Below are 55958 nucleotides of genomic sequence, written 5' to 3' on the forward strand. Positions count from 1 at the left end.
GCGTTCGCGTTCCACGAGCAGGGGCAGCGGGTCGGAGGTGGTGACCAGCTCCCGCAGCGGGTGCCGGGCCAGCACCGCGTCCACCTCGGGCGTCAACGCCGCCGCCAGCCGGGTGGCCACCGGCAGGGTGTCGTCGAGCAGGGCACTCGTCGCGGCCAGCACCACATCGCGCCCGGCGTCCTTCGGTACCCCCGCCGCGGCTCGCCGGTACAGCTCGGCCCCCTCCTCCAGGACCAGGCCGGTGTCGATGCCGGCCGGCACCTTGATCCGCGCGTGGCGCTGCCAGGTGGCGACGGGGTCGCTCCACGCCTCCACCCGGTAGGTCCAGTCGCCCGGGGCGCCCGGGGTGACCTCGGCGCCCCAGCGGTCGCTGCCCGGGGACAGCTCCCGCATCGGCGTCCACGGGCCCGGCCGCCCCTCGGGGTCCTTCAGCACGACGTTCGCGGCCACCGCGTCGTGCCCCTCACGGAACACGGTCGCGGTGACCTCGAACGTCTCTCCCACCACTGCCTTCGCCGGGCGCCTGCCGTACTCCACCACCGGGTGGACGTCCCGCACCGGGATACGTCCGATCCCCACGGTCGTACTCATCCGTTCTCACCTCCGCCGTGCTCGGGGCCGGGCACCGGCCCGGCCGTTCGGGTCAAGCCGCGCCGGAGGGGGTCTTCCGCCCCGACGGGGAGAGCCGGTCCTCCTGTTCCTGCGCATGGGTGACCAGGTTCGTCCGCAGATACCGTTCGGCGGCATCCGCCGCCTCGCGTGCGCACCGCTTCCCCATCAGCACGCACAGGGTGTAACCGGAGTCCTCGAAGGTGGACCGGACGCCGACGTCCGCGGGGGACGCGAGCATCGAGCGTTCCCAGGCGCGGTAACGCCGCAGCTGCCGGGCGACTTCGCTCTTCGCGGGAAGCAGCATGGCCGGTCACCTTCCGGACGGTCCGGGGGTACGGACGATTGAGTTCTTCACACATGGTGCACGCGTGGTGACGCGCCGTCTTGTTGGAACTTCAACCGTTTTCTTCGCCGGAACCCCGGACCGGTTCCGGTCGATTCCGGCCGGTCCGGGCCCGTTAGCCGCTCGTGTTGCACGAATGGACTACCGCTCGCACTCTGGAGTGACTCAGAAGCGACCAGTGCTCACGCTTCGTGTTTCGGGGAGCTCGTCCCCCAAGGGGCGAGGAGGAGCGAGAGCCTTCGCGGTGAGGAGCCACGACGATGAAGACCGCAGTGCCCTGCTACTACCACCTCGACGTGGAAGTGAGCCCGGAACGGGTCGGACAGGTCAGGCGCATCCTGGCCGCTCACCTCCGGTTCTGGAACCTGGAGAACCTCGTCGAACCCGTCTGCTCAGGTGCCGAGATGCTGCTTCGGGCGATCGACGAGCACGCGAGCGACAAGAACACGTCGATCGAGATGTGGTGGAACCATCAGCATCTCATCACGGCCGTCGGGGGCAACGACCACGCGCTCCGTCCCGACCAGGACCTGCGCACCTGCCTGCAGCACCTCGCCGCCACCAGCGACGGCTGGGGCTGCTGCGCCACCGACACGGGGGCGAAGGTCATCTGGTTCTCGCAGCGCGCCCGGGCGGGCGAGCGCGTTCCGCTGGTCGCGACGGCGCCGGAGCCGATCACCCAGGAGGGGCTGGAAGTGCCGCGAGAGATCATGCCGGTCGCCCGGCTGGCCGGACCGGCGGGTACGGGCAACGGCGTTCTGGAGCAAGCCCGGTGACCCGCGCAAGGCCGAACTGGAAGGGGTCGCCCGTGTGGAGCGGGCACCCCTGCCCCCTGGGCGCCGTGTACGACGGACAGGGCACCAACTTCGCGCTGTTCAGCGAGGTCGCCGAACGGGTCGAGCTCGTCCTCGTCGACGACAACGGCACCCACAGCACCGTCCCGCTGCCCGAGGTCGACGGCTTCGTCTGGCACTGCTATCTGCCCGGCGTCGGCCCGGGGCAGCGCTACGGCTACCGGGTCCACGGTCCGTGGGCCCCCGCCGTGGGGCACCGCTGCAACCCGGCGAAGCTCCTCCTCGACCCGTACACCCGGGCCGTGGACGGGCAGGTGGACAACCACGCCTCCCTCTTCGAGCGGGCCAAGGGCAGGGCCGACCCGGGCGACAGCGCCGGGCACACCATGCTCGGCGTGGTCACCGACCCGTTCTTCGACTGGGGCGACGACCGCCCGCCCCGGCGCGCGTACTCGGAGAGCGTGATCTACGAGGCCCACGTCCGCGGGCTCAGCCGCACCCACCCCGATGTGCCCGAGGAACTGCGCGGCACCTACGCGGGGCTGGCGCACCCGGCGGTCGTGGACCACCTGACGTCCCTGGGGGTGACCGCCGTGGAGCTGATGCCGGTGCACCAGTTCGTGCACGACGGGGTGCTCCGGGACCGCGGCCTGTCCAACTACTGGGGCTACAACACCATCGGCTTCTTCGCGCCCCACAACGGCTACGCCGCCCTCGGCACCCGCGGCCAGCAGGTCACCGAGTTCAAGTCGATGGTCAAGACCCTGCACGAGGCCGGCCTCGAAGTGATCCTCGACGTGGTCTACAACCACACCGCCGAGGGCAACGAGAAGGGCCCCACCCTCTCCTTCCGCGGCATAGACAACGCCTCGTACTACCGCCTGGTGGACGGCGACTGGCAGCATTACTACGACACCACCGGCACCGGCAACAGCCTGCTGATGCGGCACCCCTACGTACTCCAGCTGATCATGGACTCGCTGCGGTACTGGGTCACCGAGATGCACGTCGACGGCTTCCGTTTCGACCTCGCCGCCACCCTGGCCCGGCAGTTCCACGAGGTGGACCGGCTGTCGGCGTTCTTCGACCTCATCCAGCAGGATCCGGTGATCAGCCGCGTCAAGCTGATCGCCGAGCCCTGGGACGTGGGCGAGGGCGGCTACCAGGTGGGCAACTTCCCGCAGCTGTGGTCGGAATGGAACGGCATGTACCGGGACGCGGTACGGGACTTCTGGCGCGGCGAGGAGCACACGCTCGGCGAGTTCGCGTCCCGGCTGACCGGCTCCTCCGACCTGTACCAGCACAGCCGGCGCCGTCCCCGCGCCAGCGTCAACTTCGTGACCGCGCACGACGGGTTCACCCTGCGCGACCTCGTCTCCTACAACGACAAGCACAACGAGGCCAACGGCGAGGGCAACCGGGACGGCGAGAGCCACAACCGGTCCTGGAACTGCGGCGCGGAGGGCGAGACGAAGGACCCGGCCGTCCGGGAGCTGCGCGGCCGCCAGCAGCGCAATTTCCTCGCCACGCTCCTGCTCTCGCAGGGCATCCCGATGCTCTGCCACGGCGACGAACTGGGCCGCACCCAGCGCGGCAACAACAACGCCTACTGCCAGGACAACGAGATCTCCTGGGTCGACTGGCGGCTGAACGACGAGCAGCGCGCGCTGCTGGACTTCACCCGCCGCGTCATCGCGCTGCGGGCCGGCCATCCCGTCCTGCGCCGGCGCCGCTACTTCCGCGGTGACACCCTCACCCACGCGGACCAGCCGCTGCCCGACCTGGTGTGGCTGCTGCCCGACGCGCGGGAGATGACCGACGACGACTGGCAGCGCTCCGACGCGCACGCCGTCGGCGTCTTCCTCAACGGCGACGCCATCGCCGAACCCGACCCGTGCGGCCGGCCGGTCACGGACGACTCCTTCCTGCTGCTGCTCAACAGCCACTGGGAGCCGGCGGACTTCCGGCTGCCCGCCGCCGCCTACGGCGAGCGCTGGGCGGCCCTGATCGACACCGCCGACCCGGAGGGCGTCCCCGACGAGACGGAGTACAAGGCGGGCACCGTGCTCACCGTCGAGCAGCGCAGCCTGCTGCTGCTCTCCCGGCCGTCCCGCACCGGCGGATGAGCACGGGCGTGGGATCAGCTGCCGAGGCGGCGCGCGGTCACCGTGAACTGCGCGCCGTCGGCGTCCCGGAGCACGGCCTCGTCACTGCTCAGCGACAGCACGCTGCCGCCGTGCCGCTCCGCGGTGCGGGCGCACGCGGCGACGTCCTCGACCGAGAAGTGGACCTGCCAGTGCGGCCGGATGGCCGGGTCGGGCGCCGCTTCGAGGGCGCCCGACTCGATGCGCGCCACCACATCGCCCTGGTGGCGCAGCACCACCTCGTCGCCCTCGTACTGGACCTCGCAGCAGCCGCTCCGCCCCGACGCCCAGTCGAAGATCTCGCCGTAGAAGATGGCGGCGTCGAAAGCGTCACGGGTGTGCAGACGGATGAAGGCGGGGCGCGAGGTGCGCCAGGTCTCCCAGTCCGAGAAGAGCTCGCCCTCCCAGACCCCGAAGGTCGCACCGTCCCGGTCGGCCAGCAGGGCCGCCCGTCCGGGCGGGAGGGAGATCGGCCCGACGGCGGTCGTGCCGCCGCGCTCCTGCACGCGCGACGCGGCCTCGTCGGCGCTGCGCACGGCGAAGTACGGCATCCACGCCACGGCCATCTGCCACATTCCGGCGACCGCGGCGATCCCGGCCACCGGCGACCCGTCGGCCAGGGCGATGCGGAAGGGCTCGCCCAGCTTGGCGGGCCGCCACTGCCAGCCCAGCACGGCGGAGTAGAACTCCTCGGTGGCCTTCAGATCGCGGCTGGTCAGGCTCACCCAGCAGGGGGCCCCGTAGACGGGGTGCGGGGACAGCAGGCTCTCCCCGCCGGCGGAAAGGGACATGTCGTGGTTCATGGCAGTCGCGTCCTGGTCTCGTCCACCGGCAGTCACCGGCTCCACACCAGTGTCCGGCCGGGAGTGCGGCGGGCGCCTGCCGAGTACCCCGGCCGCGGCGCCGAAACGGTGGCGGACGCGCCCCGGACGGCCCAGTGGCGCAGGGAGGCACATGTGACGACGATGGAGGCGTCGGAGCGGTACCGCGCGGCACAGGCGGCGGTGACACGCCGGATCCGGAGGTGACCATGCCCACGGAGTGGGGCTCGGACCAGACCGGCTCGGACCAGATCTTCCAGCTGCAGGAGCAGGTCCGGCAGCTGAAGGAAGCGGTCGTCTCGCACGCGGTCGTCGACCAGGCGATCGGGATGACTGTCGCCCTCGGCAGGGTGACACCGGACCAGGGCTGGATCGTACTGAAGGAAGTTTCCCAGCATACGAACATCAAACTGCGCAACGTGGCGGAAATGATACTCATCTGGGGGCGCACCGGAGTGATGCCGCCGGAGATCCGGGCCGCCCTCGAGGACTCCCTGGACCGCCACGGCCCCACCCAGATCCCCGGCGCCCCGCCCGAGCGCTGAGCCAGGGGCGCCGAATCAGCGCTGAGCCCGGGGCGCCGGATCGCTGAGCCCGCGACGCCGTGCCCGCGACGCACGCCCGCTAGCGGACCTCCGCGAGGATCTCCTCGCGGATCCGGTCGAAGCAGCCGCTGAGCAGCCGGGAGACGTGCATCTGGGAAATGCCCAGCTGCTGCGCGATGCGGCTCTGGGTCATCCCGCCGAAGAAACGCAGGTAGAGGATGGTGCGCTCGCGCTCGGGCAGCGCCTCCAGGCAGGGTCGGACCGCCACCCGGTCCACGACCGCGTCGAAGGCCGGATCCGGGCCGCCGAGCGCGTCCCCGAGGGCGTACCCGTCGGTGCCGGGCATCTCCGCCTCCAGCGAGAGGGCGGAGAAGCACTCCAGGGCCTCCATGCCGGTTCGGACCTCGGCCGTGGTCAGCTGCGCGTGCTCGGCGATCTCCTCGATCGTGGGGGCGCGCCCCGGCGTCGTCTGCGCCAGCTCCTTCGCGGACCTGCGTACCCGGTTGCGCAGGTCCTGGATCCGGCGCGGCACGTGCAGGGTCCACATGTGGTCGCGGAAGTGCCGTTTGATCTCGCCGGTCACGGTGGGGACGGCGTAGGCCTCGAAGGCGTGGCCGCGTCGTGGGTCGTAGTGGTCGACGGCCTTGACCAGTCCGAGGGCCGCGACCTGGTAGAGGTCCTCCAGGTTCTCGCCGCGCCCCCGGAAGCGGACCGCGATCCGCTCGGCCATGGGCAGCCAGACCTGGATCAGCTCGTCCCGCAGCGCCTTGCGCTCCGGGCCCTCGGGCAGACCGGCCAGCCGGTCGAACGCCGCGGCCGTGTCGGGGGCGTCGTCGTGGGGGTGGGGTTTGGTTCTGCCGGCGATACGCGTCATGCGCACCTCCCTCAGCAGGGGGGCTGGCAAATCCTCATATATATGGATACTGAGCGCGAATGCCCCGAACGGCCACCCGAACGGATGCGGACCGGTGAGTGAGACGGCGGCGCCGCGGAAAGTGATGTGCGGCACGCTCTGGGTGATCGCCCGGCGGGGGTGCCCGCGGATCGTCCCTGCGCAACGCTTGATCGCCGAGCAAAAGGGGCGAAGTCCCTGGCCACGGCGCATTCCGCTCATTTGACAGTGCACTGAGCGCACAGATAGGAAGCAGCGTCGAGAGGTCGAGAGGGGCACCGTGTACGAGCCGAACGTGGTCGGGGACTGGCAGGAGTACGACGAGCACCCCGGCCTGCGGGTCCGCGTCCACCGTCTTGAGCCGGCCGAGCCGCCGCGTGGACGCGACGACGCCGCCGAGGGGCTGACGTACGTCCGTGTCCGGGTGACCGTCGAGAACCGGGGTGGCCGGCACCTCGGCATCCACCTGGAGGACGGCCAGATCGACGTGCGGATCGGGCCCGACGGGGAGAGCGCCTTCCTCGACTGGCGCAACTCCCAGTTCATCGAGGGTTTCGACGTCTACCCGCTGCGCCGCGCCACCGCCGTGCTCTACGCGGCGGGCCCGGAGGCGAGCCTTGGCCAGGTGGACGTCCAGGTGCAGTTGCGGGTGGACGAGGAGTGGGCCGACCGCCGGCTGTGGACCGGCGGCCTCGGGCTGCCCGACGCGGCCACCGGGCCCCTCGCCGGTACGGCGCGGGAGGACGGTCTGGCGCGTCAGGTGAGCGCCTTCCTGCGGGACCAGGCGGAGGAGGGCTCCGCCTGATCCCCGGTGCGGCGACGCCTCAGTGCGCGATGCCGTCGATGATCTCGCGGGCGCCCTGACGCAGCAGTGCCACGGCGACCGACGTACCGAGGGTCGCCGGGTCGAGCCGGCCGGCCCACTCGTGGGCGTTCAGCCGCGTCTTGCCGTCCGGGGTGAAGACGCAGGCCCGCAGGGAGAGTTCCCCGCCGCGGTCCACGCGGGCACACCCGGCGATCGGGCTGTTGCAGTGCCCCTGCAGGACGTGCAGGAACATGCGCTCCGCCGTCGCCTCCCGGTGTGTTTCGGGATGGCCGAGACCGCTGACCGCGTCGATGAGCGCGGTGTCGCCCTCCCGGCACTGCAGGGCGAGGATGCCCGCGCCGATCGGCGGCATCATCGTCTCAGGAGAGAGGACCTCGCTGATCACGTCGCGGCGGCCGATGCGCTCCAGGCCGGAGACCGCGAGGAGCAGGGCGTCCGCCTCGCCGGCGGCCAGCTTCGCCAGCCGCCGGTTGGCGTTGCCCCGGAAGGGCACGCACGTCACATGCGGGTGGGTCGCGGCCAGCTGGGCGACACGGCGCACCGAGGAGGTGCCGACGCGGGTCCCGGCCGGCAGCTGGTCCAGGGTGAGGCCGTCCGGGTGGACGAGGGCGTCCCGGACGTCGTCCCGCTCCAGGAACGCGGCGAACACCGTGCCCGCCGGCAGCGGCCGGTCGGCGGGCACGTCCTTGACGCAGTGCACCGCGAGATCGGCCTCGCCCGACAGCAGCGCGGCGTCCACCTCCTTGGTGAACGCGCCCTTGCCCTCCACCTGCGACAGGTCGCCGAGCCACTTGTCGCCGGTGGTCCTCACCGGCACGACCTCGGTGCGCACACCGGGGTGGAGGGCCGCCAACTCGGCCCGGACCCGCTCGACCTGCGCAAGGGCCATCGGGGAGTCGCGGGAGACGATGCGGATCAGTTCGGGGGCGGACATGCGGACACGATAGTGCTCCCCGGGGCGCCCAGGTACCACGCTTCGCCCGACTGGCCCCGTCGGCCGCGCCCGCCTCAGGCGTTCGGGTCGAAGGCGATGCCCGGGGGCTTGGCGGCCGCCAGGTGGGAGGCGAAGCTGCCGTCCTTCAGGCCGAAGTTGGCGCTGCCGAAGTCGTAGGAGCTGAGCTTCTCGCGCAGGCCGGCCGGATAACCGTCCCAGCCGACCAGGGCCGGGTACTGCCAGCCGCCCTCGTGGTTCTCCGGCGGCTCGTCGCCCGAGGTCGCCGGGCGGAAGCAGTGGGTGCTGATGCCGTCCTTGTGGTAGACGATCTTCGGGTGGGTGCCGTCGAAGCGGACCGCCGACCTCGCGTGCACGCTGAACGAGCCGTGGCTGGAGGTCGAGACGTACTGGACGGCACCGTCCCGCACCCACACCACGACGTGCTCCCAGTCGTGCCGGTGGCCGCCGAGGCTGCTGCCGGGCAGCGCCTGGTCCTTCTCGAAGTAGAGGCCGTACATGTAGGCGCACCAGTCGTTGTCGCACTTGGCGCGCGAGTAGCCGTTGGTGTTGTCCAGGTCGGAGGCGTCCCGGCAGTTGCCGTCCAGGGCGCCGGTCGGCTTGAGTCCGCCGTTGACCGTTCCGTCGGCGCCGATGGCCGGCGTCGGGTAGCAGCCGTCGGTGTCGTAGTCGTAGGCGGGCTGGTACGCCCGCTCCAGGCTGTCCGCGTTGCCGGGCAGCCCCGGGGGCGGGGCGGCGAAGGCGGTGGTGGGGAAGGCGACGACGAGGGCCAGCGCACCGAGCGGTGCGGCGAGCCATCTCTTGCGGCGGACGGGGGCGGTACGCGACGGCATCGCGTCCTCCTCTGTACTGGGGCGCAGCCCAACGGCTGTGGGGGGAAGGGGAGTTAAGCGTCCCGTCTTTTCACTTCCGCGCCAAGGGGCACGGGCGTCCCCGCGGTGAAGGGCAGCCCAATACTTGACCCCGCGTCACACGGTCACACCATGTCGTCCGGAACGTCGGCGGCCGACTCCTCGGGCGCGAGGTCCGGTCGGAGCCTGAGCCAGGACGGCTGGCGCAGCATGCCCTCCCGGGTACGGGTGCTGTAGCGGACCTCACCGACCAGCCGGGGGACGACCCAGCGCGCCCCGGGCACCGGCGGTACGGGGTCGAAGGGGCACACGTCCGTCGCGGCGGCCCGCAGCAGTGCGGCCAGCTCGGTGCGCTCGGCCGCGCTCCAGCCGGTGCCGACCCCGCCGACGTAGCGCAGCCGGCCCGCGGCGCGCTGGCCGACCAGGACGGCGCCGGGCAGACCCGTGAGCCCTCCCTTGCCGGGCAGCCAGCCGCCGACCACGACGTCCTCGCTGCGCATGTTGCGGATCTTGATCCAGGCCCGGGAGCGGATCCCCGGCTCGTACACCGAGTCCAGCCGCTTGCACACCAGGCCCTCCAGGCCGTGCTCGCGGGTGGCCCGCAGGGCCTGCTCGCCGTGGCCGACCAGCGCGGCCGGGGTCGACCAGGACGCCCCGCCGAGGCCGAGTTCCGTCAGCCGTTCGCGGCGGCGGGTGTAGGGGAGGCGGAGCAGCGGCTCGCCCGCCAGATGCAGGGCGTCGAACAGCACCAGGTGGACGGGGACCCGCGCCGCCCGCCGCGCCGCCCGGCCCGGGGCGTGCGCCAGGCCCATGCGGGACTGCAGCAACTGGAAGTCGGCGCGGCCCTGTTCGTCCAGGGCCAGCATCTCCCCGTCCAGCACGGCGGCGGTGGAGCCGAGGGCGGCGCCGAGCGGTGCCAGTTCGGGGTAGGCGGCCGTGATGTCGTGGCCGGAGCGGGCGCGCAGCAGCACACTGCCGTCGCCGGGCAGGTAGACCACCACGCGCTGGCCGTCCTGCTTGGTCTCGTAGGCCCAGTGCGTGTCCTGCGCGGCGGGCGGCAGGGTGCCGGGGGTGGCGAGCATGGGAGGGATCAGCGGCAGCTCCACGGGTCAGTTCTCGACGTGTCCGCGCGCCGTCACCCGCGTTGTCCGCGAGGTTCGCCTGAACGGCGCCCGTGAGCGCGGGTTCGTAGTCCTCGACCTGCGGCTGCCGCGCCCTGGTGGCCGCGCCGGCGTGGCTGCCGCGCGGGGTGCGGCGGGTTTCAGGCTGTGAACGGACGGACGGACGGACGGCCGGCAAGGCGGAGGCGGGAGGGGGAAGCGCAGCGCGGGTGACGACGACGTCCCCGGCCACGCGGCGGACTACGAGCCCGGGGCCGGTCTGCGGTGCCGGCGGGTGCCGGTCGACGACGCTCACCGCACGTCCGCGTCGCGCGCCGCCGGTGCGTCGACGGCGGGCGGCGCCGGGGGCGGGGCGGGCTCGCGCAGGCCGCACAGGAGCAGCCCGCCCACGGCGGGGAGCGCCACCAGTGGCAACAGCGCAACCTGCAGTGACACGGCGTCGGCGAGCGCGCCGACCGCCGGGGCGGCGAGGCCGCCCACGCTCACGGTCAGCCCCAGCGTGACCCCGCTCGCCGTTCCCACCCGGCGCGGCAGGTAATCCTGACCCAGCGTGATGTGCAGGGAGAACGGCACGTAGAGCCCCGCCGAGGTCAGGCCGACGAACAGGTACACCGCCGGCCCGGGTACCAGGACGACACCGGCCACCGCGAGGACCGTCAGGGCGTACGACCGCCGCACCACCTTCAGCCTTCCGTACCGGTCGGCGAGCCGGCCCCCGGCCACGGTGCCCACCGCGCCGCCCAGGTACAGCACGAACAGCGCGGCCGTCCCCGCCGCACTCCCGCCGCCGGTCCGCTCCCGGACGAACAGCGACACGAACGTGCTCAGGCCGACGAAGACGACGGAACGGCAGACGACGGCGCCGGTGAGGCGGAGGAAGGACGTCCAGTCGTCTCTCCCCTCCGCCGTCGTACGGCCGTCCGACCTGCGGACCGCCCCGGCCGAACGCACCGCCGCCAGGCACAGCGCGGCCCCCGCGACGGCCGGCAGGGCCAGCAGCAGGGAGGCGCCGAGGCCGCCGGTGGCGACGACGGCCCAGACCAGCGGCGGCGCCAGCGCGAATCCGACGTTGCCGCCCAGGGAGAACCACCCCATCGCCGTATGGCTGCCCCGTGCGGCGTCCCGCGCGGCGCGGGCTGCCTCCGGGTGAAAGGCGGCGACCCCGACGCCTCCCACGGCGACCGCGGCCAAGGTGAGTGTGTAGGAGCCGGCGACGCCGCCCAGGGCGATGCCCACTCCGGCGGTCAGTGTGCTCAGCGGCAGCAGCCACGGCAGCGCCCACCGGTCGGTGAGCGCCCCGAACAGCGGCTGCACCAGCGACGACAGCAGCGAGGCGGCCAGTACGACGCCCGAGGCGGCGGCGTAGGTGTAGGCGCGCTCGGCGACGAAGTACGGCACCAGGGCGGCCACCGCGCCCTGGTAGACGTCGACGCAGGCGTGCCCGAGGGACAGCAGCACGATGGGCCGGTCACGTTTCACGATCACCCCCCGATCGTCACGCCCACCGCTCCTGGCCCGCTTCCGATAATCTGCCCACTTGTGTCGAACCCCCGCCACATCTCGATCACCGCCCATCACGTCCCGCCGGACGCGCATCACGTCCCGCCGGACGCCCGCCGTGTCCCGCCGGACGCGCATCACGTCCCGCCGGACGCCCGCCGTGTCCCGCCGGACGCGCATCACGTCCCGCCGGACGTTCGCCGCGTCCCGCTGGACGCCGGCCGGGCCCCGACGACGGGACCCGACGTCCAGGAGGCGGCTCGCAGCGCCCTGGCGGCCACCGGCACCGACGCGGCAGTCCGTCACACCCCCGCCGCCCCCACCCGCGCCCAGCGGCTGGTGGCCGGGCAGCGCATCGACGCCCACCGGCACGACGAACACCAGATCGTCCACGCAGGTTCCGGCGTCGTGGCCGTCACCACCGACGCCGGCACCTGGTTCGCGCCCGGCACCCGGGCCATCTGGATCCCGGCGGGCACCGTGCACGCCCACCGCGCCCACGGCCGTGTCGACCTTCACCTGGTCGGCCTGCCCGCGGCCGAGAACCCGCTCGGCCTGGACGCCCCCGTCGTCCTCGCCGTCGGCCCGCTGCTGCGCGAGCTGATCGTCGCCTACACCCGCGACCCCGGCGACACGGGCCCGCAACGCCGCCGCCTCCTCGCCGTCCTGTGCGACCAGCTGCGCGCCTCGCCGCAGCAGCCGCTGCGGCTGCCCACTCCCACCGACCCCCGGCTGGCGGTGGTCTGCGCGCTCGTCCACGCCGACCCCGCCGACACCCGCACCCTCGCCGCCCTCGGCGCCGCCACCGGGACCGGGGAACGTACGCTCAGCCGCCTCTTCCGCCGCGAGTTCGGCATGACCTTCCCCCAGTGGCGCACCCAGTCCCGCCTCTACCACGCCCTGCGCATGCTCGCCGACGGCCTGCCCGTCACCACCGTCGCGCACCGCTGCGGCTGGTCCTCCGCCAGCGCGTTCATCGACGTCTTCCGCCGCTCGTTCGGCTACACGCCCGGCACCCACAACCGCCGCACCTGACCCGGCCGCCCCGTCCCTTACCGTCGAGTAAGATCGCGCGGCAGGCCCCCGGAGGAGGAACCGTGTCCCGGTCCGAACGCTCACCCCTGCTGCTCGCCGGCCTGCTGGCCACCGCGGGCGTCGCCCACTTCGTCCGCCCCCGTACCTTCGACGCGATCGTGCCGCGCGGCCTGCCGGGCACGCCCCGGGCGTGGACCTGCGCCAGTGGCGTCGCCGAACTGGCGCTCGCCGCGGGCATCGCACTGCCACGTACCCGCAGGGCGGCGGCGCTGACCACGGCCGCCTTCTTCGTCGGGGTGTTCCCCGCCAACGTCAAGATGGCCGTGGACTGGCGGCACCGCCCGGTGTCGCAGAAGGCGGCCGCGTACGGGCGGCTGCCCGTGCAGGTGCCGCTCGTGCTGTGGGCCCGCGGTGTCGCCAGGGGCAGCGAGGGCCGGTCGTGAGCCGCTCCCCGGCGGTGGGCGACAGGGTCGAGGACTTCGCGCTGCCGGACGAGACCGGCACCCCGCGCCGCCTGTCCGAACTGCTGGCCGACGGGCCGGTCGTGCTGTTCTTCTATCCCGCCGCCCTGACCCCGGGCTGCACCGCGCAGGCCTGCCACTTCCGCGACCTCGCCGCCGAGTTCGCCGCGGCCGGCGCCCGCCCCGTCGGTGTCAGCGGAGACCCCGTGGAACGGCAGCAGGAGTTCGCCGGGCGCCACACGCTCGGCATGCCGCTGCTGTCGGACGCCGACGGCGCGGTCCGCGAGCTGTTCGGGGTGAGGCGGGGGTTCAGCCTGGCCCCCACCAAACGGGTCACCTTCGTCATCGGGCAGGACCGCACCCTGATCGAGGTCGTCCGGAGCGAGCTGAGGATGAACACGCACGCAGACCGAGCCCTCGCCGCGCTGCGCGCTCACCGCGAGTAGGGCCGCCCCGGCTCCGCCGCGGTTGAAACCGGGCGGCAAAGGGTCAATCCTGGACGCTATGGAGCATGTCTCCGCTGTGGCGACCCTGGACGCCCACGGCACGGTGACGGGGTGGAGCGAGGGCGCCCGGCGGCTGACCGGCTATCCGGCCGGGGAGGTCGTCGGCCGGGACGCGCGGGAGCTGCTGGCCCGGGACGTGCCGCCCGGCGCCCTGGCCGGGCTGGCGGGCACGGCTGCGCTCCGCCACCGCGACGGCTCCACCGTGACGCTGTGCCTGCGCGGCTCACGGCTGACGGGGGCGGCCGGCACACCGGACGGGTTCGTGGTGACCGTCGAGCCGGCCGCGGAGCGCGCGTTCCATCTGACCGGGGAGACCTTCCAGCAGGCGTCCCTGTCCATGTCCGTCCACGACACCCGGCAGCGCTATCTGCGGGTCAACGACACGGCGCGCCGGATGCTGGGGCTGCCGGCGGAGGACCTGATCGGACGGCGGCTGCCGGAGGTCATGGAGCAGATCGACGCCAACGGGTTCGGATTCATGCGGCACCTGCGGGAGGTCGTCGACACCGGCCGGCCCGCCCACTACGAGACCTTCACCTCCGACTCCTCCCGGCTCGGCGAGCACGTCTGGACCATCGAGATGTGGCCGGTCCGGGACGCGTCGGACGAGGTGGCCGCCGTCGCCGTGGCGGGTTTCGAGAGCACCGAACAGCACCGGTCGCGGCAGCGGCTGGGCCTGCTGAACGAGGCCGCGGCCGGTATCGGCACCACCCTGGACGTCGTACGCACCGCCGAGGAACTGATCGAGTTCCTCGTGCCGCGCTTCGCGGACTTCGCCAGCGTCGACCTGCTCGACTGGGTCCTGGGCGCGGACGAACCGCTCGCGGTGCCGGCCGAGGCCGTCGAACTGCGGCGCGTCGCGCACAGCGCCACCACCGAGGGCTGCCCCCGGGCTTCCGTACACCTGGGCGACACCGACGTGTACCCCCCGTACTCGGCGCCCGCGCGAGCGCTGACAGAGGGGCGGGCGGTGCTCACCGGGCCGGGCGACCCGGACTTCGACCGGTGGATGCGGGCGCGTGACGAGCAGGCCCCGTACAACCGCTCCTACCGGGAGCGGGTCCGCTCGACCCTGGCGGTGCCGTTGGTGGCCCGGGGCACCACCCTGGGAGTCGCGGTGGCCGTCCGCGCCGCGCCCCAGCCACCGCACGTCCACGACGACACCGTCCTCGCCGAGGAACTCGCCAGCCGGGCCGCGGTCTGCATCGACAACGCCCGCCGCTTCGCCCGCGAGCGTTCCACCGCCCTGACCCTCCAGCACAGTCTGCTGCCCAAGGACCTGCCCGGACAGGTGGCGGTCGAGGTCGCCCACCGGTACCTTCCGTCCGTGTCGGCGGCCGGCATCGGCGGCGACTGGTACGACGTGATCCCGCTGTCCGGCAGCCGCGTCGCGCTCGTCGTCGGCGACGTCGTCGGCCACGGCATCCCGTCCACGGCGACGATGGGCCGCCTGTGCACGGCCGTCCGCACCCTCGCCGACGTCGACCTGCCCCCCGACGAACTCCTCACCCACCTCGACGACCTCGTCGGCCACCTGACGGCCGGCGATTCGGGCGACGAGGTCGCGGAACTGGGCGCCACCTGCCTCTACGCCGTCTACGACCCCGTCTCCCGTTCCCTCACCCTGGCCGCGGCAGGGCACCCGGCGCCGGCCCTGGTCCTGCCCGACGGCACCACGCGACTCGTCGACATGGCCGCCGGTCCGCCGCTCGGTGTCGGCGGACTGCCGTTCGAGGCGACCGAGCTGAAACTGCCCGAGGGCTCCGTCCTCGCCCTGTACACGGACGGCCTCGTCGAGGACCGCGACCGCGACGTCGACCACGCCACAGCGGAACTGTGCCGTGCGCTGACCGCGCCCGCGAACTCCCTCGACGCCCTGTGCGACACCGTGCTCAAGGCGGTGATGCCGGAGGAGCCCAGTGACGACGTGGCGCTGCTGCTGGCCCGCACCCGGGCGCTGGGCACGGACCAGATACGCACCTGGGACGTCCTCCCGGACCCCGCGCACGTGGCCGCCACCCGGGCGTCCGTCACCGAGCAGCTGACGCGGTGGGGACTGGACGAGGCGGCGTTCGTCACTGAGCTGGTCGTCAGTGAGCTCGTCACCAACGCGATCCGGTACGGCGAACCGCCCATCCAACTGCGTCTCATCCGCGACAGCGCCCTCATCTGCGAGGTCTCCGACGGCAGCGCCACCTCCCCGCACCTGCGCCGCGCCCACGCCTACGACGAGGGCGGCCGGGGCCTGCTGCTGGTCGCCCAGCTCACCGACCGCTGGGGCAGCCGGCAGACGGGCACCGGCAAGACCATCTGGGCAGAACAGCCTCTGCCCGCAGACCTCTAGACCCGCAGGCCCGCAGTCCTTCAGCCCGCAGTCCTCAGGACCCGTGGTCCTCTGGGCCCGCAGACCCCCAGCCGCTCTCCGCGGCGACCCGCGCGAGCGTGCGGCCGGTCCGTGCGGAACGGGCACGCCGCGGGTCCGGGGCGCCGCGCGCCCTGGCCCCGCCGCGGGCCGTCCTCACGAGCAGCCACGGCTCCTCGTCGTCGCCCTCCTGTCCGCCGCGGAACCGGGTCAGCGCGTACTCGCCGCGCAGCTTCGCGCCGCGCAGCCGGAACCTGGCGTGGCCGCGTGCGAGCGACTCCCCGAAGTCGACCGGCCGTCCCCGGCGATCGTGGCTCAGCGGCTCGTAGGTGCCGTGGTCCCAGACGAGGACCGTGCCACCCCCGTACTCGCCCGCCGCGATCACGCCCTCGAACTCCTCGTACTCCAGCGGATGGTCCTCCGTGGGCACGGCGAGCCGCTTGTCGCCCGGGTCGGCCGACGGTCCCTTCGGTACCGACCAGGACCTCAGTACGTCGGCGACCTGGAGCCGGAAGTCGAAGTGCAGGGTGCTCGCGTCGTGGATCTGCACGACGAAGCGGGGCGCCCCGCCCCCGAGTCCCTGTGATGCCGTACGCCCCGCGGGTTCACCGGTCCGGCCGAAGTCACGCCTGCCGCGGTAGTCGCCCAGCCTGTTCCCCTCGCTCACCCGCGGCTCCTTCCCGGGAGTCGTACGCCGGCCGGGACCGGGTACCCCGGTCAGAACTCCTCGTGCACCTCGGGGTCGCCGCCGATCCTCCGGTGCGCGCGGTCCGCGACCGTGCGCATCTGACCGGCGTCCAGCTCGAATCCGAGGATGTCGAGGTTCGCCCGCTGCCGCGCGGGGTCGGAGGACTTCGGGACGGGCACCGCGCCGAGCTGGGTGTGCCAGCGCAGCACCGCCTGGGCGGGCGTCACACCGTGCGCCTCGGCGACCGCGACGAGGGCCGGATCCTCCAGCAGGTCGCTGCCCCGGCCCAGCGGGCTCCAGCTCTCCGTGCGGATGCCCACGCGCTCGTGGAAGGCGCGCAGCTCGTCCTGCGGGTAGAGCGGGTGCAGCTCGATCTGGTTGACGGACGGCAGGACCCCGGTCTCCTTCTCCAGCCGTTCGATGTGCCCGGCCGTGAAGTTGGAGACGCCCACGGAGCGCACCAGGCCGTCGTCGCGCAGCTTGAGCATGGCCTTCCAGGAGTCGACGTACTTGTCCACGCGGGGCAGCGGCCAGTGGATCAGGTACAGGTCGACGTACTCCAGGCCGAGCCGGGCCCGGGACTCCTCGAACGAGGCGAGGGTCTGCGCGTAGCCGTGGTGCCGGCCGGGCAGCTTGGTCGTCACCACGATCTCCTCGCGGGGGACCCCGCTGCCGGCCACGCCGCGGCCGACGCCGGTCTCGTTGCGGTAGTTCGCCGCCGTGTCGATCAGGCGGTAGCCCGTCTGCAGGGCCTCGCGGACCGCCCGCTCCGCCTCGTCGTCGTTCATCGGCCAGGTGCCCAGCCCCAGGGCGGGGAGCGGGGTGCCGTCGTTGAGCGTGTGCGTCGGGATGCTGATCACCGTGGGACCTTCCCTCGACCGGGTGCGGCGGTGTGCCGCCCGTCCAGCGTCGCCCACGGGGTGGGAGGTGATCAACCGGACGGCGAGGGAAGGGTTCTGCCACGATCTCTGCTGGAGCCGACACGCACGACCGACCGGACAACGACCGACCGACAACGGAGCGCGCATGACGACGGACAGGGAAACGGCGGACCGTACGGCAACGGCGGAACCTACGGCGACCGACACCGCCGGGAACGAGGCCGGGGAGACCGACACCGCGGGGATCGAGGTGAAACCGGTCGCCGGGCACATCGGCGCCGAGATAGCCGGCGTCGACCTGGCCGGCGGCCTCGACGCGGCGCGGGTCGCGGCGATCCGGGCGGCGGTGCTGCGCTGGAAGGTGGTGTTCTTCCGCGACCAGCGCCTCGACCACGCCGGACACGTGGCGTTCGCGCGCCTCTTCGGGGAGCCGGTCGTCCTGCCCCGGCGTGGCAAGGCGTCACCGGCGGACTTCCCGGAGGTCGAGACGACCGCCGACCGGCTGGAACTGGGCGGACGGTTCGGGATGGAGCACGACGAGTGGCTGCGGCGCCGGCGCCACACGCTGCTGCGCGGATGGCACTGCGACCACGGTGCCCGCGTCGACCCGCCGGCCGCCACGATCCTGCGCGCCGAGACGGCCCCGCCGTACGGCGGCGACACCACCTGGTCGAACCTCGCCGCCGCCTACGCCGGGCTGTCCGCCCCGATGCGGGCGTTCGTCGACGGACTGCGCGCCGAACACCGCCTCGGAGTCGGCTACCAGCCCCGCCCGGGCGACGACGCCTACGTCCGTCACCTGCTGGACCGTCAGACCGCCACCCTGCACCCGCTGGTCCGCGTCCACCCGGAGACGGGGGAGCGGGTGCTGTTCGTCAACGGCTACTACGTCGAGCAGATCGCCGGACTCTCCCGTCCCGAGAGCGCCGCGGTCCTGGAGCTGCTGCTGGAGCAGGCGACCCGGCCCGAGTACACCGTCCGCTTCCGCTGGGAGCCGGGCAGCGTCGCCTTCTGGGACAACCGGGCCACCATCCACCTCGCCCCGAGCGACAACGCCCACCTCGACCACCCCCGGACCATGCACCGCGTGATGCTCGCCGGTGACGTACCGGCCGGGGTCGACGGCACCCCGTCCGAGCCGATCGTCGGCAGCGAGGCGGGCCGATGGTGATCTTCCCCGCGTCCTCGTTCTCGTCCCCGTCGTCGTCCTCGACCGGCGGGGCAGGCTCCTCCGTCAGAACGTACGCTTCAGGAGGTCGAGCAGCGCCTCCCAGTGCCGCTCCGTCGCCTCCGGGTCGTACGCCGCGGTGTCGGCCTGCGTGTAGCCGTGAGGGGCGCCGTCGTACACCTCGCAGCGGTGCCGGACGCCGGCCGCGGTCAGGGCCGCCGCCAGGCGCTCCTGCTGCTGGGGCGGCATGGACCCGTCGTGGTCGGCGTGGCCGAAGTACAGCTCGGCGGTGATGTGTTCGGCCACCAGGTGCGGGCTCTGCGGGCCCTCGGTCGCCAGGTTCCCGCCGTGGAAGCCGGCCGCCGCGGCGACCCGGTCCGGATACGTGCCGGCCGTGCGCAGGGCGAGCCCGGCGCCCATGCAGTAGCCGGTCAGCGCCACCGGACCGTCGGCCGCCGCCGGTGCGTCCGCCAGCCACCGGAGATAGGCGCCGGCGTCCCGCATCGCCCGGTCGGGCGTCAGCGAGCGCATGATCGGGCCGAGGCGCTGGAAGATGTCCGGACGTGCCCCCGGATCGATGAACCCGGGCAGCTCCGCGACCGGCGCCCGCCCGTGCCGGTAGAAGACGTTCGGCACCAGCACGGTGTAGCCGGCGCCGGCCAGCCGGTCGGCCATGCTCCTCAGCCGCGGGCGCAGCCCGAAGGCGTCCATGTAGAGCAGGACCGCGGGACGTGGGCTCCCGTCGGCGGGGTGCGCCAGGTAGGCGTCGGCGGTGCCGTCTTCGGTGGGGATGTCGACAGCGGTTCCCTGTACGGCGGTCATGGCGGGGCTGCCTCTCTGTGGTGCTCGCCGGGTCGTGCTCTCTGCCGGCGCCTCGGTGGACGGTCCGCCGGCGGCACCGGCGGATCATGGCATCGTGGCACGCCGCGCCCGGGGAACGTCAGGGGCCCCGGGCGCGTGCGCACCGCCCGCATACATCGACACGGCGGTCGGCGTCGCCGAGGCCGCCGGACCCGCGGTGTCAGCCTGTGGAGCGCGGGCGGCGCCGGTACGCGTACCGGCGCGGCGCGTCGAACCGGGAACCGCCGAGGCGGCCGGCCGACCGGCAGGGGCGGGGCCCTTGGGGGCGGGGGCGGATGTCACTCGAAGCGGGTCGTGTCTCCCGCGCCCCGCCGCACGATCTCCGCCTCACCGCCGGAGAAGTCGACGACCGTGGTCGGCTCGGTGCCGCAGTCGCCGGAGTCGATCACCGCGTCCAGTACGTGGTCGAGCCGGTCCTTGATCTCCCAGCCCTGGGTCATCGGCTCCTCCTCGCCGGGCAGCAGCAGGGTGCTGGACAGCAGCGGTTCACCGAGCTCGGCCAGCAGTGCCTGGGTGACGACGTGGTCGGGGATGCGCACGCCCACGGTCTTCTTCTTCGGATGCTGGAGCATGCGCGGCACCTCCCTCGTCGCCGGCAGGATGAAGGTGTAGCTGCCAGGGGTCGACGCCTTGATCGCCCGGAACACGTCGTTGTCGATCTGCACGAACTGACCGAGCTGCGCGAAATCCTGGCAGACCAGTGTGAAGTGATGCCGGTTGTCCAGTTGCCGGATCGACCGGATGCGGTCGATCCCGTCGCGGCTGCCCAGTCGGCAGCCCAGCGCATAGCAGGAGTCCGTCGGATACGCGATCAGCGCCCCCGAGCGGACGCTGTCGGCGACCTGGGCGATGTTGCGCGGCTGGGGGTTGTCGGGGTGCACGTCGAAGTACTTCGCCATCCACCGAGCTTATGCCCGCTCGGGCACCCGGACCGACAGGCCTGTTCGGCGGCCCGGACGCGGTCCCGACCGGGCGGCGGTGCCCGCCGGAAGTGCCGTGCCGCCCCGGCCATGAGGTAACGTCCCCGGCCTGGGCCGGGGGCGAGCGAGGACGAGGAGAAGGCCGACGTGGCGGGCCGAGAGGACGGGACACGGCAGTGCACGACCGGGGCCGGTGAGCACGCGGACTGGGCGGCGGAACTGCTCGACCACCTGCGGCCGGCCGGACGCGACGTGCGCAGGGTCGTGACCTGGCTCGCCTCAGCCGCGCACGCGGCCGTGTCACTGCAGGACGGCACCGGCCGTCTGCTGGCGGGCACCCGCGCCCGGCTGGACGAGGACCTGGTCGCCGACATCACCTGCGGCCGGATCGCCTCCGCCGCCCTGGAGGACCGGGGCCGCCATCTGCGGCTCGTCCGTGTCGAGCGGGTCCATCCGGCGCCGGCCGCCGTTCTCGCGGTGGCGCGCGAGGCCCCGTTCGACCGGCGGGCCTCCGACATCGTCACGCACACCGCGCAGGTGGTGGAACTGCTGCTGGCCGGCCACGAATCGACCGCGGCCGGACGCCGGCTGCGGCGGGCCACCTCCGACCTGCGCCTGGCCATCCTGCAACTGCTGATGGTGGAGGACACCGTCTCCGCCCGCCGCGTGGCCGCCGGGCTCTGGCCGGGCCTGCTCGACACCGAGGCGGCGTGCGTCTACGTCGTGGAGAGCAGCCCCGAGGAGCGGGACCACCTCGCCGAGGAATGCCTGTCGGCGACGGGGGAACGGGCGCTCGTCGTGCGGTGCCCGGCCATGGACGGTCACGTGATCGTCCTCACCCCCGAAGAGGCGGCCGGTCAGGAGCTGCGCTCGCTCGTCGGCCGCCTCCCCGGTGTCTTCCTCGGCGGCAGCGCCCGGCAGAACCTCGCCCGCACCGCCACCGCGTACGGGCAGGCCGTGAGCGCCCTGGCCGTCGCCCGGTTCCGGCCCGACAAGGCCGCCGTGTACGCGGAGCGGACCCACCCCGAGCGCCTGATGGACCCCGCGGCGCTGCACGGCTGGACGGCCCGCCTGCTGAGCCCGCTCGACGCCCTGCCGCACCACACCCGTGCCGAACTGCTCGCCACCACCCGGCTCGGCCTGGAGTTCACCGCCGTCAACACGGCGAAGATCCTCGGCGTCAGCCGCAACACGGTCCGCGCCCGCATGGACCGGGTCGAGTCACTGCTGCGCACGGACTTCACCGACCTGACCGTCCGTGCCACCGTCCACCTCGCGCTGAACGCCCAGGCCGCCCTCGCCCAGCACCCCGACGGTGGCGCCGCACAGTCCGGTGCCGCCTGCCTCACCGGCCTGCTGGCCGGGCCCGCGCTGCGCACCTGGGCCGGCGACCTGCTGGGCCGCCTGGAGCCGGACTCCCGCAACCTGCGGCGCACGCTGCGCACCTGGATCGCCGTCGGCGGCAACGCCGAGCGGGCCGCGCAGAGGCTCGGCGTGCACGCCCAGACCGTGCGCGAGCATGTCCGCAGCGCCGAGCCCGTCCTCGAACGCCAACTGCTCGCCGCAGGCAGCGACCTGTACGAGGTGGTGCTCGCCCACCTGGCGGCGGGTGACCTCGACGAGCCGCTCCTGTGCGGGACGAAACCGGGCCATCCGGACTCACCTGTGCACGGGTGAGTCCTTCCGGCCCGGCAGCGGGCATCGACGCGATTCACAACGGCCGAGCCGTCCGCGTAGGTTCAACGGGCCGCGGGGGTACGACCGGAACGGGGGACCGGTCGCGCCCCCGCCACGCCTTCGCCCAGGGGCGCGGGACCGGCTCAGCCGCGCGGCCGTACCGGGATCTCCCGCCGCCCGAAGGGGCCGGGTGGTCAGCCGTGGGGCAGGATCACCGCACGGCCGTTGACCTTCCCCTCGTGGAGCCGCTCGTACGCGAGCGGGGCGTCGTCCAGGGAGTACGTCTCGGTGTGCACCGACACGGCACCCGCACGGGCCAGGTCCAGCACCTCGATGAACTCGCTGCGGCTCCCCCAGTAGGGGGCGTTGACCGACACTTCGAAGGGCAGCAGGCCGAACCCGACGGGGATCGATCCGCCGCCGATGCCGACCAGCGTGACATCGGCCTCGACGGCCGCGACGGCGCCCGCGGTCTTCACGGTGGGCGCCACACCGACGAAGTCGAACACGGCCTGGGCGCCGAGACCGCCGGTGAGTTCGCGCACCGCGTCCGCCGCCTTGGCGTCCGACAGCACCGCCTCGTGCGCGCCGACCTCGCGGGCGAGGCGCAGCTTGTCCTCGCTCACGTCGAGGGCGACGACCCGGGCGGACGTCAGGGCGCGCAGCAACTGGATGGCGACGTGGCCGAGACCGCCGGTGCCGATGACCACCGCGGTCGACCCGGGGACCAGCTTGGGCAGCGACCGCTTGATGGCGTGGTACGGCGTCAGCCCGGCGTCCGTCAGCGGTACGGCCGCGACGGGGTCGAGCCCGTTCAGCGGGACCAGGTGCCGGGGGTCGTCGATGAGCAGGTACTCGGCCATCGAGCCCGGACGCCCGAGTCCCGGCGGGTGGATGCCCAGCTCGTCGGCGCGCAGGCAGTAGTTCTCCTTGCCCTCGGCGCACTTGGCGCAGGTGCCGCAGCCCCACGGTCCGTACACGGCGACCGCGTCGCCGTCGTTCAGCCCGGTCACACCGGCGCCCAGCGCCGCCACCGTGCCGACACCCTCGTGGCCGAGGGTGAGCGGCAGCTCGTAGGGGAAGCCCTCGGCGGGCCAGCTCATCACCGCGATGTCGGAGTGGCAGACGCCGGCGGCGGTGACCTTCAACAGCACCTGGCCGGGGCCGGGTTCCGGGTCGGGGACCGTGACCACCTCGGGCGGCGCCCCGATGGTGCGGTACTGCAGTGCCTTCATGGTCGAACTCCTTCGTTCTCCCCCCGGTTCGTTCTCCCCCTCGTCCTCCCCGTGAAGCGGGGCCCGGCTCAGACGGCGGTGTAGGCGCCGTCGACCAGGTGGTAGCTGCCGGCGACGAAGGACGCCCGGTCCGACAGCAGGAACGCGATCAGTTCGGCGACCTCCTCGGAGCGCCCGAGGCGGCCGGCCGGGTGCAGGGCGACCAGGCCGTTGTAGGCGGCCTCGTCCATGCTCTTCAGCAGCGGGGTGTCGATGAAGCCCGGGCCGACCGCGTTGACCCTGATGCCCTTGGCCGCGTACTCGGCGGCGGCCGACTTGGTCAGTCCGACCACGCCGTGCTTGGCGGCGACGTAGGCGGGGGAGCCGGCGAAGCCGACCGAGCCCAGGATGGAGGCGACGTTGACGATGGCGCCGCCCTTGCCGGCCGCCTCGATGGCGGGCAGTTCGTAACGCATCGAGTAGAAGACGCCGTCGAGGTTGGTGCGCACGACGCGGTGGTAGGCCTCGACGTCGTACTCGCCGGTCGGGGCGCTCGGGCCGCCGATGCCCGCGTTGTTCACGGCGAGGTCCAAGCCGCCGAAGGTGTCGACGGCGAACGTCACGGCGGCCTCGACGGACTCCGGACGGGTCACGTCCACCTCGACGGCCGCGGCGCGGACGCCCGCCGCCGCCAGTTCGGCAGCCGCCTTCTCGGCGCCCTCGGCGTTGTAGTCGGCGACGACGACCTTCGCGCCGCCGACGGCGAGGCGGCGGGCGGTGGCCAGGCCGATACCGGAGGCGGCGCCGGTGACGAGGGCGGTGCGGCCGGCGAACTCGGCGTCGGGGGTGGAGGTGCCGGTGGTGCTCATGGTGCGGTTCTCACTCTTCGTTGGTGCTGTCGGGGGTCGCGGACGCGGCCTCCGAGGTCAGGGCGTCGTAGGCCCGCTCCACGAGGGCGGCGAGGTCTGCGGCTCCCGAGTCCCGGTCGTCGCCGCGTGCCCACAGGCGGAGGGCGGCGATCAGGACTCCGGCGGCGGCGTCGACGAGGGCGGCGGGGCGTACGTCCCGGGCGTCGTCCGTGCCGAGCCGGCCGGCGACGATGCGGATCGACTCCTCCTGGGCGTCGACCCGGATGCGCTGGTAGGCGGCGAACAGGTCGGGCTCGGTGTCGGCCAGGGCCAGCAGCCGGCGCATCCGGGGACGCACGTGCCAGGCCGGGTCGTCCCGGTCGGCCAGCCAGTCGCGCACGGCCCTGCGATAGGCGAGCAGGGGCGGCTCGTCGGCGGGACGGGACCGCAGCAGTGCGTTGATGCGGTCGCCGTCCCGGCGGACGAAGTCGAGGGCGGCGTCCTCCTTGCCGGCGAAGTGCCGGCTGAACGTGCGGCGCGTGACGTCCGCCCGCTCGGCGATGGCTTCCACCGTGGTCGCCGCCGGCCCGCGCTCCAGCAGCAGGTCGCAGGCGGCGGTGGCCAGCGCGTCGCGGGTCTGCCGCGCCTTGCGCTGCCGCCGGTCCTCGGTGGTGGAGGGCTTCGTTGCCGTCATGCTTCCGATCGTACACCCGAAAATGTCCCAATGGGACACATGACCCGGCGGGACATCACCACTCGGGTGCAGGGTCCGCTCCCGGGTCCCGGATCCGGCTCCGGTCGTGAACGCCGTGTGCCCCGTGGCCTTCCGGGTACCCGGCCCGCACTTCGGATCGGACACCACCTGATGGGAGACCCGCATGGCCAGCGGCACGGAGACCGGCGGCGTGACCGGCACGCAGGACAAGGACTACAACCTGATCTGGTACGTCGAGTCGTGCCTGAACAACGCGCTGCGCCTGGAGACGTACATCCAGGACGCCGAGCGCAACAAGGACACCGAGGTCGCGGAGCTGTTCCGCAAGGCGCAGGCGGACAGCCGCAAGGGCGCCGAACTGGGCAAGAAGCTGCTGCGCGCACGGCTGAACGGCGGCTGACCCGTCCGGCCCGCTGGGGCCCGGACGCCCCGACCCGGGCGCCCGGGCCTTCGGTGCGAGGCATGGAAAACGCACACAACGGTATGTGTCGGACACCTCACCGTGGGTACCCGGGGCACCCATGTGCGCGGCCGACGTGCCGCCTCGCAGCTCAGGGCCGCGTCCGAGCCGGCCACGAGTCGAAGGAGCCCACGAACATGACGGACGTATCGAGCCAGGGACCCGCCCCGGGCGACGACCGCAAGGTGCTCACCAACCGGCAGGGGCACCCCGTCTACGACAACCAGAACCAGCGCACCGTCGGCGCCCGCGGCCCCGCCACGCTGGAGAACTACCAGTTCCTGGAGAAGATCAGCCACTTCGACCGCGAACGCATCCCCGAGCGCGTCGTCCACGCCCGCGGGGTCACCGCGTACGGCTACTTCGAGGCGTACGGCGCCTGGGGCGACGAGCCGATCGACCGCTACACCCGGGCCAAGCTGTTCCAGGAGCGGGGCAAGCGCACCGACCTCGCAGTCCGGTTCTCCACCGTCATCGGGGGACGCGACTCCGCCGAGACGGCCCGCGACCCCCGCGGCTTCGCGGTGAAGTTCTACACCGAGGACGGCAACTGGGACCTCGTCGGCAACAACCTGGGCATCTTCTTCATCCGCGACGCGATCAAGTTCCCGGACGTCATCCACGCCCTCAAGCCGGACCCCGTGACCTTCGAGCAGCAGCCCCGGCGCATCTTCGACTTCATGTCGCAGACGCCGGAGTGCATGCACATGCTGGTCAACCTGTTCAGCCCGCGCGGAATCCCGGCGGACTACCGCCACCAGCAGGGCTTCGGCGTCAACACCTACAAGTGGGTCAACGCGACCGGGGAGACCAAGCTCGTCAAGTACCACTGGATGCCCAAGCAGGGCGTCCGCAGCATGACCGAGGAGGACGCCGCCAACGTGCAGGCACAGAACCTCGGCCACGCGACCAAGGACCTCTACGACGCCGTCACCCGCGGCGACCACCCGGAGTGGGAACTGCTCGTCCAGATGATGGACGACCACGACCACCCGGAGCTCGACTTCGACCCGCTCGACGACACCAAGACCTGGCCCGAGCAGGAGTTCCCGCCGAAGCCGGTCGGCCGGATGGTGCTCGACCGGATGCCGGAGAACTACTTCGCCGAGAACGAGCAGATCTCCTTCGGTACCGGCGTGCTCGTCGACGGCCTGGACTTCTCCGACGACAAGATGCTGGTCGGCCGCACCTTCTCGTACAGCGACACCCAGCGCCACCGGGTCGGTCCGAACTACCTGCAGCTGCCCGTCAACCAGGCCAAGCACGCCGACGTGCGCACCAACCAGCGCGACGGCCAGATGGCATACCGCCAGGACGGCGGCGGCGAGAACCCGATCGTCAACTACGAGCCGTCGATCACCGGCGGCCTGCGCGAGGGCGAGTACCCCACGCACGACGACCAGGGCCCGGAGATCCGGGGGCGGCTCACCCGCGCACGCATCCTGCGCACCAACGACTACCTGCAGGCCGGGCAGCGCTATCTGCTGCTGGAGCAGTGGGAGCGCGACGACCTCGTGGCGAACTTCGTCAACCTGCTCTCCCAGTGCGACCGTCCGGTGCAGGAGCGCATGGTGTGGCACTTCCTGCTGGTCGAGAACGACCTCGGCCTGCGGGTGGGCGAGGGCATCGGCATCAGCCCGCAGGACGTCTCGCACCTGAAGCCGCTGGCCAGTCAGACCCTCACCGACGAGGACCGTGAGCGGCTGGCCAACCTCGGCAAGAACCCGCCGCGCGACGTGGAGGGCCTGACGATGACCCACTGCGTACCCAACGAGCGGCACGTCGTGACGCGCTGACGCTCACCCCGGGCGCCGCAGCGCCGCCGTGAGCGCCTGCACGGCGTAGCCGCGCCCCAACAGCACGGCGTGCACCAGCAGCGGGAAGAGCTGGTGCACGCCGACGCGGTCGGCCCAGCCCTCGGCGAGCGGCGCCGTCTCCCGGTAGCCGTCGCCGCGTTTGACCATCACCGTGTGTCCGTCGGCGAGGGTGACTTCGGTGAGCGCTCCGGACAGCGGGCGTTCACCGGTCACCGGCCGGCCGGTGAACCGGGCCGCGGCGGTCGAGGGCGAGGAGGCGGGGCACACGGCCACCAGACCAGGGCCGGGCTGCGGCCGACCCGGTGAAAAACGCCCGGTACGCCGATCGAGCACCCCGGGTACGGGGGAGCAGTGAGACTATGACCAGTTCAGCGTTCCATCGCACCATCACCCTGCCCGCCCCCGTGTGTGAACAGGCGGCGTTCCATCTCGAGCAGGCGGTCCAGAAGGCCATCGACGGCGCCGCGACCCCCTGGCGTGCGTTCCGCGGGGCCGACGGTGACGACTTCGCGTTCTCGGTCCCGGTCGTCGAGCAGGCCGCGGGCTGCCTGCTGGTCCTGGCCGCCGAGAGCGCCCAGAGCCTTCGGCCCTCCGCCCTGCGTGCCCTGATCACCGTCGCCCTCCATCTGCGGGACGCCGCGGAGGCCGTGCGCCGCCCGGCGATCCCCAGCGTGGCCTGGTGAGCGCGGGGCGGCTGGCGCCGCGGCGGGAAAACCCGGTGCCCGGCCCCTGAGCGTGTGTTTGGCTCTGCGGCATGGAATTCACCCGCTTCCTCGACTGCCTCGCGGCCGACTACGACCGGCTGCGGGCCGTCGTCGAGACCGACGCCGACGCCCCGGTACCCACCTGCCCCGGCTGGACCGTCGGCGATCTGACCCGTCACGTCGGCGAGGTCTACCTGCACAAGACCGTCGCCATACGGGAGGGCGTCGAGCGCGAGCCCTGGCCGCCGAAGGAGTTCGCCGAGGAGGAGCCGACGGCGCTGCTCGACCGGGGCTACACCGCGCTGCGCGCCGAGTTCGCCTCCCGCGCTCCCGAGGACCCGGCCGCCGCCTGGTACGGCCCCGACCAGAGCGTCGGCTTCTGGATCCGGCGGATGGCACAGGAGACCGTCGTCCACCGCATCGACGCCGAACTCGCCACCGGCCGGCCTGTCGCGCCCGTCCCGGCCGATCTCGCCGTGGACGGCATCGACGAACTGCTCAAGGTCTTCGTCGCGTACTCCGTCGCCGAGTGGGGCGACTACTTCACCGGCGTCCTGGCCGGCTCGCCGGGGCGTACGTTCCTGGTGCGGGCCGGGGACGCGGCGTGGCGGGTGCGGACCGGCCCGGGGGAGCTCACCGTGACGGACGGCGCCGGCGACGGCACGGCCGACGTGACGTTCAGTGGAACCCCGGAGGCCGTGCTGCGCCGGCTGTGGAACCGGGAGGGCACCGCCGGGGGCGACCGTGTGACGGTCGAGGGGGCCCCGGAGGCGGCGGAGGAACTGCGGCGATGCATCGTCGTGGCGACCGAGTGAGCGAAGACCCGGCCGGTACGGCCTCCGGCAGCTACGGGCCTCCGGTACGGGCCTCCGGCAGGTAAGGAGTGGGTGGGAACCGGGTGTGGGCAGCCCGACCGGAGCGGGGCGACCGGTCGCGCGGGCGTCCGGCCCATGCGGGGCGCCCGGGCGAACGGCCGCCCCGAACCGGCCCGCGCCGCCGGTGTCACACGCCGATGAGGCGCAGCGCACCCCACAGGGCCACGGTCGAGGCGACGACCGTGGCCGGTACGGTGAGCAGCCCGAGCAGGGTGAACCGGCCGAGGTCCGCCTCGATGCCGTGCCGGTGCAGGATCCGCCGCCAGAGCAGGGTGGCGAGCGAGCCGACGTAGGTCAGGTTCGGGCCCAGGTTCACGCCGATCAGCACCGCGAGGACCTGGCCCGGTCCGGCGGGCGCGGTCAGGGGGAGCAGGGCGAGGACGGCCGGCAGGTTGTTGACGAGGTTGGCCAGCACCGCGGCGACCGCGGCCACCCCGAGCAACGCCGGCAGTGAGTCCCCCTCGGGCAGCAGCCGCCCGAGCCCCGAGGCCGGGCCACCCGCCACCACACCCTGCACCACGACGCCGAGGGCCAGTACGAACAGGCAGAACGTCGGCGACGCGGCGCCCACCAGTTCCCGGGGCGTGACATGGCGCCGGGCCAGTGCCCGACCGCCGAGCACCACAACCCCGCCGAGCGCCGCCCACGCGGGGTCCAGCCCGGCAGGCGAGGCCACGGCGAACCCGGCCAGGGTCAGGGCCAGGACCACGACGGTGAAGCGGGGCACCCTCGGCTCCGCCAGGGGCGCCGGCGCGGAGCCGGCGGACACCGGCTCGTCCAGGTCCGCGCGGAAGAAACGGCGGAACACCGCGTACTCCACGGCGATCGCGGCCAGCCAGGGCAGCGCCATCAACGCGGCGAACCGGGTGAAGGACAGCCCACTGGCCGCGAACGCCAGCAGGTTGGTCAGGTTGGAGACCGGCAGGAGCAGTGAGGCGGAGTTCGCCAGATGCGCCGTGGCGTACACGTGCGGACGGGCCCGGGCGCCGGCCCGCGACGCGGTGGCCAGGACCACGGGGGTGAGCAGTACGACGGTGGCGTCCAGGCTGAGCACGGCCGTGACCGCGCAGGCCACGGCGAACACCCCGGCCAGCAGCCGCGGGGGACTGCCACCGCACCGGCGGGCCACGACCGCGCCGACGGCCTCGAACAGCCCCTCCTTCGCGCACAGGTACGCCAGCACCAGTACCAGGGCGAGAAAGGCGACGACCGGCAGCAGCGTACGTGTCTGCTCCCACGCCTGGTGCGGGGTGACCGTGCCCAGCGCCACGGCCAGCGCGGCGGCGGGCACCGCGGCCGCGGCCTCCGGCAGCCCCCGCGGGCGCAGCACGGCGAAGACCAGGACACCCAGGAGCAGGACCACGGGCACTGCCTCGGAGAGGACGGTGGTACTCAGGACTTCTCCTCCACGCGGTGAGCCGGGCGGCCACCTGGTGATCGACAAGGACTGCCCAGGGTCGCATCCCTGGGTGAGGACGGGCGCGGGAAGGGGCTCCGCCACACGTCCGCAGACCCGCGGACCGGCCCGCGGACATGTGTCCGAGGCCACGCCGACGACGAGAGCCGGGCCATGTTCCGCGCCGGGAGCCGCGGGCTACGGTCTTCGGGTCCCCTGTTCTCCCACGACGACCAGACTCCTGTCCCCACGACGAGTAGTTCGGACGGCCCGGCAGTGCATACAGATCTCTCCCCCGTCATCGCGGCGACCGCCCAGTGGCTCACGGGCGCCTATCCGGCGTCCGGCGGCGCGCTGGCCCGCGCCCTGTGCGAGGCGCAGGCGCGGCAGGCCGTGACGGTCGCGGCCCGGCTGCGCTATCCGACCCCGATGGACGCCGCGCTGATGGGCGTGGCGGGCCCCGGAGGCTCCGCCCGGCTGGACTGGATCACCGGCGCCGACGGCACGGCGGCCGCCGACCCGGACGAGGACGACGGGGGCGCCTGGCGCACCTGGGTCGACGAGGTCGTGGCGAGCTGGGCGGCTTGTCTGCTGACCGACCCGGAGCTCGCCGTCCTGGCCGCGGCCGCGCTGGATGAAGGCCGCACGGCCGGTACGCCGGCCGAGTTCCGCCGCCTGCTCGCGCCCGACGAGCACGACCGGCGGGCGGCGGCGCTGCTGCGCCACCCCGACCTCGCGGCGCCCGTCGCCGAACTGCACCACGCCCAGCTCGTCGCCCGGCTGGATCCGGGCCGGGCACTCGTCGCCTGACTCCCGCTCGGGTGACGCCGGCACCCTCCGCGTCACCCACCCGGCCCGAGCGGGTGCTCCGCGGCGGGGCTCGCCGGGCCCAGCCGCCTCCGCCCCCCCGCCACCAGCTCAGGCAGCCGTCCCCAGCACCGCCTGCCCGGGTGCGTCGGCGTCCCCGGGGCGCACCGCCACCGGCGCCGTGGACCGGCGCTCGCGCAGGAGGTGGCCCGCGCCGATGGTGCCCGCGATGATCAGCCCGCCCGCGATGAGGGCGCCCCGCGCGCCGGCCAGCTCCATCAGCAGGCCGAGGGCCGGCGGGCCGCCGAGGCTCCACACCGTGCCGATGCTGCCCCACACCCCGAGTACCCGGCCCCGCATGTGCGCGGGCGGGTCGGTCTGGAGCACGGCGGTGCCCGCGGTGTCGGAGACGGACTCCACCACGGCCATCGGCAGCACCATCACCAGCAGGACGGCCAGCGACGGCGACAGCCCGGCCACCACCTGCAGCAGCCCGCCCGCCGCCGCCAGTGCGCCCACGATCCGTACGGAGGGCCGGCGCAGCCGGGCACCCAGGACCGCGCCGACGATGCCACCGGCCGCCAGCACCGTGGAGACCGTGCCGAACGACCCGGCGCCGCCCGCGAGCGGTCCGGTGACGAGCACGGCCAGGGTGAGCTGGTAGTTGCGCCCGAAGACCGCGCTGACCCCGGTGACACCGGCCAGCGCCAGCAGCCGGGGGCGGCGCGCGAAGAAGGCAAGCCCCTCCCGCACCGTCATGGTGTCCGCCTCACCGCGGCGCTTCCGGGCCCCGATGTGCTTGACCGCTCCGCGCGCTGGACGCAGGAAGGGGATGACCGAGGCCACGAACAGGAAGGAAAGCCCGTTGGCGGCGTAGGCGGCGGCCGTGCCGAGGAAGCCGACCGTCACCCCGGCCAGCGCGGCGCCGGTGAGCCGGCCCGCCTGGTGGACCAGCGCGCCCACCCCGATCGCGGAGGGCACGTCCTGAGGCGGGACGAGATCGTTGCCCAGCAGCGAACACGCCGGGCCGTCGACGGTGGCGATGACGCCGGTGACGGCGGCCAGCACCATCAGGGAGGTCACGTCGAGCCGGTCGAGCGCCACCATGAGCGCCGTCACGAACGCGACCGCGCCGAGCAGCGCCTGGCTGACCGCGGCGGTCAGTTTCCGCGGCCAGCGGTCGACGGCCGCACCGCCGAACACGCTGATCAGCAGCGCCGGCGCGGCCTGGACGGACATCGACAGACCTGTCGCGGCGGCGGACCCGGTGATCTGCAGGACCAGCAGGTTCTGCACCGTGAGCTGCATCCACGTACCGGCGTTCGACACGAAGTTCGCGACCGACCACCAGCGCATGCTGCGGTACCTCAGGGACCGCCACGGTGAACGGGACGCGGCCTCGGCCGGTGCCGGGGCGGGAGGCGGCGCGGGGGCCGGCGGGGCGGGGGCGGGGGAAGAAGACACAGTGCGCCACTCGAAGACGAGTCGTGAGACCCGGAAGAGGAAGGGGACGGGAGTGCGAAGGCCGGCTGCGTTGCGCGGCCACTCCACTGAGCCGGTTTGACGGCGCCGACCATCGTGACAGAAGGGACCGGCGAGTCATCGCCGGTGCATGCCTTCCAGCTCGGTCGATCTGGCTCAAGTCCCGGTACGGTGAATGTACTTGACGCGGCGAGTGGGCTTGATCACAGCCTCCGGCATCCCCCGGCGCCGGAGCCGGCAGCCGTGACGGTGGCCACAGCGGCCCCGCCCGCCCCGTACGGCCGATCGCGCGGGCCGTGCCGAAGGGGTCCACGGCAGCCGTCAGAGCATGAAAACGACTCGGTGGGGCACCCGGGGCCACGCTCGTCAGCGCTCCGTCAGTGCTCCGTCAGCGCTTCGGAGGAAGGAAGGTCGTCCTCATGATGCCGATGGCGGCGTTCAGCCCGCGGGCAGCGGCCCGTCCGCCCTGGGACCGCGCCCTGGTGATCGGCGGCGCGGGCTTCCTCGGCTCCCATCTGTGCACCCGCCTGCTCGATTCGGGTGTCGAAGTCGACTGCCTCGACAACCTCTCCACGGGGCGTGCCGAGAAGGTGGCCCACCTCGCCGGCCGTCCCGGCTTCCGCTTCCTGGAACGGGACATCTCCGAACCCGGCTGCGCGGACGCGCTCACCGGCCCCTACGACCTGGTCCTGCACCTGGCGGGCCCCGCGTCCCAGGCCGCCTGGCCGGACCGGCCCGTGGAGATCCTCGACGCCGGCAGTCTCGGCACCCGCGCGGCGCTGGCCGTCGCCGGCCGGGACGGCGCCCGGTTCCTCCTCGCCTCCTCGCCGCCCGACGCCCACCGCGGGAGCGACGCCGACCCGGTCGGCCCGCACAGCGCCTGCGCCGAGGCCGTCCGGTTCTCCGAGGCCCTGGTCGCCGCGCACGCGGGCGCCCACGGTTCGAACGCCGGGATCGTCCGGCTTTTCACCGGCTACGGCCCCGGCATGCGGACGGACGACGGGGGAACACCGGCCGCCTTCATCCGGCAGGCCCTGGCCGGCCGGCCGGTCACCGTCACCGGGGACGGCCGTCGGACACACCCCCTCTGCTATGTCGACGACATGGTCGACGGCGTGCTGCTGGTCGCGGCAGGCCGCTCGGTACGGCCCGTGGACATCGGCGGCGACGAGGAGCCCACGGCCGTGGAGATCGCCCGCCTGGTGATCGACCTGGCCGGCTCCGGCTCGCCGCTGGCGTTCGTCGAGGCGACCGGTGAGGGGCCCGCCGAGCCCCGGCCGGTCACCGGCTTCGCCCGTGAGATCTTCGGGTGGCTGCCGGGAGTGACCTGGCAGGACGGTCTGGAACGCACCGTCGACTCCCTCCGCGGACGGCCCGATCCGGTCCCGACGGCGACGAACGAACGGGCGGGGGAGTGGTGGGCCTGAAGCAGTCCCACGATGCCGTGTCCCAGCGGGCGGGGTGGTGCGCCTGAAACAGCCCCACGATGCCGTGTCCCAGGACGAGGGGCCCCTCGCCTTCGTATCGGCGACGGGCCCCTCGTCACGAGGTGCCGATGGCACGGGTGCCTGTGGCGGCGCGGTCAGCCGGGCTTGCCCCGTCCCGACATCGCGTCCCGCACCCGGTCGACCATGCCCGCGCCGGGTGCCAGGAGCTTGTTCATCGGGGGCTTGTCCGGGGCGGAAGGGTGCGGTCGCGTCGGAGCCGTCTTCTTCGCCTGGCGGACCTTGTCACCCAACTGGTCCAGGGCCTCGGCGGGGCACGCCTCGCGGAGCCTCGGGAAGAGGTTGCCCTCCTCGTCGGCGACGTGTTCGCGGATCTCGCTCATCAGCATGCCGATCAACCGGTCGAACTCGGCGTCGTCCGCCGCGCAGCCCTCCAGGTCCTTCATGATCTGCTCGGCCTCGGCGTGGTCCTCGAGCTCCTTGTCCGCGAGGGCGCCCCCGTTCGCCACGTGCTCGCGAACGGCCGGGTAGAGATACGCCTCCTCCGCCACCGAATGCCGGATCAGCTCGATCGTGGCCTGATCGGCGTACAGCTTCCGGTCCTTGTGACCGGGCGGCAGCGCCTCGATCCTGCCGAAGAGCTCCTCGACCTCACGGTGATCGGTCGTCAGCTCGTCGATGACGTTTCCTCCGTGTCCCATGTTCCACCTCCAGCCAGGTCGTGGCGGTTACGGGACCGACCCGCCACGAGCGTCGGGTCCCCCCGCACTCGGTGGGCTAACGCCCGGGTTCACCGGTGCCGGGCCCGGACCGGCCATGACGACCGGCAGTTGCGGCTTCGCACGCCGAGCCTGGCCCGGACGCCACCCACGGCCGCCGCGGGGCCTGCCGTGGCCCGGATCGAACGCTGTACCAGATCGGCGTCGTGCCGCAGGTCACGGGCGGCGTGCCGGCCCCGCCACAGCAGGGAGGGGGCACTGCCGGTGTCGTCGGCCGCGATCAGCAGCCCGCCCATCATGGACAGGTTCTTCAGGAAGTGGACCCGCTGCTGGGCGCGGTCGGACGGGTCCTCCGCCTCCCAGTAGCGGTGCGCCGCCAGTGTGGTGGGGACCAGCGTCGCCGCGAGGGCCAGCGCGGCGAGCCGCGGACAGCGGCCGAGCCCGAGCATGATCCCGCCGGCCACGTGGGCGGCGCCGTTGAGCCGGACGAGTTGTTCGGTGCGGTCCGGCAGCACCGGCACGCGGTCGGCGACCGGCCGCACGATCGGCTCCGCGGCCGGGGCCACGTCCTGCGGCCTGCGCAGGCACTGCAGACCGCCCGCGACGAACATCGAGGCGAGCAACGGGCGGCCGACCATACGCAAAAGACTCATGACGCTCTCTCGCTCTCTCGAAGAGGTACTGGCCCAGACCGGCGGGGATCACCGAAGGTGTGACGCCTACTGGGATCATCAGGTGCCCGGACCGGGCGGCGCCATTCGGCGCCCGGCCGGCCACCGACGCTCGCGGGCCCCGCGCCGCGCGGGCCCCGCGCAGGTCACAGACTGTTGAGAAGCTGCGGCGACAGGTTCTTGAGCATGGTGTTGGTCCAGCGCATCTGGCGCAGCGTCTGCGGATGGCAGGAGGAGACGAGCCCCAGCAGGTCGCTGTCGCGTGACGCCTGGGCGGCCTGGGCGAGCATCTCCCAGTGCAGGGAGTTCTCCGCGGCGGCGACGTGCAGCTCCCGCAGGTCGCGCAGGAGCAGCAGACCCGGCTCGGGCCGGTGCACCACCGCCTGCGACGCCTTCTCGCGCAGCGTCGCGAAGAGGCCGCCCGAGGAGTGGTCCGGCGCCTCTCCCAGCTTCACGCCGCGGTGCCCGGCGATCTCCGCGAGATGCCGGACGTGTGCGCGGGACCAGACGGCGAGGTCGGTGGCGACGTGGTGGACCTCGTGCTCGGCGCGGTGCCGTTCGGCGACGGTCACCAGGTCGTGCGCCAGGTGCCGTTCGCCGCGGTGCAGCGTGCGCAGGGTCAGGGTGATGCCGTTCACCGGGCGGCGCCTTCCTCGCGGCCGTGCGGGAACCGTGCCGGCGTCTGTGCCGTGTGCGCCGCCGGTCCGCCCGCGGTGGGCCGCGCGACGCCGGCGGCGGCCGGTGCCGACGCGGTGGTGGTGGGTGCCCGGGACGGCCGCCCGTCTCCGCGCTCGACGAGGGTGAGCGCGGCGGTGGCCGTCTTGAACAGCGGCTGCTTGGAGGCCGGGTCCCAGTCGGTGACGGTCGTCTCGTTGGCGGCCCGCCCGGGAGCGTCCCGGCCCGGCCCGGACCCGTCCTCGGTGTCCCAGTAGCCGTAGTGGAACGGCACGAACAGCAGCCCCGGCCGGATGCCGGTCACCCGCAGCCGCCCCCGCAGGGACCCCCGCCTGCCGGTGACCTCGACCAGGTCGCCCTCACCGAGGCCGAGCCGGTCCGCGTCCGCGGTGGAGATCTCCACCCACACGTCCGGGGCGGCGTCGCGGAGCTGGGGCGCCCGCCCGGTCTTCGTACGGGTGTGGAAGTGGTAGATCGTCCGGCCCGTGGTGAGCTGGAACGGATACTCCTCGTCCGGCTCCTCGTGCGGCGGCCGGTAGGCGGCGGCCTTCAGCATCGCCTTGCCGTCGGGGTTGAGGGAGCGGTACTCGGCGACCTCCTGCGACGCCCCCGTCTCCAGGTCCTTGCCGTAGCTCTCGCACAGGTCCGGATGGGCCCAGCCGAAGCCGTCCGTGTAGAGCCGCGCGGTGCCCTCCGGGGCCGACTCGTCGCAGGGCCACTGGATGCCGCTGGTGTCGCGCAGCTTGGCGTAGGACAAGCCCGTGTAGTCGCAGGGGCGGCCCGCGCTGCACCGCTTCCACGCCTCGAACGCCGACTCGGGGTCCTCCCAGGTGATCAGCGGGCCGCCGTCCTTGTCCCGGAAGTCCATGCGCCGCGCGTAGTCCAGGAAGATGTCCAGGTCGGGTCTGGCCTCGCCGGGCGGCTCGACCGCCTTCTGGGACAGGTGCACCGTGCGGTCCGCGTTGGTGAGCGCGCCGGTCTTCTCGCCCCAGGTCGCGGCCGGCAGCACCACGTCGGCCAGCTGCGCGGTCTCCGTGAGGAACAGGTCCTGCACCACTGTGAACAGCCGTTCCTGCGTCAGGATCGAGCGGATCCGGGAGAGTTCGGGCAGCGAGACGGCGGGGTTGGTGCCGCTGATCCACAGCATCCGGATCGAGCCCTGCTCGGCGTACCGGTACATCTGCATCGCGTGTGTGGGCGGCGCGTAGTGCGGGATGGTCTCCGGATCGACGTTCCACACCTTGGCGAGGTCGGCGACATGGGCGTCGTTCTGCCAGTTGCGAAAGCCCGGCAGGTCGCCGTTGGCGCCGCACTCGCGGGTGTTCTGGGCGGTGGGCTGGCCGTTCATCTGGAGCAGGCCGGCGCCGGGGCGGCCCAGCATGCCCCGGATCAGGTGCAGGTTGTTGATCTGCACCGCGGCGGCGGTGGCCTGGTGGGACTGGTAGACGCCCTGCAGAGCGGTGGAGACCAACGCGTCGGTGGTGCCGACGAGTTCGGCCGCCTCCTCGATCCGGGCGGCGGGGACGTCGCAGATGTCCGCGGCCCACTTGGGCGTGCAGTCGGCGACGCGGTCGGCCAGCTCCTCGAAGCCGACGGTGTGCGCGGCGATGAAGTCCCGGTCGATCCTGTCGTGCCGGATCGTCTCGTGCAGCAGCGCGTTGAGCAGGGCGACGTTGGTGCCGCCGCGGGGCGCGAGGTGCACGGCCGCGTGCCGGGCCACCCGCGTGGGGCGGGGGTCGACGCACAGCAGGCGGGGCGGATCGTCCCCCTCCAGCCGGTCCAGGAGCCGCATCCACTGCACGGGCTGGGTCTCGGCGATGTTGTGGCCGAACAGCGCGACCACGTCGGCGTGGTCGAAGTCGTCGTAGCTGCCGGGCTGACCGTCGCAGCCGAAGGTCTCCTTCAGCGCCTCCGCGGCCGTCGACGTACACAGCCGGGTGTTGCCGTCGAGGTGGTTGGTGCCGATGCCGGCCCGGGCGAGCACCGTGAGGGTGTAGTACTCCTCGAGGAACAGCTGGCCGGAGGTGTAGAAACCGATCGAGCCAGGGCCCCGCTCGTCGAGGAGCCCGCGCGAGCGGGCGGCCACCAGGTCCATCGCCGTGTCCCAGTCCGTCTCCACCAGCCGTCCGTCCCGCCGCACCAGCGGCCGGGTCAGCCGGTCCCGGGAGGCGTTCGCCTGCCACCCGAACAGGTCCTTCGGCCCGAGCCGGCCGCGGTTGACCCGATCGGTGCCCCGGCCCCGGACTCCCACCATCCGGCCGTCGGTCACCGCGATGTCCATGGCGTCGCCGTCGGAGTGCAGGATCGACGCCGACTGCACCCACCGCTGCACCGCCCCGGGCTCCACCCCGTCCGCGAGGAACGTGTCCACCCGCGCCGGCCACGGCTCGTGCCGCCCGTAGGGCACCCTGCCGCCCCACGGCCGCGCGATCCGGTCCGCCGAATCCTCCATCGCCGGCCTCCCGCCAACTTCCGCCACACTGCCGGCCAGCGGGTACCCGGGCCCCGTTTCCCTACGCGGATCACTTGTGGGAGCGCTCCCAAACGGGCAGGATGCTGCGATGACCCCGACTGCCTCCGTGCGCCCCTACCGTCCCGCCGACGCCCCGGCCCTCGACGACATCTGCATCCGCACCGCGCACAACGGCCGGGACAGCCGGCCTGTGTACGCCGACCCAGCCGTCCTGCCCGCCATCTTCGCCGCCCCTTATGTCCACCTGGACCCGGACCTGGCTTTCGTACTGGACGACGGAGAGGGCCGGGCCGTCGGCTACATCCTCGGCACGGCGGACACCCCGCGTTTCGCGGAGGAGTTCCGTGTCAAGTGGCTGCCGCGGTTCGCGGACCGCTACCCGGCGCCACAGGGCCCGCCCGGCACCCCGGACGAGGTCATGGCCACACTGCTGCACGACCCGGAGCGGATGATCGTCCCCGAGCTGGCCGCGTACCCGGCCCATCTGCACATCGACCTGCTGCCCGAATGGCAGGGCCGCGGACACGGCCGGTCGCTGATGCGCACGTTCTGGCGGGCGCTGCGGGAGCGCGGCGTACCGGCCGTCCACCTGGTCATGGCCACGGCCAATACGCCGGCCAGGGCCTTCTACGACCGTATGGGCTTCCATGTGATCGAGACGGCGGGTCTGGATCCCGCGGACGTCACCTGTCTCGGACGCGCCACGGACGACACCGGCCGGCCCTGACGCGCCCGTCCGCGGTCAGGCCGCGCCCAACTGGTAGACGTTGAACGCCCGGCGGATGACGGGCTGGGCCACGTTGCGCACCCGCACCCCGCCCGCCGTCATCCCGTGCTCCGAGCCCAGGTGGGCGTGGCCGTGGACGGCGAGGTCCGCGCCGGCCGTGTCGATCGCCTCGGCCAGGAGATAGCTGCCGAGGAACGGGTGGATCTCCGGCGGCTCCCCGGCGAGCGTGTCGGCCACGGGGGAGAAGTGGGTCAGCGCCACCCGGACGGTGCAGCCGTCGTCGGCCAGCTCCTTCAGCGCGGCGTGCAGGCTGTCCGCCGAGCGGCGTGTGGTGCGGACGAACTCCTTCATGATCGGCTCGCCGAACTCTCCCGCGCTGCGCCCGACGAAACCGCCGCCGAACCCCTTGGTCCCGGCGATCCCCACCCGGGTCCCGGCGCACTCCACGACGGTCCCCTCGCCCTCCAGGACCCTGACGCCGGCGTCCTGGAGGAGGGCGGTGACCTTCTCGGGCCGCTCGTCGTGGTGGTCGTGGTTGCCGAGGACGGCCACCACCGGCACCGGCAGGTCGCGTACCTCCTGTGCCACCACCCGTGCCTCCTGAGGCGTGCCGTGCCGGGTGAGGTCCCCGGCGAGCAGCAGCAGGTCGGCGCAGTCGGGCAGGGTCTCGAAGGCGGGCCGCAGCAGTCCCTGGCTGTCGGGTCCCATGTGGATGTCCCCGACGGCGGCGACGCGGATCATCACAGCTCCTCCGCATGGTCGGGGCCGGTCGTCTCCGCCACCACGACGTCGGTGTGCACGGTGAGCCCGGCCAGCTCCTCGTGGGCGACGCGCAGCACGGTCTCGCGGCACTGGGCGGACGGCACCGTGCCGGTGATCACGATCGCGCCGGCCCGGATCTCGGCCCGGACGCCCAGCTCGCCGAGCTCCTCGGCGGCGAGCCGGTCGTGCAGGTGGGCGACGCGGTACTCGACGTTCCCGGCCGCGGCAGCGGTGTCGCTCGCCGCGGGTCCCTGGTGTGCGACGGGGTCGCTCATCGCTGCTCCTCCTGCGCGATATGGGGCGGGGGGATGATCTCCAGCCGTTCGAGGATGAAGAAGAACGCGGCGGGCATCGGTGCGTCGCCGCAGTCGCGGCGCAGTTCGTCCCAGTCGATCTTCTCCCGCAGTGTGCGGGCGATCGGCAGCACCGCCCCGAAGTCGCAGTGGTGCTCCGAGAAGGCCGCCAGCAGACCGCGGAGCAGGTCGGTCGGCGACAGGACCGGCATGAGGACCGAGTCGACCGAGAGATCCTGGGCCCGTGCCAGCAGTTGCGCCGTGACCGGCTCGTGCGCCAGTTCGAAGATGAGGTCGACCTGTTGTCCCAGGCAGTTCGCCTTCAGCAGCCAGTCCTCGGGCGGCGTGTACACCGCCAGGCCCGCTTCCCGCAGCGTGGTGGCGACGGCCTCCGCGTCGTCGGGCCGGATGCAGAAGTCGACGTCGTGCTGGAGGTTCTGGGTGCCGCCGTGCGCGTAGACGGCGACGCTGCCGGCCAGCGCGAACGGGTGCTCCTCCTTCTTCAGGATCGAGCCCACCTGCTTGGCCGCCTGCAGGATCGCCTGGTTGCGGTCGAGCGGGAGATCTTCGTGGCGTACGTCGTTCTGGGGGACGAGTTCGGGGTCCCCCGCGGCCAGACGGAGCTCCGAAACGCCGGCGCGCTGGTCGAGAGCGCGGTCGTCGGCGGGCTGCGTCATTGCTGTCCCCTTCCCGGGCTGTCGCCTTGTGCGGACCGGACCGGACCGGACTGGATCGTGCCGAATCGGAATTGCCCTTCTCCGATGTTTCGGGTACCCGGCGCGGTACCGCCGACACGAAGGCCGTCCCGAAGACCGTCCCGAAGGCCCTTCCGAAGGTGAGGCACCGGCAGGAATCCGGGCACTCGGACGGTATGGACGACAAGCAGGAGCGGCAGCGGAACGGGTCCGCGGCCCGCCGGATCGGGACCGTGGAACGGCTGGTCGCGGCATGGCTGGCGGAGACCGAACGGCACGACCGCGTCGCGGCCCGCGAGGCCCGCGCCGGCTGGGAACGGGGCGCGCTGTCCGAGTCGGACGCCCAGGACCTGGCCACCTGGGTCACCGCGAGGATCACGGACACCGGTTTCACCGAGGACGAGGGCCCCTACGTGGAGGGACCCGTCCGGATCACCCCGTCCGACAAGGACACCGTGCACGACTGGCTGCGTGCGCGGGGGCACCGGGTCTGAAGCGGCGGCCACCGTGGCCCGACGTCAGCAGACCGGAGGCCGCCATTCGAACATCAGGATCGTGGCGTCGTCCCGCAGCTGCCCGCCGCTCTGCGAGTCCAGGATCGAGTGGATCAGGCGCCGCAGTGACTCGGGCGCCAGCTCGCCGCCCGCCGTGGCCCGGATGACGTAGTCCGCGAACCGTTCGAGCCCGAACAGCTTTTCCTCCCGGGTACGCGCCTCGGTGACCCCGTCGGTGTACATCAGCACCCGGTCGCCGGGTTGCAGGCTCATCTCGTGCGTCCGGCGCGGCTCGGGTGAAAGCTGGGCCGGCGCGCCCATCGGCGGGTCGGCGTCCCGCTCCAGGGCGTCGACGATCAACTGCTCGTCCCGGATCAGGAGTGGCGCGGGGTGGCCGCAGTTGCTCCAGCGCAGCAGACCGGTATCGAACTCCAGCTGGGCGATGACAGCGGTGCAGTACTGATCCGGCAGCCAGCGGGCCAGCGCGTCGTCGACGCACTCCACGAGCGCGGGCAGGTCCGCGCCGTTGCGCCGGGCGTTGCGGCAGGCGGCCAGCGCCACCGCGCTGGTCAGCCCGGAGGCCAGGTCGTGACCCATGGAGTCGATGACCGAGACGTGCAGCGTCGTCTGGGTGAGCGAATGGTCGAAGGCGTCGCCGCCGAGCTCGTAGGCCGGTTCGAGGACGGCCGTCGACACGACGTGCGCGTTGCCGATGGTGCGCGGCGGCAGGAACGCGCGGAGCATCTCGGAGGGCAGGTGCATCCGTTCGGTACGGGTGTGCCGGACGAAGGAGTCCTCGAAGGCCCGCTTCGAGGTGATCATCATGGCCAGCAGCGAGGCCAGCGCCCGCCCCCGGACAAGCGTGGCGGAGGTGAGCGCCGACGCGTGCACCGCCAGCACGCCGAGCCGCTCGGCGCCGTCCACCAGGGGCAGCCAGGCCGTGACACCGCCCGTCTCCGACTCCTCCACCCGCAGCGCCTGCGTACGGTAGGCCCAGCCCGCGAGTGAGCCGTCGACGGGCATGGCCGACGCCACGTCGGTCTGCGGTACGAGATGCCGTTGCTGCAGGTCGACGAGGTAGACCACGGCGTGCTGGAGGTCCAGGGCCTTGGTGCAACGGGCCACGGCGGTGCCCAGGTCCAGCGTCAGATGGCCCGGATCGGCGAGAAACTCCTGGAGCAGCATGTCGCTCGCCTCGGACGTCGACACCTCGCCTCCCCTCGTCGAGAAACCCGTCGTGCCGGGGCACGCTGCGCAGCAGTCTGGCACCGCGCGCCGGGCCCCGCCCGTCGAGCGGGTCGTGCGTCGAGCGGATCACCCGCCGCGCGCTTCGGCCCGGGCAGAACAGGGCACGCGTCACCCCGTACGGCACCGAGCGCGAAGGAGTGGCGCCTCATGACCGAGTACGAGCGTTCACGCACCATGCCGGCCCAGCCCGAGCAGGTCTTCGACCAGGCCGCGAACGTCGGGCAGCTGGACACCTGGCTGCCCCGGGACCTGCACGTGGAACCCGAGGAACCGCCGGCCGTCACCGTGCACGAGGACCGCACCGACCAGGACACCTCCGCACTGCTGAGTGCCCGGCCCGAGCAGATGCGGCTCGAATGGGGCACCCGCGAGGAGGGCAGCTACGCCGGCTGGCTCCAGGTCGCCGGCATCGGCAGCGGAGCCAGCGAGGTGACGGTGCACCTGTCATTCTTCGACGAGGGCCACGACCCCGGGCAGCGCGCCGTCGCCGACGCCCTCGACAGCAGCCTGCGGCGGCTCGAGGAGCAGGTGCGGATGCGCACCGACAACACGGCCGGGTGAATTCTCAGCACGGACAGGGCAACCCTTCTCTCTCATGTCAGGTCGTACAGGTCGTACGGGGAAAAGCCGACCGATACCGACGAACCGACATGGGGGAGACATGTACATCCGAAACCGATGGGTCCGCGCCGCCGTGACCGCATCGGCGGCCGGTGCCGCAATCGCCGTGGCCACTGTCCCGGCGACCGCGGCGCCGCCGCCCTTTGACCCGCCCGTCTTCCTGGAGCCGGCCGAGCTGCCGCCGCACCCCGCCTCCGGCTGGTACGCCGGACCGGTCACCGCCGGTCAGCCGGACCCGCTGCCGATGTGCGTGGGCGACGCGCTGCCCTCCACCGCCTCCTACCGCCGGTACTGGACGGAGTACGACACCGGCGCCCTCCAGGTCACGGTCGTCGAGCGCAGCACACAGCGGGCCAGGGAGTTCGCCGCCCTGCTGCGCGAGGACCTCGCCGACTGCGCGCGGACGGTGATGGAGCAGTACCCCGACATCACCGCCACGCAGAAGTACTACGGCCGGCTGGACGTGGAGGAGGGCGCCCACGTCTACGGCGTCCACACGGTCGCCGAGTGGGGTGCCTCCGACATCGGCCTGTTCTCGGTAGGCCGGGACGGCAGGACGGTGACCGTCGTGCAGTGGGGACAGATGGGCACCTTCGCGCACGCTCAGGTGTCCGACTTCCGAGCCACCACGGTCACGGCCGTCGACAAACTGCACTGAACGGCCGCGGCGGTCGCCGCCCGCTACGTCACGACGGGCGGCCCGCCGTCCGGGCCGATGACGGCACGCTGACCGTGCCGGCAGTGCACGATCCGGTCGGCGAGCCCCTCCCGGTCGGCCTCGGCCAGGAAGTCGTCGAGCGGGGAGCGGAAGACGGTGTAGTCGCCGTAGTGCACCGGCAGGATCAGCCGGGGGCCGAGGCGACGGGCGAGTTCCGCGCCCTGGCGTCCGTCCATGGTCACCACGAATCCGCCGGGCAGCGTCGTGCCGCCGAGGTGCAGCACGGCGAGGTCCGGTCCGGGAAAGCGCCGGGCGATCTCGTCCAGTCCGTCGAAGAGCAGTGTGTCGCCGGACACGTAGATCCGGTGCCGCGGGGGACCGCCGGCCGGGCCGAACTCCAGCAGGCTGCCCATCACCGGCGGCAGCAGGCGCCGCAGGACGGACTGCCCGGCGTGCCGGCCGGGCAGCGCCGTGATGCGCACCTGCGCGCCCGTGTGCCGCACGGTCTCCTCCTGCCAGGTGCGCAGCCCCACGGCCCGGTGGAACCCGTGCACGCCCTGCAGCCGGCGGGAGGCGTGCGGGGTGGTGACGATCGGCAGCGACCGGGACAGGTGCCGCCGGGCCCGGCGGTCCCAGTGGTCGCCGTGCAGATGCGACAGCAGTACGGCGTCCAGTTCCGGCAGGTCGCCGGGGTCGAGCGCGGGCTCGGTCAGACGGCGGCTCACCAGGCCGTACCCGAGGTGGGCGCGCTGGCCGCGGTGGAGGAAGTTCGGATCGGTGAGCAGGCTCAGCGCGCGGTACTGGAGCAGCACGGTCGCGTTGCCGACGAAGTGGATCCGCAGGGAGTCGTCCGGGGACGGGGACATGAGGGTGATCCGATCCTGTCCGGGAGTACGGGGCAGGGCCCGGCCGTCCGGGGCGGGCCCTCGCGACAGGACGGAGTACCCCTCCCACGGAGGCCCACCCGGCCGCCGAAGCCGCGACCACCGCCGAGGCGCGCCCCCGGCGGGCCATGCCGCGGATGCGCTGCCCGGCACGTGCGTCAACGGCAAAGGTGCCGGTGACGGGGCCCGCGTCGCAGATCTACGCCGGCGGGTCCGTAACCGCCCCGGTGCAGCCCGCCCCGGACCGGGTGCCGGGCGACCTCCCCGCCCTGCTGGTGGCAGGCACGGACCATAGCCTGTGGCTCCACGAACCCACCGAGCAGCCCGTTCACGGCCCTTGCCCGCCCGGCACGGTGATCGCCGCCCGGCGGTCAGGCCGCCGCCGGGGGAGCGGTGCCGGCCATGCGGTTCGACGGCAACCTCGTACTGCTCGACCCTTTGGGCCTGTGGGCCGACGAAGACCGCGTCGCTGCCCCCGGACTTCGACGTACCGACGGTCGGTGTCAGCGGTCACCCTTGTGCCCCTGTCCCTGCCCCGGCTCCACGGCGTCGCGCCGCCCCGTCTGCTCCGCCTGGTCGAGCCGGACGAGTTCGGGATGGTTGAGGTCGAAGGCCGGCGACTCGGAGCGCACGCGCGGCAGTGCGTGGAAGTTGTGGCGCGGCGGGGGACACGACGTCGCCCACTCCAGTGAACGCCCGTACCCCCAGGGGTCGTCGACCCCGACCGGCCGGCCGTACCGGGCGGTCTTCCACACGTTGTACAGGAACGGCAGCGTGGACAGGCCGAGCAGGAACGCGCCGATGGAGGAGAGGGTGTTGAGAGCCGTGAAGCCGTCGACGGCCAGGTAGTCGGCGTACCGGCGCGGCATGCCCTCCACACCGAGCCAGTGCTGCACCAGGAACGTGGTGTGGAAACCCACGAACAGCGTCCAGAAGTGCACCTTCTCCAGCCGGTGGTCGAGCATGCGGCCCGTCATCTTCGGCCACCAGAAGCTGAACCCGCCGAACATCGCGAACACGATCGTGCCGAACAGGACGTAGTGGAAGTGCGCCACGACGAAGTACGAGTCGGTGACGTGCCAGTCCAGCGGCGGCGAGCCGAGGATCACCCCGGTCAGGCCGCCGAAGAGGAACGTCACCAGGAAGCCGGCCGCCCACAGCATCGGCGGTTCGAAGGACAGGGACCCCTTCCACATCGTGCCGATCCAGTTGAAGAACTTCACGCCGGTGGGGACGGCGATGAGATACGTCAGGAAGGAGAAGAACGGCAGCAGCACGGCACCGGTGGCGAACATGTGGTGCGCCCAGACGGTCGCCGACAGCCCGGCGATGGCGATGGTGGCACCGACCAGCCCCATGTAACCGAAGACCGGCTTACGGGCGAAGACCGGGATGATCTCGGTGACCACGCCGAAGAACGGCAGCGCGAGGATGTACACCTCGGGGTGGCCGAAGAACCAGAACAGGTGCTGCCACAGGATCGCCCCGCCGTTCTCGGCGTCGAACACGTGCGCGCCGAAGTGCCGGTCCGCCTCCAGCACCAGCAGCGCCGCCGCCAGCACCGGGAAGGCCAGCAGCACCAGGACCGAGGTCAGCAGCACGTTCCAGACGAAGATCGGCATGCGGAAGATGGTCAGCCCGGGTGCGCGCATGCAGATGATCGTGGTGATGAAGTTGACCGACCCCAGGATGGTGCCGAACCCGGACAGCGCCAGCCCCATGATCCACAGGTCACCGCCGAGGTAGGGCGCGTGGAGCGGGCCGCTCAACGGCGTGTAGGCGGTCCAGCCGAAGTCCGCGGCGCCCTGCGGGGTGAGGAAGCCGGCGAGCACGATCAGCCCGCCGAAGAGGAACAGCCAGTACGACAGCATGTTCAGCCGCGGGAAGGCCACGTCAGGGGAGCCGATCTGCAACGGCATGACCGCGTTCGCGAATCCGGCGAAGGTCGGGGTGGCGAACAGCAGCAGCATGATCGTGCCGTGCATCGTGAAGGCCTGGTTGTACTGCTCGTTGGAGAGCACCTGCAACCCGGGCCGGGCCAGCTCCGCCCGGATCAGCATCGCCAGCACGCCGGCGATCAGGAAGAACGCGAACGACGTGATGAGGTACAGATGGCCGATCCGCTTGTGATCGGTCGTGGTCAGCCAGGAGATGATCGCCCGCCCCTTGCTGCGGGGTTCCGCCGCCGGGACCGGCGTGATCGGTTCGGTCTGTGTCGCCATCCGACCAGAGCATCCGAACCCCGGCCGCCTGCGTCGACGCCACGTCACGCGCCCAGCCGGGTAGGGCCGATTGGCAGATCGTTTCTATCCGTCCGGGTGCGTCACCACCTCTGAGGGACGAAGCGGCCGTCACCCGAATGGCCCCCACACATTACTGGTGACGGTCGATCCGGTGTCTCCTGGAGGGTGTCAGCGGCGTCCAGGCTGGGAGGCCGATCATGTACGAAATGTGCGTGGGCCCGGAGAAGGCGGGCGGAGCGTTGGTGTGGCACGTGATGGCCAAACAGGCCGCGGCCACCCTGTGCGGACAGCGACTCCGCGAACGTATAGAGGCATCCGACGGCGAACGGGCACGTCACTGCCCGGACTGCATGGCTTCCTTCGAGAAGCTGATGGCAGCCACGCCGTGCTGACGGACCGTCCGCGACGTCGTCCGCCCCGCCGCAGCCCGCGGCGGGGCGGACTTCGTAGGGCGGTCGGCGAAAGCCGTGGCGAGCGGCCGGCGTCGGCCGCGGCGTACTGCCTTTCCCCGCACAGCCGGTATTCCTCGGCCGCGTGACGACGCGCGTTCCCGGCCGGCGATGGGTGTCGGTCACCGGAACTTATGGGTGCCGTCCCCGATGTCGCGGCACCGGCCCGGTGTGTGACCGTGGAGCGACGCCGCGCTCCGGGGTCTTCCCGTGGGCCGGGGAACGTCGCGGACAAGCCCCCGTCCCGCCCGTCCGCGGGCGTCGCCGCACGGCCTGTTCCGGGTGTGCCGTCCGCGCCCCGGGTGCCGGGGCGGCACGTGGTCACCGTCGTGTAGTGCCGTGGACGCGGCCCGGGTCCTGGCGCCCGACCGTCCGTCCGTGCGCTCCGCGGTCCGGCCGGGGCGTCCGTCCGTGCGCGGTCCGGCGGGGGCGTCCGCCCGTGCACTGCGCGGTCCGGTCCGCGCCCCCGTCCGGCCCGGGAGCGGTGTCACGGCACCGGTGCCGGCCAATGACGTCCGGCCGTACGACAGATGACGCGTCACACACGAAGGAGAATGCGCATCCATCCCAGTCAAGTGAAGCCCTCCCGACCCTCCGCGCGGTCGAAGGCGGTGGCCCGTGGGACACGCTGACACCCTGCTCGCCATGGGCGGCGCCTTTCTGGCCGCCGCGTTCTTCGCCCGCCTCGGCGGCAGGATCGGACTTCCGACGATCCCCCTGTTCATGCTCGCCGGCATCCTGCTCGGCCCCCACACACCCGGTTTCGTCCTGGTGGAGGACGCGCACGACTTCGAGATGCTCTCCGCGCTCGGACTGGTGCTGCTGCTCTTCTACCTGGGCCTGGAGTTCCACCTCGACGACCTCAAGAACGGCGGCAAACGGCTGCTGACCGCCGGCGGCATCTACCTGCTGCTGAACGTCGGCGCCGGGCTCGGCTTCGGCTTCGTCCTCGGCTGGGGCGTGCGAGAGGCGCTGGTGCTCGCCGGCGTGCTCGGCATCTCCTCCTCCGCGATCGTCACCAAGATCCTCATCGACCTGGGCCGGATCGGCCGCCCGGAGACCCGTCTGATCCTCGGTGTCATCGTCGTGGAGGACATCTTCCTCGCGCTGTATCTGGCCGCTCTCCAGCCGGTCATCGCGGGCGCGCACGGCGCCTGGGACATGGCCCTCCAGGCCGGCAAGGCCTTCGGGTTCCTCCTGGTGCTGGCCGCCGCGGCGCGCTACGGCACCCGGCTCGTGGGCCGCCTGATCGCGACCCGGGACAACGAACTGCTCGTCATCAGCTTCCTCGGGGCCGCGGTGCTCGTGGCCGGTGTCTCCGAGGTCCTCGGTGTCGCCGACGCCATCGGCGCCTTCATGGTCGGGCTGATCCTCGCGGGCACCCCCTCGGGACCACGCATCCGCGAGCTGGTGCACCCGCTCCGGGACGCCTTCGCGGCGATCTTCTTCTTCGCCTTCGGACTCGCCATCGACCCCGGCGACCTCGCCTCCGTCGCCGGCCCGGTCGCCGCTGCGGCGGCACTGACCGTCGTCATGAACGTCATCGCCGGGCTGTGCGTCGCCCGTGTGTACGGTTACGGCTCCGAACCGGCCGCGGAGATCGCCACCACGCTGGTCGCCCGCGGGGAGTTCGCGCTGATCCTGGCAGCCATGGCCGCGGGCGCGGGTCTCGACGCGCGGCTCGCTCCCTTCATCGCCGGATACGTCCTCGTCCTCGCCGTTCTCGGTCCCGTCGTCGCGGGACGGGCGGATGTGCTCGCCGGCGCCCTGCGGGCCGTCGGGAGGCTGCTCCCCGGGGCGAGGACGCCCGCCACGGTGCCGGGTGGCCGGCCCGGCACAGATACGGCAGCGGACGACCCGTCGGCGCCCGCACCGTCCCCGACCTCGGCTCCGGCCTCCTCATCGGAGCCCGCGGGAGCCGACCGGTAGGCCCGGTCAGGACCCAGGCGGCGGGGACAGCGGCTCGGACGGCGGCTGGTACGGGAGGACTTCGGAGGGCGGGGGTGCACGCGGGCACGGTCGCGACCGGTGGGTCGGTGAACCCGCGGCCGGTGGGCCGGTGGGCCAGTGGGCCTGCGGGGTGAGCCGGTGGGACGGTGAACCCGCGGCCGGTGAGCCGGTGAGCCGGTGGGCCCGCGCCCGGTGGGCCGGTGAGCCCCGGACGCCACCCCGGCCGGTACGTCACTCCGCGTCCCAGTGGGACAATCTGCCCGCAGGGCCGGTGTCCGACGCCTGGTCGGAGCCGTCCGGGACCGGAAGGAGCCGTCAGCATGATCGAGTGGGTGCCCCTGGGCATCGGTGCCAGACCCGTCCCCCGGCCGGTCGCGGCTCCGCTGGTGTGGGCGGGAGCGTTCGGCGGCGCCCTCGCCCTGGTGGCGCTCCTCAACGGCACCGTGGGCTCGGGCCGTCCGGGACTCGCACTGGCCGTGCTCTCCCTGCTGGCGGCGCTGCTCGGGCTCTGCGCCCGCTTCACGGCCGCTCCCGGAACGGCCCTCCTGTGCTGGCTGTCCCTCAACGGCTTCGCCATCCCGCCGGCCGGCACGCTGACATGGGCAGGCCGGCGGGACGCCGTCTGGCTGGGCTGCCTGCTCGGCGCGGCCCTCGTCGGCACGGCACTGGCCCGCCTGGTCCACGCCCGGGCCGCCTACCGCCGGCTGACGACGGCGAGCGGTCCCGAGGCACCGGAGCCGGGCGCCGGACCGGGCGACTTCTGAATCCGCGCCCGGCCGGTGCCGGGGGGCATGTGCAGGTCCTCGCTGCTCGTGTCCGGCAACGAGGCAGTGAGGCACTGTCACTGTCCCGCGCTCTCTCGCGGTGTCCCAGCCCCACGACATGGCTTTCACGAGGTCCGGCCCCTTGAGCGTCAGGGCGTTGTCGTCGCATCATCCGTCCGTGCGGCTGGGAGCGATCGGGGCTCCCCGTGCCGCGGGCGCCGACTCGATGCGTGCCGCGAGGCCGTCGAGGAGAGTGGTGAGGCCGAACGCGAACAGCGATGCGGACGAGAGATCGGCCTCGGCGGCGACGGAAGCGAAATGGGGCAGGCGGCCCTGGACCAGCAGGGCGGTCGTGCGGTCGTGCTGGGCGTCCATCCACTGCTCGCCCGTGATACCGCTGGTCTGGGTGGCGCGTGCCTCGGGTTCTGTGTCGGCCGCCTGGGCCGGACGTATCCGAAGAGGGCGACGGCCGCGTGCATGCGGGTGTCGGCGTCCAGGCCGGGGCCGTCCAGGGCCGCGAGGGCCCAGGAGGCGAGGATGTCCTGAGCGGAGCCAGGCGCACGGCGGCAAGGCTGGATGTGGGAATCCGCAGCACGGCCCCCGACCGGCGACTGGGGGAGGACCCCACCACAGGACCGGTGAAGTCCTCCCCGCCGCCCCCGGATCAAGCCGTGTGCAGCGTCAGACCGTAGCGGTTCAGGATCTCGTTGACGGGCTGGAACCAGGTCTCCCCGCCGCTGGAGCAGTTGCCCCAGCCGCCCGAGGTGACGCCCTGCGCCTGGTCACCGCTGATGAAGGAGCCGCCCGAGTCGCCGCCCTGGGCGCAGACGCTGGTCTTGGTCATCTGGTGCACCGCGCCCTGGCTGTAGTTGACCGTCTCGTTCTTGGCGAGGACGGTGCCGCAGTGCCAGTGGGTGGTGGAGCCGGAGCGGCAGATCGAGGCGCCGACGGGTGCCTCGTTCGATCCGCGCACGAGCCGGTCGGGGATCGTGCCCCAGCCGAGCACCACGGGCACCGTCCACCAGCCGCTGCCCACGCCGACCCAGGCGTAGTCGTTGCCCGGGAAGGACGAGCCCTGGAACGTTCCGATGTGTGAGCCGTCCCAGCCGCGGACCGCCGCTCCCGCACCGCCGCAGTGCCCGGCGGTGACGAACCCGCCGTGCACCGAGAAGCCGATGGAGCAGCGGACGTTGCCGGTGTAGTACGGGTCGCCGCCGACGGTGCCCGCCGCGAAGGTCCGCGGGGCCGAGGGCACCGTCCGCACCGTGACGGGGCCGGCCTCGTTGGCCCGGTCCACGAACTGCCGGACATCGTTGTCAGCGCGGTCGCTACTGACCACGTCGACGACCACTGTGTTGGCGGCCGGGTCGACGTGCCAGCCGCTGACGCCGGCGGGTGCGTCCAGGCGGTCGATGCGGGTCTTGGCCTCGTCGAGCGCCCGCGCGCTGTGCTCGACGGTGCGGACGTGCGCACCGGTGGCGTGGACGGCCCGGACCGTGGCGGGTGGGGCGTCCGAGGTGACGGCCACGGTCAGCCGCCCGCGGTCGGCGTCGAACCAGGAGCCGCCGAAGGCGTCCCCGGCGGCCCGGCGTGCCGTGGGTGCGAGGTCGGTGGCGCGGCGTTCGGCCGCGAGCCGGTCCTCGGCCTCGGCCCGGGTGAGGCCGAAGTCCCGCTGCATGGCGTCCAGAAGACCGGCGGAGGCCGGTTCACCGGCGGCGGGGGCGGGGGAGCCGGCCGCCGAGGCCGGCAGGGCGCCGAAGGCGGTCAGGCTGCCGAGCACGAGGAGGCCGGCCAGGCCGAGGTGCCTGAGTCTGCTGCGTCTCACGGGAGTTGCCCTTCGTCGTTCCAGCAAGGTGGGGGTGGAACAGATCGGTGGAACAACCGCGGACTGAGAGCGCTCTCGTCGGGGTTGGTTCGAGCTTAGCCAGAGTGCGTTATCAGGTCCATGCCAATGCACGGGGTCTTTCCGGGGCGCTTCGTCGGCCGGTCCTGTGGCGCTCTACGGGGGCAGGACCAGGAGATGGCGCGAAGGGGCGGAAGAGCCCCGGTTGGCCGGTCGCGGACGGGGCACTCAGTGCTGCGTCCTTGCAGTGGCGGCTTGTGGACGCGGGAGGCACGCGTGGCGGTCAGGCATCGGTTGGTCCAGGCGAGCCCACAGGCGGTATGGGACGTGCTCGCGGACGGCAACCAGTACGTGGAGTGGGTGGTGGGTCCCTCCGAGGTCACCCCCAAAACCGGCCAGTGGCCACAGGTCGGCGCGACGATCGCCTACGAGGTGCGGATCGGGCCGGTGCGGCTGAACAACGAGTCGGTGGTCAGGCACTGCGTGGAGGGCTCCGTGCTGGAGCTCGAGGCGAAGGCGGGCAGGCTCGGCACGGCCCGGATCGCCATCGAGCTGCGCCCGTGGGGCGACCAGTGCCTGGTGCTCGTGGACGAACACCCACTGCGCGGTCCCGGCGGCCTGCTGCACAACGTGGGCGTCGAGGCGCTGATCCAGGTGCGGCACCGTGCGATGCTCGCCCGGCTCGCCGAGCTGTGCGAGTCCAGGGCCGGGGACCGGTGCCGGCCCGATCCCGCGGAGGCGGCCGGCTCCGTGGACTTCGGTCCGGAGGCCGGCCGTGCCTGACGCCGTCGTGATCGGGGCGGGCCCCAACGGACTGGTGGCGGCGAACCTGCTGACGGACGCCGGCTGGAGCGTGGAGGTCCTGGAGGAGCAGCCCGAGCCGGGCGGAGCGGTGCGCCACGACAGCGAGGTCGCCCCCGGTTTCGTCAACGACCTGTTCAGCTCCTTCTATCCACTCGCCGCCGCATCCCCGGTACTCGCCGGACTCCGACTGGAGGAGCACGGGCTGCGCTGGGGCCACGCTCCCCACGTACTCGCTCACCCCCTGACCGACGGCACGTGCGCGGTCCTCGACCGCGACGTCGGTACCACCGCCGCCTCCCTCGACACCTTCGCGCCCGGGGACGGCGCCGCCTGGGGCCGCCTGCACGAGGTGTGGGACCGCTACCGGGCCGACATCCTGGACGCCCTCTTCACGCCCTTCCCCCCGGTCCGGGCCGGCGCCCGGCTGGCCCTGCGGCTGCGCGGCGGGGGCGGGCTCCGGCTGGCGCGCACTTTGGTGCTGCCGGTGCGCCGCATGGGCGAGGAGGAGTTCCGGGGCGAGGGCGGCAGACTGCTCCTGGCCGGCAACGCCCTGCACGCCGACCTCGCACCCGAAGCCGCGGGCAGCGGCGGATTCGGCTGGCTGATGTCGATGCTCGGACAGACCTACGGCTTTCCCGTGCCGGTCGGCGGCTCCGGCGCCCTCACCGCCGCCCTGGTCCACCGGCTGCGGGCCCGCGGCGGCACCCTGCGCTGCGGGCAGCGCGTCGAGCACGTCCTGGTCCGGGGCCGGCGCGCGGTGGGCGTGCGCACGGCCGGCGGGGAGACGGTCGCCGCCCGGCGCGCCGTACTCGCGGACGTGTCCGTCCCCGCCCTCTACGGCGATCTCGTCGCCCCGGAGCACCTGCCGGACCAGGTCCTCGCCGACCTGCGGCGCTTTGAGTGGGACTTCGCCACCTTCAAGGTGGACTGGGCGCTGGACGGCCCGGTGCCCTGGCGGTGCGAGGACGCGGCCCGGGCCGGGACCGTGCATCTGGCCGACGGTCTCGACGAGCTGACCCGGTTCGCCGCCCAGATCGCCATGCGGCAGGTCCCCGACCGCCCCTTCTCGCTGTTCGGCCAGATGACGACCACCGACCCGACCCGCTCACCGCGCGGCACCGAGTCCGCCTGGGCCTACACCCACGTCCCCCACGACATCCGGGGCGACGCGGGCGACGAGGGCATCACCGGCACCTGGGACACCAAGGAGCAAGAACTCATGGCCGACCGCGTCGAGCGCCAGGTGGAACGCTTCGCGCCCGGCTTCCGCACGCTGATCCGGGCCCGCCGCGTGCTGGCCCCGCCGGCCCTCCAGGCCATGAACGCCAACCTGGAGGGCGGCTCCATCAACGGCGGCACCACCGCCATGCACCAGCAGCTCGTCTTCCGGCCCGTGCCGGGCACCGGGCGGCCGGAGACCCCGGTGACCGGCCTCTTCCTCGCCTCCGCGGGCGCCCACCCGGGAGGCGGAGTGCACGGGGCGCCGGGTTCCAACGCCGCGCGCGCCGCCCTGCGCCAGCACCGGTTCGGCGGCCTCACACGCGTGCAACGCGGCCTCACCCGCCGCGACCGCACGGGCGACAAACGGTGACGTCCCCGTGCGACCGTCCCCGTGATCACCAGGGAAAGGGCCGGCCGGTGACAGACAGCCCCCTGCGGAACCGCACCGTCGTGGTGACCGGCGCCGCGCGCGGAGTGGGCGCAGCCCTGGCCCGCGAGTGCGCCCGCCGGGGAGCCCGGCTCGCCCTGCTCGGCCACGAGAAGCCGCGGTTGGACGCCGTGGCGGCACAACTGCCGGTCCCCGCGCTCGCCGTCGAGGTCGACGTCACCGACCCCGCCGCGCTGGACGACGCGGCCGGTGAGGTCCGGCAGCGCCTGGGGCCGCCGTCGGTCGTGGTGGCGAACGCCGGCATCGCGGAGGGCGGCCCGTTCGCCACGTCGGACCCGGCGGAGTGGCGACGCGTCGTCGACGTGAACCTGACCGGCAGCGCCCACACGGCCCGGGCCTTCCTCCCGGACCTGCTCCGCACCGCGGGATACCACCTCCAGATCGCCTCACTGGCCTCACTCGGTGCCGCCCCCATGATGAGCGCGTACTGCGCCGCCAAGGCGGGCGTGGAGGCCTTCAACCACTCGCTGCGCGCCGAGGTCGCCCATCACGGGGTCGCCGTGGGCATCGCCTACCTCAACTGGATCGACACCGACATGATCCGCGACGCCGACCGGTACGCGGTCCTGCGTGAACTGCGCGCGCACATGCCGCCTCCGGCCCGCCGCACCTTCCCGGTGGACGACGTCGCCGCCAGACTGGTGCGCGCCGTGGAGCGCCGCCGTACCGCCGTGTACGTACCCGGCTGGCTGCGCCTGGCACAGGCGGCGCGCGGCGCCCTGCCGCCCGTGGTCATGCGGCTGTCCCGCCGTGAACTGCCCCGGCTGGAGGCCGAGGGCGCCATGAGCCCCACCGGCCCGCTCGGCGCGGGCGGACGGGCCGACCGCGCGGCGGACGGGACGGGAGCCTAGAGCCGCCGGCGCTGCGCGGCGGATCCGGGCTCCGAGGTGTCCACCTCCGGGCCCGCGCCCGAGGCATGGCCCAGTGGGGCGGCGCCACGGGCTCCCGCGAGGGGCCTCGGCTCGCGCGGGGGTGCCGCCACCCGGGTCCCGTGGGGCGGACCACCGGCTCGGCCGCCGCCGGCGTGGACGTCAGCGCGCCCCGAACCGTCGCGCCACGGCACGCAGCAGGGCCGACCGCCCCTGATCCGGCACGGTCCACAGTGTCTCGCCGCGCACACCCCACCGCTCCAGCAGGGTGTTGGCCGCGAGGAACCCCGAGGTGGCGGCGCGTTCCATCAGGGCCACGGGCAGATCCGTGCGGACCAGGTCCCCGGCGACCACGACGCACGGGTCGGGTGTGCGGACCGTGGGACGGTCGCGGTAGCCGCCGACGGTGAACAGCGGGCAGTCCGCCCGCCACTCGTGCCGCGCGGCCACGACGCCGGCCTCGCGGGTCTCCGGATAGACCTGGTGCAACTGACCGACGAGGCGCTTCTCCTCCACCTCCCGGACCGCCGTCGACGGCAGGGCGTAGGCGTGGAGTTCGACGACCGACCCTTTGGTGCGCGCCGCCCAGCGCGCGGCCTCGCCCTCCCAGTGGGACAGCACGCTGATGTTGTCCAGCGAACCGTAGCCGCTGGTGCCGAGGAAACCGGGCCGGCCGGACGCGACCGGACGGTCCAGCCACAGCCGGGAGACCAGGAACGGCGGA

Annotated in this window: 55 protein-coding genes and 1 pseudogene (1 of these 56 running past the window's edge); 25 read left to right on the forward strand and 31 right to left on the reverse strand. The window is 73.1% G+C overall.

The features are described 5' to 3' along the window. Positions 1–591: maltotransferase domain-containing protein (locus ACH4F2_RS12090; protein ID WP_398132607.1), on the reverse strand; the 591-nt coding region annotated here is incomplete at its 3' end. A 52-nt stretch (positions 592–643) separates the two neighbouring features. After that, positions 644–916, reverse strand: coding sequence for a DUF5133 domain-containing protein (locus ACH4F2_RS12095; protein WP_398132608.1), 273 nt, complete (start codon positions 914–916; stop codon positions 644–646). Between the two features lie 299 nt (positions 917–1215). Here ACH4F2_RS12095 and ACH4F2_RS12100 point away from each other — a divergent pair, with 299 nt between their 5' ends. Beyond that, complete coding sequence (locus ACH4F2_RS12100) at positions 1216–1731, forward strand: pep a2 (protein ID WP_398132609.1); 516 nt, start codon at positions 1216–1218, stop codon at positions 1729–1731. Continuing rightward, positions 1728–3875: a glycogen debranching protein GlgX gene (glgX, locus tag ACH4F2_RS12105; protein WP_398132610.1), complete on the forward strand. Its 2148-nt coding sequence runs from the start codon at positions 1728–1730 to the stop codon at positions 3873–3875. The genes ACH4F2_RS12100 and glgX overlap by 4 nt, the downstream gene beginning before the upstream one ends. A 14-nt stretch (positions 3876–3889) precedes the next feature. Here glgX and ACH4F2_RS12110 read toward each other — a convergent pair whose 3' ends face one another. After that, entirely contained in the window at positions 3890–4696 is an 807-nt protein-coding gene (locus tag ACH4F2_RS12110) for a VOC family protein (protein ID WP_398132611.1), read from the reverse strand. 227 nt (positions 4697–4923) lie between these two features. On the opposite strand from ACH4F2_RS12110, the gene ACH4F2_RS12115 reads away from it, so the two are divergent. Further along, positions 4924–5259 carry an ANTAR domain-containing protein gene (locus ACH4F2_RS12115; protein WP_398132612.1) on the forward strand — a complete coding sequence of 112 codons (336 nt, stop codon included), beginning with the start codon at positions 4924–4926 and terminating at the stop codon, positions 5257–5259. Between the two features lie 79 nt (positions 5260–5338). Here ACH4F2_RS12115 and ACH4F2_RS12120 read toward each other — a convergent pair whose 3' ends face one another. After that, positions 5339–6133 carry a SigB/SigF/SigG family RNA polymerase sigma factor gene (locus tag ACH4F2_RS12120; protein ID WP_398132613.1) on the reverse strand — a complete coding sequence of 265 codons (795 nt, stop codon included), beginning with the start codon at positions 6131–6133 and terminating at the stop codon, positions 5339–5341. Positions 6134–6431: 298 nt separating this feature from the next. Between ACH4F2_RS12120 and ACH4F2_RS12125 the strand changes: the two genes are divergently transcribed. Next, positions 6432–6956 carry a hypothetical protein gene (locus tag ACH4F2_RS12125; protein ID WP_398132614.1) on the forward strand — a complete coding sequence of 175 codons (525 nt, stop codon included), beginning with the start codon at positions 6432–6434 and terminating at the stop codon, positions 6954–6956. 19 nt (positions 6957–6975) lie between these two features. Here ACH4F2_RS12125 and hemC read toward each other — a convergent pair whose 3' ends face one another. From hemC to ACH4F2_RS12145, 4 genes are all read right to left on the reverse strand, one after another. After that, entirely contained in the window at positions 6976–7911 is a 936-nt protein-coding gene (gene hemC / locus ACH4F2_RS12130; protein ID WP_398132615.1) for a hydroxymethylbilane synthase, read from the reverse strand. A gap of 74 nt (positions 7912–7985) precedes the next feature. Continuing rightward, positions 7986–8762 (reverse strand): NPP1 family protein, encoded by a 777-nt coding sequence (locus ACH4F2_RS12135; protein WP_398132616.1) that lies wholly within the window; start codon positions 8760–8762, stop codon positions 7986–7988. A 143-nt stretch (positions 8763–8905) separates the two neighbouring features. Beyond that, on the reverse strand, positions 8906–9886 hold the full coding sequence (locus ACH4F2_RS12140) for an ATP-dependent DNA ligase (protein WP_398132617.1): 981 nt from the start codon (positions 9884–9886) through the stop codon (positions 8906–8908). Positions 9887–10192: 306 nt separating this feature from the next. Next, entirely contained in the window at positions 10193–11386 is a 1194-nt protein-coding gene (locus ACH4F2_RS12145; protein WP_398132618.1) for an MFS transporter, read from the reverse strand. Positions 11387–11671: 285 nt separating this feature from the next. Between ACH4F2_RS12145 and ACH4F2_RS12150 the strand changes: the two genes are divergently transcribed. The 4 genes from ACH4F2_RS12150 to ACH4F2_RS12165 all read left to right on the forward strand — a co-directional run bounded on the left by ACH4F2_RS12150 (position 11672) and on the right by ACH4F2_RS12165 (position 15747). Further along, on the forward strand, positions 11672–12436 hold the full coding sequence (locus ACH4F2_RS12150) for an AraC family transcriptional regulator (protein ID WP_398132854.1): 765 nt from the start codon (positions 11672–11674) through the stop codon (positions 12434–12436). A 62-nt stretch (positions 12437–12498) separates the two neighbouring features. Further along, on the forward strand, positions 12499–12879 hold the full coding sequence (locus ACH4F2_RS12155) for a DoxX family protein (protein ID WP_398132619.1): 381 nt from the start codon (positions 12499–12501) through the stop codon (positions 12877–12879). Beyond that, positions 12876–13343 (forward strand): peroxiredoxin, encoded by a 468-nt coding sequence (locus ACH4F2_RS12160; RefSeq protein WP_398132620.1) that lies wholly within the window; start codon positions 12876–12878, stop codon positions 13341–13343. The genes ACH4F2_RS12155 and ACH4F2_RS12160 overlap by 4 nt, the downstream gene beginning before the upstream one ends. Positions 13344–13401: 58 nt before the next feature. Further along, entirely contained in the window at positions 13402–15747 is a 2346-nt protein-coding gene (locus tag ACH4F2_RS12165) for a SpoIIE family protein phosphatase (protein ID WP_398132621.1), read from the forward strand. 34 nt (positions 15748–15781) lie between these two features. On the opposite strand, the gene ACH4F2_RS12170 is transcribed toward ACH4F2_RS12165, so the two are convergent. Together ACH4F2_RS12170 and ACH4F2_RS12175 are read right to left on the reverse strand one after the other, a co-directional pair. Then, on the reverse strand, positions 15782–16432 hold the full coding sequence (locus tag ACH4F2_RS12170; RefSeq protein ID WP_398132622.1) for a DNA polymerase ligase N-terminal domain-containing protein: 651 nt from the start codon (positions 16430–16432) through the stop codon (positions 15782–15784). A gap of 50 nt (positions 16433–16482) precedes the next feature. Continuing rightward, complete coding sequence (locus ACH4F2_RS12175; protein WP_398132623.1) at positions 16483–17313, reverse strand: aldo/keto reductase; 831 nt, start codon at positions 17311–17313, stop codon at positions 16483–16485. 166 nt (positions 17314–17479) lie between these two features. On the opposite strand from ACH4F2_RS12175, the gene ACH4F2_RS12180 reads away from it, so the two are divergent. Then, positions 17480–18505: a TauD/TfdA dioxygenase family protein gene (locus ACH4F2_RS12180; protein WP_398132624.1), complete on the forward strand. Its 1026-nt coding sequence runs from the start codon at positions 17480–17482 to the stop codon at positions 18503–18505. A gap of 63 nt (positions 18506–18568) precedes the next feature. Here ACH4F2_RS12180 and ACH4F2_RS12185 read toward each other — a convergent pair whose 3' ends face one another. Both ACH4F2_RS12185 and ACH4F2_RS12190 read right to left on the reverse strand, forming a co-directional pair. Continuing rightward, positions 18569–19324, reverse strand: coding sequence for a dienelactone hydrolase family protein (locus ACH4F2_RS12185; protein ID WP_398132625.1), 756 nt, complete (start codon positions 19322–19324; stop codon positions 18569–18571). A gap of 317 nt (positions 19325–19641) precedes the next feature. Continuing rightward, a complete protein-coding gene (locus ACH4F2_RS12190; protein WP_398132626.1) occupies positions 19642–20262 on the reverse strand; it encodes an L-threonylcarbamoyladenylate synthase in 621 nt (206 codons plus the stop codon). A gap of 168 nt (positions 20263–20430) precedes the next feature. On the opposite strand from ACH4F2_RS12190, the gene ACH4F2_RS12195 reads away from it, so the two are divergent. Further along, positions 20431–21960: a helix-turn-helix domain-containing protein gene (locus ACH4F2_RS12195; protein WP_398132627.1), complete on the forward strand. Its 1530-nt coding sequence runs from the start codon at positions 20431–20433 to the stop codon at positions 21958–21960. A 194-nt stretch (positions 21961–22154) separates the two neighbouring features. On the opposite strand, the gene ACH4F2_RS12200 is transcribed toward ACH4F2_RS12195, so the two are convergent. The 3 genes from ACH4F2_RS12200 to ACH4F2_RS12210 form a co-directional block, all read right to left on the reverse strand. Continuing rightward, complete coding sequence (locus tag ACH4F2_RS12200; RefSeq protein WP_398132628.1) at positions 22155–23195, reverse strand: NAD(P)-dependent alcohol dehydrogenase; 1041 nt, start codon at positions 23193–23195, stop codon at positions 22155–22157. Positions 23196–23263: 68 nt separating this feature from the next. Beyond that, entirely contained in the window at positions 23264–24043 is a 780-nt protein-coding gene (locus ACH4F2_RS12205) for an SDR family NAD(P)-dependent oxidoreductase (protein WP_398132629.1), read from the reverse strand. A 10-nt stretch (positions 24044–24053) separates the two neighbouring features. Then, positions 24054–24716, reverse strand: coding sequence for a TetR/AcrR family transcriptional regulator (locus ACH4F2_RS12210; RefSeq protein ID WP_398132630.1), 663 nt, complete (start codon positions 24714–24716; stop codon positions 24054–24056). Positions 24717–24900: 184 nt separating this feature from the next. Here ACH4F2_RS12210 and ACH4F2_RS12215 point away from each other — a divergent pair, with 184 nt between their 5' ends. Both ACH4F2_RS12215 and ACH4F2_RS12220 read left to right on the forward strand, forming a co-directional pair. Then, positions 24901–25137 carry a hypothetical protein gene (locus ACH4F2_RS12215; RefSeq protein WP_398132631.1) on the forward strand — a complete coding sequence of 79 codons (237 nt, stop codon included), beginning with the start codon at positions 24901–24903 and terminating at the stop codon, positions 25135–25137. 197 nt (positions 25138–25334) lie between these two features. Beyond that, entirely contained in the window at positions 25335–26993 is a 1659-nt protein-coding gene (locus tag ACH4F2_RS12220; protein WP_398132632.1) for a catalase, read from the forward strand. A gap of 3 nt (positions 26994–26996) precedes the next feature. On the opposite strand, the pseudogene ACH4F2_RS12225 reads toward ACH4F2_RS12220, so the two are convergent. Next, a pseudogene (locus ACH4F2_RS12225) lies at positions 26997–27143 on the reverse strand (fructosamine kinase family protein); the annotation flags it as partial. Between the two features lie 230 nt (positions 27144–27373). Here ACH4F2_RS12225 and ACH4F2_RS12230 point away from each other — a divergent pair. After that, positions 27374–27697, forward strand: coding sequence for a hypothetical protein (locus tag ACH4F2_RS12230; protein ID WP_398132633.1), 324 nt, complete (start codon positions 27374–27376; stop codon positions 27695–27697). A 71-nt stretch (positions 27698–27768) separates the two neighbouring features. After that, positions 27769–28533, forward strand: coding sequence for a maleylpyruvate isomerase family mycothiol-dependent enzyme (locus ACH4F2_RS12235; protein WP_398132634.1), 765 nt, complete (start codon positions 27769–27771; stop codon positions 28531–28533). A 187-nt stretch (positions 28534–28720) separates the two neighbouring features. On the opposite strand, the gene ACH4F2_RS12240 is transcribed toward ACH4F2_RS12235, so the two are convergent. Further along, positions 28721–29962: an SLC13 family permease gene (locus tag ACH4F2_RS12240; RefSeq protein ID WP_398132855.1), complete on the reverse strand. Its 1242-nt coding sequence runs from the start codon at positions 29960–29962 to the stop codon at positions 28721–28723. A 303-nt stretch (positions 29963–30265) separates the two neighbouring features. Here ACH4F2_RS12240 and ACH4F2_RS12245 point away from each other — a divergent pair, with 303 nt between their 5' ends. Then, positions 30266–30799 (forward strand): hypothetical protein, encoded by a 534-nt coding sequence (locus tag ACH4F2_RS12245; RefSeq protein ID WP_398132635.1) that lies wholly within the window; start codon positions 30266–30268, stop codon positions 30797–30799. Positions 30800–30907: 108 nt separating this feature from the next. Here the strand turns inward: ACH4F2_RS12245 and ACH4F2_RS12250 are convergent, their stop codons facing one another. Next, positions 30908–32152: an MFS transporter gene (locus ACH4F2_RS12250; protein WP_398132636.1), complete on the reverse strand. Its 1245-nt coding sequence runs from the start codon at positions 32150–32152 to the stop codon at positions 30908–30910. 545 nt (positions 32153–32697) lie between these two features. Here ACH4F2_RS12250 and ACH4F2_RS12255 point away from each other — a divergent pair. Then, positions 32698–33705 carry an NAD-dependent epimerase/dehydratase family protein gene (locus ACH4F2_RS12255; protein ID WP_398132637.1) on the forward strand — a complete coding sequence of 336 codons (1008 nt, stop codon included), beginning with the start codon at positions 32698–32700 and terminating at the stop codon, positions 33703–33705. A gap of 155 nt (positions 33706–33860) precedes the next feature. Here ACH4F2_RS12255 and ACH4F2_RS12260 read toward each other — a convergent pair whose 3' ends face one another. From ACH4F2_RS12260 to ACH4F2_RS12275, 4 genes are all read right to left on the reverse strand, one after another. Then, on the reverse strand, positions 33861–34424 hold the full coding sequence (locus ACH4F2_RS12260; protein WP_398132638.1) for a hemerythrin domain-containing protein: 564 nt from the start codon (positions 34422–34424) through the stop codon (positions 33861–33863). An 89-nt stretch (positions 34425–34513) separates the two neighbouring features. Then, positions 34514–35095: a DoxX family protein gene (locus tag ACH4F2_RS12265; protein WP_398132639.1), complete on the reverse strand. Its 582-nt coding sequence runs from the start codon at positions 35093–35095 to the stop codon at positions 34514–34516. 164 nt (positions 35096–35259) lie between these two features. After that, complete coding sequence (locus ACH4F2_RS12270) at positions 35260–35751, reverse strand: hypothetical protein (RefSeq protein ID WP_398132640.1); 492 nt, start codon at positions 35749–35751, stop codon at positions 35260–35262. Continuing rightward, on the reverse strand, positions 35748–38240 hold the full coding sequence (locus ACH4F2_RS12275) for a molybdopterin oxidoreductase family protein (protein WP_398132641.1): 2493 nt from the start codon (positions 38238–38240) through the stop codon (positions 35748–35750). Before ACH4F2_RS12275 ends, ACH4F2_RS12270 begins: the two co-directional genes overlap by 4 nt. A 109-nt stretch (positions 38241–38349) precedes the next feature. On the opposite strand from ACH4F2_RS12275, the gene ACH4F2_RS12280 reads away from it, so the two are divergent. Next, positions 38350–38988, forward strand: coding sequence for a GNAT family N-acetyltransferase (locus tag ACH4F2_RS12280; RefSeq protein WP_398132642.1), 639 nt, complete (start codon positions 38350–38352; stop codon positions 38986–38988). A 15-nt stretch (positions 38989–39003) separates the two neighbouring features. Here the strand turns inward: ACH4F2_RS12280 and ACH4F2_RS12285 are convergent, their stop codons facing one another. Genes ACH4F2_RS12285 through ACH4F2_RS12295 form a run of 3 tightly spaced genes read right to left on the reverse strand, consistent with a single transcriptional unit; the run spans position 39004 to position 40720 of the window. Continuing rightward, the gene (locus ACH4F2_RS12285; protein ID WP_398132643.1) at positions 39004–39729 is read right to left on the reverse strand and encodes a metallophosphoesterase; all 726 of its coding nucleotides are present in this window, start codon (positions 39727–39729) and stop codon (positions 39004–39006) included. Next, entirely contained in the window at positions 39729–40025 is a 297-nt protein-coding gene (locus ACH4F2_RS12290; RefSeq protein ID WP_398132644.1) for a BON domain-containing protein, read from the reverse strand. The genes ACH4F2_RS12285 and ACH4F2_RS12290 overlap by 1 nt, the downstream gene beginning before the upstream one ends. Then, positions 40022–40720: a nucleotidyltransferase family protein gene (locus ACH4F2_RS12295; protein ID WP_398132645.1), complete on the reverse strand. Its 699-nt coding sequence runs from the start codon at positions 40718–40720 to the stop codon at positions 40022–40024. The genes ACH4F2_RS12290 and ACH4F2_RS12295 overlap by 4 nt, the downstream gene beginning before the upstream one ends. Before the next feature lie 194 nt (positions 40721–40914). Here ACH4F2_RS12295 and ACH4F2_RS12300 point away from each other — a divergent pair, with 194 nt between their 5' ends. Continuing rightward, positions 40915–41232: a hypothetical protein gene (locus tag ACH4F2_RS12300; protein WP_398132646.1), complete on the forward strand. Its 318-nt coding sequence runs from the start codon at positions 40915–40917 to the stop codon at positions 41230–41232. 24 nt (positions 41233–41256) lie between these two features. Here the strand turns inward: ACH4F2_RS12300 and ACH4F2_RS12305 are convergent, their stop codons facing one another. Then, positions 41257–42441, reverse strand: coding sequence for a PP2C family protein-serine/threonine phosphatase (locus ACH4F2_RS12305; RefSeq protein ID WP_398132647.1), 1185 nt, complete (start codon positions 42439–42441; stop codon positions 41257–41259). Positions 42442–42627: 186 nt separating this feature from the next. Between ACH4F2_RS12305 and ACH4F2_RS12310 the strand changes: the two genes are divergently transcribed. Together ACH4F2_RS12310 and ACH4F2_RS12315 are read left to right on the forward strand one after the other, a co-directional pair. Then, complete coding sequence (locus tag ACH4F2_RS12310; protein WP_398132648.1) at positions 42628–43041, forward strand: SRPBCC family protein; 414 nt, start codon at positions 42628–42630, stop codon at positions 43039–43041. Positions 43042–43141: 100 nt separating this feature from the next. Next, a complete protein-coding gene (locus tag ACH4F2_RS12315) occupies positions 43142–43759 on the forward strand; it encodes a hypothetical protein (RefSeq protein WP_398132649.1) in 618 nt (205 codons plus the stop codon). A 23-nt stretch (positions 43760–43782) separates the two neighbouring features. Here the strand turns inward: ACH4F2_RS12315 and ACH4F2_RS12320 are convergent, their stop codons facing one another. Then, complete coding sequence (locus ACH4F2_RS12320; RefSeq protein WP_398132650.1) at positions 43783–44625, reverse strand: MBL fold metallo-hydrolase; 843 nt, start codon at positions 44623–44625, stop codon at positions 43783–43785. Positions 44626–45146: 521 nt separating this feature from the next. Next, positions 45147–46865 carry a cytochrome c oxidase subunit I gene (gene ctaD / locus ACH4F2_RS12325; RefSeq protein WP_398132651.1) on the reverse strand — a complete coding sequence of 573 codons (1719 nt, stop codon included), beginning with the start codon at positions 46863–46865 and terminating at the stop codon, positions 45147–45149. Positions 46866–47953: 1088 nt separating this feature from the next. Between ctaD and ACH4F2_RS12330 the strand changes: the two genes are divergently transcribed. Both ACH4F2_RS12330 and ACH4F2_RS12335 read left to right on the forward strand, forming a co-directional pair. Further along, complete coding sequence (locus ACH4F2_RS12330; RefSeq protein ID WP_398132652.1) at positions 47954–49264, forward strand: cation:proton antiporter; 1311 nt, start codon at positions 47954–47956, stop codon at positions 49262–49264. A 341-nt stretch (positions 49265–49605) separates the two neighbouring features. Then, a complete protein-coding gene (locus ACH4F2_RS12335) occupies positions 49606–50049 on the forward strand; it encodes a hypothetical protein (protein ID WP_398132653.1) in 444 nt (147 codons plus the stop codon). A gap of 168 nt (positions 50050–50217) precedes the next feature. Here ACH4F2_RS12335 and ACH4F2_RS12340 read toward each other — a convergent pair whose 3' ends face one another. Together ACH4F2_RS12340 and ACH4F2_RS12345 are read right to left on the reverse strand one after the other, a co-directional pair. Then, positions 50218–50619: a TetR/AcrR family transcriptional regulator C-terminal domain-containing protein gene (locus ACH4F2_RS12340; protein WP_398132654.1), complete on the reverse strand. Its 402-nt coding sequence runs from the start codon at positions 50617–50619 to the stop codon at positions 50218–50220. A gap of 94 nt (positions 50620–50713) precedes the next feature. Further along, on the reverse strand, positions 50714–51874 hold the full coding sequence (locus ACH4F2_RS12345; RefSeq protein WP_398132655.1) for a S1 family peptidase: 1161 nt from the start codon (positions 51872–51874) through the stop codon (positions 50714–50716). A gap of 294 nt (positions 51875–52168) precedes the next feature. Here ACH4F2_RS12345 and ACH4F2_RS12350 point away from each other — a divergent pair, with 294 nt between their 5' ends. Genes ACH4F2_RS12350 through ACH4F2_RS12360 form a run of 3 tightly spaced genes read left to right on the forward strand, consistent with a single transcriptional unit; the run spans position 52169 to position 55216 of the window. Beyond that, complete coding sequence (locus ACH4F2_RS12350) at positions 52169–52675, forward strand: SRPBCC family protein (protein WP_398132656.1); 507 nt, start codon at positions 52169–52171, stop codon at positions 52673–52675. After that, complete coding sequence (locus ACH4F2_RS12355; RefSeq protein WP_398132657.1) at positions 52668–54287, forward strand: phytoene desaturase family protein; 1620 nt, start codon at positions 52668–52670, stop codon at positions 54285–54287. The genes ACH4F2_RS12350 and ACH4F2_RS12355 overlap by 8 nt, the downstream gene beginning before the upstream one ends. Before the next feature lie 47 nt (positions 54288–54334). After that, on the forward strand, positions 54335–55216 hold the full coding sequence (locus tag ACH4F2_RS12360; RefSeq protein ID WP_398132658.1) for an SDR family oxidoreductase: 882 nt from the start codon (positions 54335–54337) through the stop codon (positions 55214–55216). A gap of 180 nt (positions 55217–55396) precedes the next feature. On the opposite strand, the gene ACH4F2_RS12365 is transcribed toward ACH4F2_RS12360, so the two are convergent. Continuing rightward, on the reverse strand, positions 55397–55958 hold the 3' end of the coding sequence (locus ACH4F2_RS12365; protein ID WP_398132659.1) for an FAD-dependent oxidoreductase. 992 nt of this gene lie beyond the right edge of the window; only the last 562 of its 1554 coding nucleotides appear in the window; its start codon lies off the right edge, out of view — the gene reads right to left on this strand; it ends in the stop codon at positions 55397–55399.

It is taken from the genome of Streptomyces sp. NPDC017890, from assembly GCF_044328675.1.
Classification (GTDB): Bacteria; Actinomycetota; Actinomycetes; order Streptomycetales; family Streptomycetaceae; genus Streptomyces.

Coding starts and splice junctions, on each gene's coding strand:
- ACH4F2_RS12095 (WP_398132608.1), bottom strand. CDS start 916: ATGCTGCTTCCCGCGAAGAGCGAAGTCGCCCGGCAGCTGCGGCGTTAC.
- ACH4F2_RS12100 (WP_398132609.1), top strand. CDS start 1,216: ATGAAGACCGCAGTGCCCTGCTACTACCACCTCGACGTGGAAGTGAGC.
- ACH4F2_RS12110 (WP_398132611.1), bottom strand. CDS start 4,696: ATGAACCACGACATGTCCCTTTCCGCCGGCGGGGAGAGCCTGCTGTCC.
- ACH4F2_RS12115 (WP_398132612.1), top strand. CDS start 4,924: ATGCCCACGGAGTGGGGCTCGGACCAGACCGGCTCGGACCAGATCTTC.
- ACH4F2_RS12120 (WP_398132613.1), bottom strand. CDS start 6,133: ATGACGCGTATCGCCGGCAGAACCAAACCCCACCCCCACGACGACGCC.
- hemC (WP_398132615.1), bottom strand. CDS start 7,911: ATGTCCGCCCCCGAACTGATCCGCATCGTCTCCCGCGACTCCCCGATG.
- ACH4F2_RS12135 (WP_398132616.1), bottom strand. CDS start 8,762: ATGCCGTCGCGTACCGCCCCCGTCCGCCGCAAGAGATGGCTCGCCGCA.
- ACH4F2_RS12165 (WP_398132621.1), top strand. CDS start 13,402: ATGGAGCATGTCTCCGCTGTGGCGACCCTGGACGCCCACGGCACGGTG.
- ACH4F2_RS12180 (WP_398132624.1), top strand. CDS start 17,480: ATGACGACGGACAGGGAAACGGCGGACCGTACGGCAACGGCGGAACCT.
- ACH4F2_RS12185 (WP_398132625.1), bottom strand. CDS start 19,324: ATGACCGCCGTACAGGGAACCGCTGTCGACATCCCCACCGAAGACGGC.
- ACH4F2_RS12190 (WP_398132626.1), bottom strand. CDS start 20,262: ATGGCGAAGTACTTCGACGTGCACCCCGACAACCCCCAGCCGCGCAAC.
- ACH4F2_RS12200 (WP_398132628.1), bottom strand. CDS start 23,195: ATGAAGGCACTGCAGTACCGCACCATCGGGGCGCCGCCCGAGGTGGTC.
- ACH4F2_RS12205 (WP_398132629.1), bottom strand. CDS start 24,043: ATGAGCACCACCGGCACCTCCACCCCCGACGCCGAGTTCGCCGGCCGC.
- ACH4F2_RS12210 (WP_398132630.1), bottom strand. CDS start 24,716: ATGACGGCAACGAAGCCCTCCACCACCGAGGACCGGCGGCAGCGCAAG.
- ACH4F2_RS12215 (WP_398132631.1), top strand. CDS start 24,901: ATGGCCAGCGGCACGGAGACCGGCGGCGTGACCGGCACGCAGGACAAG.
- ACH4F2_RS12220 (WP_398132632.1), top strand. CDS start 25,335: ATGACGGACGTATCGAGCCAGGGACCCGCCCCGGGCGACGACCGCAAG.
- ACH4F2_RS12230 (WP_398132633.1), top strand. CDS start 27,374: ATGACCAGTTCAGCGTTCCATCGCACCATCACCCTGCCCGCCCCCGTG.
- ACH4F2_RS12235 (WP_398132634.1), top strand. CDS start 27,769: ATGGAATTCACCCGCTTCCTCGACTGCCTCGCGGCCGACTACGACCGG.
- ACH4F2_RS12250 (WP_398132636.1), bottom strand. CDS start 32,152: ATGCGCTGGTGGTCGGTCGCGAACTTCGTGTCGAACGCCGGTACGTGG.
- ACH4F2_RS12255 (WP_398132637.1), top strand. CDS start 32,698: ATGATGCCGATGGCGGCGTTCAGCCCGCGGGCAGCGGCCCGTCCGCCC.
- ACH4F2_RS12260 (WP_398132638.1), bottom strand. CDS start 34,424: ATGGGACACGGAGGAAACGTCATCGACGAGCTGACGACCGATCACCGT.
- ACH4F2_RS12265 (WP_398132639.1), bottom strand. CDS start 35,095: ATGAGTCTTTTGCGTATGGTCGGCCGCCCGTTGCTCGCCTCGATGTTC.
- ACH4F2_RS12275 (WP_398132641.1), bottom strand. CDS start 38,240: ATGGAGGATTCGGCGGACCGGATCGCGCGGCCGTGGGGCGGCAGGGTG.
- ACH4F2_RS12280 (WP_398132642.1), top strand. CDS start 38,350: ATGACCCCGACTGCCTCCGTGCGCCCCTACCGTCCCGCCGACGCCCCG.
- ACH4F2_RS12285 (WP_398132643.1), bottom strand. CDS start 39,729: ATGATCCGCGTCGCCGCCGTCGGGGACATCCACATGGGACCCGACAGC.
- ACH4F2_RS12290 (WP_398132644.1), bottom strand. CDS start 40,025: ATGAGCGACCCCGTCGCACACCAGGGACCCGCGGCGAGCGACACCGCT.
- ACH4F2_RS12295 (WP_398132645.1), bottom strand. CDS start 40,720: ATGACGCAGCCCGCCGACGACCGCGCTCTCGACCAGCGCGCCGGCGTT.
- ACH4F2_RS12300 (WP_398132646.1), top strand. CDS start 40,915: ATGGACGACAAGCAGGAGCGGCAGCGGAACGGGTCCGCGGCCCGCCGG.
- ACH4F2_RS12310 (WP_398132648.1), top strand. CDS start 42,628: ATGACCGAGTACGAGCGTTCACGCACCATGCCGGCCCAGCCCGAGCAG.
- ACH4F2_RS12315 (WP_398132649.1), top strand. CDS start 43,142: ATGTACATCCGAAACCGATGGGTCCGCGCCGCCGTGACCGCATCGGCG.
- ACH4F2_RS12320 (WP_398132650.1), bottom strand. CDS start 44,625: ATGTCCCCGTCCCCGGACGACTCCCTGCGGATCCACTTCGTCGGCAAC.
- ctaD (WP_398132651.1), bottom strand. CDS start 46,865: ATGGCGACACAGACCGAACCGATCACGCCGGTCCCGGCGGCGGAACCC.
- ACH4F2_RS12335 (WP_398132653.1), top strand. CDS start 49,606: ATGATCGAGTGGGTGCCCCTGGGCATCGGTGCCAGACCCGTCCCCCGG.